Genomic DNA, 47,885 nt, shown 5'->3' on the forward strand with positions numbered 1-47,885 from the left:
TGTTTATGCCTTTTGCCTTGCGTTAAGCACCATTTTACACTGCATTTAGCACCATTTCACCTTGCATTTAGCACCATTCTACCTTGCATTTAGCACCAAAACGCACTGCATTTAGCACCAAAATGCACTCTATTTTGCACCAAAACGCACTTCGTTTTGCTGCAAATAGCCCCAAAATGGGTGTTAGCGACGGTCTGCTTAAATAAATATTCATTATTCCGCATTCACAAACTACCCCCTTTTTGCACCATAACAAACCGTCGTGAGAATCGATTTTTTGCGGCAAGGTTGGCAGTTGATGGGCAGAAAGGGCACTCAGAATGTTAAAATTATTACTAAAAACTAGACAAAAGAAATTATGCCCTATGCACACGCGTGGGCAAATTTCACGGGCAGCACGTACGCTTGCAAACGCCAGCACGAGTGGTTGCAGGGCAGGATTTTGCATTTAGAAAAGCCGCAGAACACCCCATTGCACACTTTCTTACCCCTATTTTGCAGGCATTACGCGCTTTTGTTGTAACTTTGTACACCATAATAACATATAACATTCAAGTATGCCCAACAAAGTAACAGTTAGCGACGCCGCTTTAAGACAAGCAGCGGAAGAGGGAATGGACGCCTTTGTAGACATCTTTGTAGATGCCATCAATGCCTCTGTGGGCGGAAAGCTAACCGCCGACACCATGTCACAACTCAACGCCAGCCAAATAACACTCTTGGCTTATCGCATTCTGCGCGACGAGGTGATGGACGGCGGTTTCATCCAACTGATACACAACGGTTATGGCGGCTTTATCTTCCTCAATCCCTTTGCCATGATGGTCAAGCAATGGGGCATCACAGAATTGGGGCGACTCATCAGCAAGGTACACTCCAACTACAAGAAGTATCATGAGGAGATAGAGAAAGACTGTACCGACGAAGAGTTCATGTCGCTTTTCGAGCGGTTCCCTATTTTCGACGACTTCGACGACACTTTCGTTGAACACGAGGAGGAGTGGACGGCTGCCATAGCACAGTATATAGACGGGCATATAGAAGAGTTTGCAGAAATTGTGAACTAGAACGGCTGTTGCATGGAGCAAACCTGCTAACAAGCCACATTTAGAAAGAAAGGACAAACAATGGGCAAAGAAACAGATTCGATAAGAAAAAAAGCGCCGTACAGATAAGAAACAAGAAGGCATCGTTTGAATACTTCTTCGTTGAAACATTTATGGCTGGCATCGTTCTTACAGGAACGGAAATAAAGTCTATCCGTATGGGCAAGGCCTCGCTGGTAGACAGCTTTTGCTACATCAACAATGGTGAAATGTGGGTAAAGGGCATGAACATTTCGCCCTATTTCTACGGCTCGTATGCCAACCACGAGGCCAAACGCGACCGCAAGCTGTTGCTCACCAAACGCGAGATACGCAAACTTCAAGAGGCAACCAAGCAAGTGGGCTTTACCATCGTGCCGACACTCGTGTTTATCGACCCACATGGACGGGCAAAGGTTGACATCGCACTGGTGCGTGGTAAGAAAGAGTTCGACAAGCGGCAAACACTTAAAGAGAAAGAAGACCGCCGACAAATGGACAGGGCGATAAAGCGGTATTAAGAAGGCTGGTTATAATAGTGCCACAGGCCGTTTTACAAAACCAATGCAGAGTTAGTACAACACGCCGATGGGCGTAAATGGGAAAGGAAAGGTCGACAAGATGAAAATTCAGGATATAATTAAACAGCGCATCATGATACTCGACGGTGCGCTGGGAACCATGATTCAAGACTACAACTTGGAGGAAAAAGACTTCAGAAATGCCGATTTGGCAGAACATGAAGGTCAGCTAAAAGGCAACAACGACGTGCTGAACATCACTCGTCCCGACCTCATTCTCGACATTCACCGCAGGTATTTGGCCGCAGGTGCCGACCTCATTGAGACTAATACTTTTTCTTCGCAAGTCGTATCGCAAGCCGATTACCAACTCGAACACCTATCGCGCCCGATGGCCTTGGCTGGTGCAAGACTGGCACGAAAGGCCGCCGACGAATTTAGCACACCCCAATGGCCGCGCTTTGTGTGTGGTTCGGTTGGTCCTACGAACAAAACCTGCTCGATGAGTCCCGACGTTAGCGATGCCGCCGCACGCGACATTACCTACGACCAACTATTTGATGCCTATCGCGAACAAGTGGGCGCGCTGATAGAAGGCGGTGTAGATGCCATCTTGATAGAAACCATTTTCGACACGCTTAACGCCAAAGCCGCCATCGACGCTACCATAACCGAGATGCAGGCACAAGGCATTGAACTACCCATTATGCTGAGCATGACGGTGAGCGACTTGGCAGGACGAACCCTTAGCGGACAAACCATTGAGGGATTTCTTGCCAGCATCAGTTCGTATCCTATCTTCTCGGTTGGGCTTAACTGCTCTTTCGGTGCCGACCAAATGAAACCGTTCCTCAAAGAATTGGCCAGCAAAGCCCCCTATTACATTTCGGCCTACCCCAATGCAGGACTGCCCAACACGATGGGACAATACGATGAGACCGCAGAAAGCATGTCGCCGCAGATAGCCCAATTTATAAACGAAGGCTTAGTGAACATCATAGGCGGCTGTTGTGGCACCGACGACAAGTTTATTGCCAGCTATGCGGCTTTGGCCAAAGGGAAAACGCCACACGCCGTGGTGAACAAACCCGCCACGCTTTGGCTCTCTGGCCTAGAAATGCTAAACGTTACGCCCGAAGTTAACTTCGTTAATGTGGGTGAACGATGCAACGTGGCAGGTAGCAAAAAGTTTCTTCGACTTATCAAGGAAGGACAATACGACGAGGCCATAAGCATTGCACGCAAACAGGTAACCGATGGCGCATTGGTGCTAGACATCAACATGGACGACGGTTTGCTTGATGCGGAAAAAGAAATGACCACGTTTCTCAACATGATTGCGGCTGAACCCGACATCGCACGCGTGCCCATCATGATCGACTCTTCTAAATGGGAGGTCATCATGGCAGGCCTTAAATGTGTGCAAGGCAAATGTATCGTCAACTCCATTTCGCTGAAAGAGGGCGAAGAACAGTTTATTGAACACGCACGAGCCTTAAAGCGCTTTGGCGCAGCATGCGTGGTGATGTGTTTCGACGAGCAAGGACAAGCCACAACCTTTGAACGGAGAATAGAAATTGCGCAGCGCGCATACCGCATTCTTACGCAAGAAGTGGGCATGAACCCACTAGACATCATCTTCGACCCGAATATTTTGGCCATCGCAACGGGCATTGAAGAACACGACAACTATGCATACGAGTTCATTCGCTCGATAGCGTGGATACGTAAGAACCTGCCTGGCACGCATATCAGCGGCGGCGTGAGCAACCTTTCGTTTTCGTTTAGGGGCAACAACTATATTCGCGAGGCCATGCACGCCGTTTTTTTGTACCACGCCATCAACGAAGGCATGGACTTTGGCATCGTAAACCCATCGTCGAAAGTTACTTACAGCGACATCCCCACAGACGAACTGGAAATTATCGAAGATGCTATCCTCAACCGAAAGCCCAATGCGGCCGAGGCCTTGATTGAGTTGGCCAACAAGAAAAAGGATGAGGAAGAACAGCGGAAGGCAGGTTTGGCAAGCGGCGACAGCAATACACAAAGGCAAGAAGAGGAGCAATGGCGAAGTTTGGAACTGGACGAACGTCTGAAATACGCCCTTCGCAAAGGCATTGGTGACCATCTGGATGAAGACTTGCACTTGGCTTTGGAGCATTATCCGCATGCCGTAGACATCATTGAAGGCCCTTTGATGGCAGGCATGAACGAGGTTGGCGAACTTTTCGGGGCAGGCAAGATGTTTCTTCCACAAGTTGTAAAGACGGCACGAACGATGAAACAGGCCGTGGCCATTCTGCAACCTTACATCGAGAAAGAAAAGAAAGTGGGAGCAACGAAAGCCGGTAAAGTTATCCTGGCTACGGTGAAAGGCGATGTGCACGACATTGGCAAGAACATCGTGGCGGTGGTGATGGCTTGCAACAACTACGAGGTGATAGACCTTGGCGTGATGGTTCCTGCCGAACAAATAATTAAGAAGGCCATTGAAGAGAAGGCGGACATTATTGGCTTGAGTGGACTTATCACACCTTCGCTAGAAGAAATGATTAACGTGGCACAAGAGATGGAGAAGGCTGGTTTGGACATCCCCATCATGATTGGGGGTGCTACCACTAGCCAACTGCATGTTGCTTTGAAGATTGCACCCGTGTATGGAGGACCTGTGGTTTGGATGAAAGATGCTAGTCAAAACTCGTTGGCTGCCGCCAGACTGCTGAACAAGAGCGAAGAAACAGCCTATGTTAATGAACTGAACGACAAATACGAGAGTTTAAGGGCTGGCTATCAAGACAAGCAACAAAAGCTGTTGCCCATAGAAGAGGCGCGTAAAAATCGGCTTAGGCTGTTTGATGATTAAGTTGTAGCGTGACATTAACATTATAATATACGACAACCAATGAAAAAGAAAATGCTTTTCTTTGCGCTCCTTTTGTTCAACATGGCCGGTTTGGGACATGCCCAAAAGGCTGTGCATAAAGATTATTACCGCTCGGCTATAAAGGCTATAAAAAACAACAATCTGGCTGAATTGGCAGCCAATATGAAGTATATAAACAATGTAGATTCCTTTATTCCCTTGGATTCTTACCACTCCTATTCGCTGTTAGGATATGCCTGCCTATATAAAAACAAGTCTGCCATACAGAAATTGATTGCCATGAAAACGAACATAGACGAGGCTTTTGCCGACGAGATATTTATATATGATGCACTTTACATGGCTATTAACAATGAAGATGAAGACTTGGTGAAACAACTACTGACTATGGGAGCAGACCCAAACAGGCCTTATAACGAGAATGGACTGTGCCCTTTGGCGGCAAGTTGCAATGTGAACAACGTAGCAATAGCCTCGCTGCTATTAAAACACGGCGCAAAAGCCGATGGATTGGGCAACTTAGGTGGCGACTATATCGAATGTCCGCTAATCAAAGCCGTCATAAAAGGAAATAAAGATATGGTTCTGTTGCTGTTAAAACATGGAGCAAAGAAAGGAATAAAGGACGAAGAGGGGCGAACTGCGCTCTATTATGCAAAACAGCTGAAGCACACCCCAATCATACGAATACTAGAGAAAGCACCAGGTAACTAAAGTTTCCCACTTGTGATTTTCCGCCCTATTTCCACTTATATGCTCATTTCAACATACCGCAAACGGGACATTTCACATCGTGGCAATGTATGTTAACGACTGCGTGGCAATCTGGTTCCGCAGTCGCGGAAGACAGAAGGCCGACAAGAGACATCATCTTTTCGGCATCCGCATGGCCAGCTCCGAGTCTCTCCATCGTTTCGCAAACGTCGATGACGAGATTGTTCCACAAGGGCAATCAGGAGATTCTCTATTAGCACTATGTTTGCAGACTAGAAACACAAATGAGGCTGACACAAAACAATCAGCAATGCGAAAAAATGTCAGTTAAGGCATGCCAAGATGTCAATCAACGATTTTGGCACGCTTTTCGTATAGCATAGGTCGAACGCCTAATCATAAGGCATTCCTTGAAAAGAGATTTAATTTAAAACTTAAATACAATGAACATTCAACCATTAGCAGACAGAGTATTAGTTTTACCCGCCCCCGCCGAGGAGAAAGTGGGCGGCATCATTATCCCCGACACGGCTAAGGAAAAGCCACTGAACGGAACCATCGTTGCAGTGGGTGAAGGCACGAAAGACGAGAAAATGATTTTGAAAGAGGGCGACAACGTGCTGTATGGCAAGTATGCCGGCACCGAACTAGAATACGAAGGCAAAAAATACTTGATGATGCGCCAAAGCGATGTGCTGGCCATTGTAAAGTAATAAGGCCGTTGTTTACCCATGCGATATTTGGGGCTATGGTGTGCAATGTACACTATTCTACCCCAACACAGAAACAGTAGGCTGGGTTCTACTCCTTATTATTATATATAACAATTCAATAGTAAAAACAAGATGGCAAAAGAAATTAAATTCGATATAGAAGCACGCGACTTGCTTAAAAATGGTGTAGACAAACTGGCAAATGCCGTTAAAGTTACACTTGGCCCAAAAGGTCGCAACGTGGTGATTGAAAAGAAATTCGGTGCACCACAAATTACCAAAGACGGAGTTACTGTTGCAAAAGAAGTTGAGTTGGAAGACCACTTCGAAAACACGGGTGCACAACTCGTAAAGAGCGTTGCCTCGAAAACAGGCGACGATGCAGGCGACGGCACAACCACTGCTACCATACTTACACAAGCCATTGTTAACGAGGGCTTGAAGAACGTAACGGCTGGCGCAAACCCTATGGATTTGAAACGGGGTATCGACAAGGCTGTGAAAGTTGTTGTAGATTATATCCGCGAATCTGCCGAACAAGTAGATGATAACTACGACAAAATTGAACAAGTGGCCTCGGTAAGTGCCAACAACGACCCCGAAATAGGAAAACTTCTTGCTGATGCCATGCGTAAGGTTAGCAAAGACGGCGTTATCACCATCGAAGAAAGCAAGAGCCGCGAAACAAGCATCGGCATTGTAGAGGGTATGCAGTTTGATAGAGGTTACCTCTCTGGCTACTTTGTTACCGACACCGACAAGATGGAGGCTGTAATGGAAAATCCCTATATCCTTATATACGACAAGAAGATTAGCAACTTGAAAGACTTCCTCCCCATCTTGCAGCCTGCTGCCGAAAGTGGCCGTCCGTTGCTCGTTATTGCAGAAGACGTAGACTCGGAAGCACTTACAACGCTTGTGGTTAACCGTCTGCGTGGCGGCTTGAAGATTTGTGCTGTTAAGGCTCCTGGCTTTGGCGACCGTCGTAAAGCGATGCTCGAAGACATCGCCGTGCTGACGGGCGGATTGGTTATCAGCGAAGAAAAGGGCTTGAAGTTGGAGCAAGCTACCCTCGAAATGATGGGAACCTGCGACAAGGTGGTTGTTTCAAAAGACAATACGACGATTGTTAACGGTGCTGGCGAAAAGCAAAACATCGCCGACCGCGTGGCTCAGATTAAGAACGAGATAGCCAATACCACCAGTTCTTACGACAAGGAGAAACTGCAAGAGCGTTTGGCCAAACTTTCGGGCGGTGTTGCCGTGCTCTATGTAGGTGCCAACAGCGAGGTAGAAATGAAGGAAAAGAAAGACCGCGTTGACGATGCATTGTGTGCAACTCGCGCTGCACTTGAAGAAGGTGTGGTTGCAGGCGGTAGCACAACCTACATCCGCGCCCTCGATGCCTTGAAAGGACTTAAAGGCGACAATGCTGACGAACAGACTGGTATCAACATTGTTGAACGTGCTATTGAAGAGCCGCTTCGTCAAATCGTAATCAATGCAGGCGGTGAAGGTGCAGTAGTGGTGCAAAAGGTTCGCGAAGGCAAAGGCGACTATGGCTACAACGCCCGTACCGATGCCTTTGAAGACATGCGTAAGGCTGGAATTATCGACCCTGCAAAGGTTGCACGCGTGGCATTAGAGAATGCAGCCTCTATCGCAGGCATGTTCCTTACCACCGAATGCCTCATCGTAGAGAAACCATCAGACGCTCCTGCGATGCCTATGGGAAACCCTGGGATGGGCGGAATGATGTAAGATAGTTACAAAAAGGCTCAAAAAAGTGCCAAAACGGCTAAAAATAAGGGCGTTTATCTTCGGATAGGCGTCCTTTTAGCTTTTCTTTGCATACTGATTTGAGTTTTTTAAATAAAAATCTTTTGTAGTTTAATGAGAGTTGACTAATTTTGCAAATGTAAAGAAGATACAATGGAGCAATCCATTCAAAGATATTTTTTTGATTTGTTTTAGTAGATTAGTTTTTAAGTAGTTTGTTTTGGAAATCGGTTGTCGGGAGACATCCGATTTTTTTATTGCATATTTTTCGGGCTTTTGGCCATTACACCATAACTTTTTGTTACCTTTGTGTTCATGAAAATAAGAATAAACTGGAAACGCATCCTTGTTCTACTCCTTGTATCGGCAGGCTTGGTCTACATCACCAAGTCGTTCCTCATGTCTGCTGGCATATTTTTGCTGCTCTTTGCAGCCGACAGCTTATTGGCTAGATACGACGAAGACTGGAGAAGACGCAAACAAAGGGAAGAACACGAATAAGAAGATTAAGCAAACGAAGGCGCACAAAATGGAAAAACTAGCTGAACTATATAAGCGATGGAAAGGTACGGCTCCAGCCATGATGGCTCAATTGCCCGAAGCGGGGAGCAACCGAAAGTATTACCGACTAACGGGTGAAGACGGAGAAAGCGTTATTGGCGTGGTGGGAAACAGCAGGGACGAAAACCACACCTTTATCTATCTTACACGCCACTTTACGGAAAGGCGATTGCCCGTGCCTCGCATTCTAGCCGTAGACGAAGACGAATTGCGTTACCTGCAAACCGACTTGGGTAGCACTTCTCTATTTGACGTTTTGCGCGGCGGGCGCGAATCGGGAGGAAGGTACAACATGCACGAGAAACAATTGCTTACTGCCGTTATACGCGAACTGCCCAACATACAGATAAGAGGTGCGCGCGGATTGGATTGGCAAGTGTGTTATCCACAGCCGGAGTTTGATGTCGATAGTGTGCTTTTCGACCTTAACTACTTTAAATATTGCTTTCTTAAAGCCACAGAACTTGAATTTCATGAGCTAAAATTAGAGGCTAACTTCCGCCTTTTTGCTAAGGATTTGACGTCGGAAAAGAGCGAAAGCTTTCTTTATCGCGACTTCCAAGCGCGCAATGTGATGCTCGACAGTAATGGAAAGCCCTACTTCATCGACTACCAAGGCGGCCGAAAGGGTCCGTTTTACTACGATTTGGCCTCGTTCCTATGGCAGGCGGCAGCCAAATATCCCTTTAAACTGCGCCGCGAACTAGTTTACGAATACTACAACTCGCTGAAAAACTACACCGAAGTGCCATCGGTAAGGCATTTCGTTGAACGTCTCAGTCTTTTCGTCCTGTTCAGAACATTACAAGTATTGGGTGCTTATGGGTTCAGGGGCTACTTCGAACACAAGAAACATTTCATCAATAGCATTCCGCCAGCCATTGATAACTTGCGCGAGTTGCTTAAATTAAAGAAATTCTTCCCCTACCCTTACATGATGGATATGCTGAGGCGACTGACCGAGTTGCCGCAATTCGCCCACATCGAAGAACCTGCACTGAGTCGTGCCGACGGCTTTAAGACAACTTCCCACACCGTATATAAGGCGCACCCACAAGATGGACCCGCCACGTTCTCCAAGTACGACGGCAAAGGGCCGCTAGTGGTTAACGTTTACAGTTTTTCTTATCGCAAGGGCATTCCCGAAGATACGTCGGGCAATGGCGGCGGATACGTATTCGATTGTCGTTCTACGCACAACCCCGGACGTTACGAACCTTATAAGCAATTAACGGGACTTGACGAGCCTGTTATCCGTTTTTTGGAAGACGATGGTGAGATACTAAACTTCCTTGATGGCGTTTATGCCTTGGCCGATCACCACGTGCGCCGTTACATTCAGCGCGGTTTCACCAGCCTGATGTTTTGCTTTGGCTGCACGGGCGGTCAGCATCGCAGCGTTTATTCGGCACAGCATTTGGCCGAACATCTGCATAATAAGTTTGGCATTGAGGTGCACATCACCCATCGCGAGCAGAACATCAGTTCGGTTTTGCAGGCAAAACGCTAACGAGAGAACATCGTTGGCAGTCAGCCAAAAGGCGCGACGAAACCTTTGCCGAGTGAAAAAATATGGTTAAATTTGCAACACAATAAAATACAAACAGCACGAGCATGATGCAAGCAATGATTTTTGCGGCAGGTTTGGGAACAAGACTTAAACCGCTTACCGACACCATACCCAAGGCTTTGGTTGAGGTTGGCGGAGAAACCTTACTGCAACGCACCATCGAAAGGCTGAAAGCTTGCGGTGTAAAAAGCATGGTGATTAATGTTCACCACTTTGCGCAAGCCATCATAGACTATCTTCAAGCCAACAATAACTTCGGCGTGGAGATTGCCGTAAGCGACGAATCACAACACTTACTCGATACGGGAGGCGGACTGAAAAAGGCAGCCCAGCTCTTTTCGCCCACAGCAAACATCCTCATTCACAACGTAGACATCATTAGCAATGTAAACTTACAAGCGTTTTATGCCCACCAAGCACAGAGCGATGCCTTGCTACTTGTAAGCCAACGCGAAACAAAACGCTACCTACTTTTCAATGACGACATGCGGCTTGTTGGCTGGACGAACGTGGAAACGGGAGAAGTACGCTCGCCCTACCCCACACTCAACCCACAGACATGTAAGAAACTGGCCTTCGCCGGAATCCATTCGTTTTCGCCAAAGCTTTTCGAAAAGATGGAGAAATACCCTGCTAGGTTCGGCATTATCGACTTTTATCTCGACCAATGTGCCCAAAACGACATCCGCGGATACGAACAACAGGGGCTGCAACTGCTCGATGTGGGCAAGCTTAACACGCTAGAACGTCTGCCAAAGCCCAAGGCAGGCAGTCTTGCCATCAGCGATGCAGACATCTTACAACATTTATATGCGCAATAAACAATAAGGTTCTTCGCCCCGTCTACAAGCGATTGGAAACGAACGAAGAACCGAATTTCATACTCAACGACAACATGCAACAAAAGATTATCATCTTGGATTTCGGGTCGCAGACCACACAACTCATTGGTCGCCGTGTGCGCGAGCTCGACACTTTCTGCGAGATTTTACCCTATAACAAGTTTCCCAAAGACGACCCCTCCGTCATTGGCGTCATCCTTAGTGGCTCGCCCTACTCCGTTCACGATAAGGAGGCGTTTAAAGTAGACTTAAACGACTTTATCGGAAAATATCCCGTGTTGGGCATTTGCTATGGCGCGCAGTTCATCTCGCATGCTAATGGCGGAAAGGTAGAGCAGACGGGAACCCGCGAATACGGCCGTGCCCACCTGCAAGATATATGCTTAGACAACCCCTTGTTCGCAGGCTTCGAGCATAATTCGCAGGTATGGATGAGCCACGGCGACACCATTACGGCCATTCCAGAAGGCTATCGTGTCATCGCCTCCACCAACGATGTTAAGTTTGCGGCCTATGCAAGCGAGCAAAATCCCGTTTGGGCGGTTCAGTTCCACCCCGAAGTGTTCCACTCCACCCAAGGAACAACACTCCTTAAAAACTTTGTTGTGAACATCTGCGGAAGTAAACAACAATGGAGTGCGGCATCGTTTGTGGAGAGTACAGTTAACGAATTGAAAGCGCAATTGGGCGACGACCGAGTTATTTTGGGACTTAGCGGGGGCGTTGATTCCAGCGTTTGCGCCGCATTGCTCAACCGAGCCATCGGCGATAAGCTCACCTGCATCTTCGTAGATCATGGCATGTTGCGCAAAAACGAGTTCCAAAAGGTGATGGAAGCCTACAAGGGACTAGGCTTGAATGTTGTTGGCGTTGACGCCAGCGATAAGTTTTTTGCCGACTTAAAGGGCGTTAGCGACCCCGAAGAAAAGCGAAAGATTATCGGTCGCGATTTTGTTGAGGTGTTCAATGCCGAGGCTAAGAAGATTACCGACGCCAAATGGTTGGCCCAAGGCACCATCTATCCCGACCGAATTGAAAGCCTTAGCATCACGGGCATGGTTATCAAGAGCCACCACAACGTGGGCGGACTGCCCAAGGAAATGCACTTGCAACTGTGCGAACCCCTGCAATGGCTGTTCAAAGACGAGGTTAGGCGCGTTGGTTTGGAAATGGGAATGCCCCAACGACTTATCAAACGCCATCCTTTCCCCGGTCCAGGGCTTGCCGTCCGCATTCTTGGCGACATCACACGCGAAAAGGTGCGCATACTACAAGAGGCCGACGACATCTACAGTGAGAACATGCACAACTATATTTGCGAAGACGGCGAAGAACTATACGACAAGATTTGGCAGGCCGGAACTGTTCTGCTTTCTTCGGTTCGCAGTGTAGGCGTAATGGGCGACGAACGCACTTACGAACACCCTGTGGCCTTACGTGCCGTGACAAGTACCGACGCAATGACCGCCGACTGGGCTCACCTACCCTACGACTTCATGGCTAAGGTGTCTAATGAGATTATAAATAAGGTGAAAGGCGTAAACCGCGTATGTTACGACATATCGTCGAAACCGCCTTCGACTATCGAATGGGAATAAAAATGTGGGCATTAGCCTAACCTTTTGCATACCCCAATAGAAAAGTCGTTTTGCCTTTTAATACTTTTCTTTAAATTGAGAGGAGTGTTTTATCTTTGTGTGTTAAAACCAAGATAAACACTCCTCTCCATGTATGCAGCACAGAACAAAGATACGATAAAACCAGAGAGTTAACCCCATTTGTCCGTGGCAAAAGGCGATTATGTATCAAAAAATACCCTGGCAGAAGTTATTCAATCTCTTTTCCATAAGCCGAAACTGTCTGCCAACGGCGGATTGCTTCTGCATTTCCATAATTCTGTCGCCGTGAGTCGTGGGCTGCATGCCTTGCAACCGCTCGCGCAGATGACAGTAAGCGCACGTGCTTTTCGTACCGTTTGCCCACGTGCGTGTTTGCGACACAGTTGTTCTTTTGTATAGTTTTCGACAAGAATTTTAACATTATGAGTGCGTTTGCCGTCCGCCAATCGTCCACTTGCCGCAAAAAATCGATTCTCGCGAGGGTTGTTTTTGATGCAAAAGCGGTTAGTTGTGAATGCAGCCAAAATGAATTTTTATTTAAAATAACCGCCATCTACCCCATTTGGAGAGCCATTTGTTGCTAAATGAAGTGCAATATGGGCAATTGGCCACTGCTTATAATAAAACATCCCACCAAGCAAATGGCGGGATGTTCGTAATCATTGTTAAGGGCAATGTGTTAGCCCAGATATTTCATTAAAATCTTTGCGTTGCCGCTGTCGCGCAGTTTGGCAATGCTCTTTTCACGTATTTGTCTCACGCGTTCGCGTGTAAGTCCTAGTTGGTCGCCAATCTCTTCAAGTCCTTTTTCGTGGCAGCCAATACCGAAACACTCTCGGATAATGGTTATTTCCCTATCTTTAAGCACCTTTGCCAAAACGCTATTCAGTTCAAGTGCCATCGACTCGTGGTCGGCTTGCTTGTCTGTTCGGCTATCGTCGCCAGAAGCCATCACGTCGAGCATGCAATTGTCCTCTCCATCTTGGAAAGGCGCATCAATACTCACGTGGTGTCCGTCTGCCATCAGGCTCTGTCCGATTTTCTCCTCGTCGATGTTTGTTGCATCCGACAATTCCGAAACGGAAGGATGACGTTGGTTCTCTTGTTCAAACTTATTTATCTCGTGATTGATTTTGTTGAGCGAACCAACTTGGTTGAGGGGTAACCTCACAATACGACTTTGTTCAGCAATGGCTTGAAGGATGCTTTGGCGTATCCACCAAACGGCGTACGAGATGAACTTGAAACCACGTGTCTCGTCGAACTTCTGTGCAGCCTTAATTAAGCCAATGTTACCCTCGTCTATCAAGTCGGTGAGCGTCAACCCCTGATGCTGATACTGTTTCGCAACAGACACAACAAAGCGTAGATTGGCCGTAACCAGCTTGTCTTTTGCCTTCTCGCCCTCTGGGCCACCCTTCCTTATCTTCTGGGCAAGCTCTATCTCCTCGTCAATTGAAATCAATGGAGCCCTTCCTATTTCAACAAGGTATTTGTCAAGTGCCTCACTAGAACGATTGGTAATGCTTTTTTGAATTTTTAATTGCCTCATTTTTTAACCTCACATCAATTTTAAATGTCCGTTAACTTGTTTTTAAAACATGCCGTAAAACCTTGCAAAGTTAATGAAAAAAAACTAGATATGCAAGTTTTTGCCAATGTATTACTACCAAGAAGTGTGCCAAGCCGTACATCTTGCAAAAAGAAATGTCGAAATGTTTTTGTAGGCTTAAAAAAAAACGCTAACTTTGCCTGCGGTGAAAGCTTGGAAAATAAGCACACAACACTTAATGGACGATAAAAACGATTTGTCATTATATGGTCTTCACCGATAAAACGATGAATAACAGGCAAGAAACGTTATGCCTTGTTTCAAACAATTAACAATCAGCACAATACAAGGGAGCGTGCAGGCACAATAACCGCTCATCTACAAGCGTATGCCGCAAAACAAAACAAAGAATAGCCTGTTTTGCCTGCCGCCAAGCCCTGCAAGGATATAAATATAACGATTTTATGAGCACGAACAATTTTAATCATCTCGTCATCATGGCAGGTGGAGTTGGCAGTAGGTTTTGGCCAATGAGCACCGAAGAGAAACCCAAGCAATTTATCGACGTGCTTGGCACGGGGCGTTCGTTGTTGCAACTCACGCTCGATAGGTTCGAAACAGTATGCCCTCCGTCGAACGTATGGATTGTAACCAACAAGAAATACCAAAGCGTGGTGGCCGAGCAGCTGCCAGAAATCGACCCAAGCCACATCTTACTCGAACCATGCAGGCGCAACACAGCCCCCTGCATCGCATACGTCAGTTGGCGAATAAAAAAAGAATGCCCTGGAGCTAATGTCATCGTCACCCCTAGCGACCATGTGGTAACCGACGTACAGGAGTTTAGACGCGTGGTTAATTCATGCCTTAAATTCACAAGCGAAACAGATGCCATACTCACATTAGGTATGAAACCCACACGTCCCGAAACGGGATACGGATACATTCAGGCCGACCTAAGCGTCAATTCGGCCCGCAATACCGAGGTGTTCAGAGTCGATTCGTTCCGCGAAAAACCCGACCTGCCCACGGCAACAGAATATATCAGCAAAAACAACTACTTCTGGAATGCAGGCATTTTCATTTGGAGTGTTCACACCATTGTTAACGCTTTCAGGGTTTACCAGCCTGCAATGAGCAAGCTTTTCGAAGGATTGATGCCCTATTATGGAACCCCTGAAGAGCAAGCGAAGATTGACGAGACGTACCCTCAGTGCGAAAACATCTCGGTAGACTATGCCATCATGGAGAAAGCAGAAGAGATTTTCGTTTGTCCTGCCGAGTTCGGATGGAGCGATTTGGGCACTTGGGGCAGTCTTTGGGAACAGTCTAAACGCGACCTTTACGGTAATGCCTGCATCGGAAACAACATTAAGCTCTTCGATTCGCACAATTGCATCGTGCACACTACCCAAGAGCAACGTGTGGTGATACAAGGGCTTGACGATTGCATCGTGGCCGAACAAGATGGCATTTTGCTTATTTGCAAGCGAAGTGAAGAACAACGTATAAAACAATTCAGCGAATAACAAACATAATTAACATGGAAAGAAAAGTTGCGCTCATCACAGGCATCACCGGTCAAGACGGCAGTTACCTGGCTGAGCTCTTAACTGAGAAAGGCTACGACGTACATGGATTGCTCAGGCGTTCGTCGTCGTTCAACACGGGGAGGATAGAACATCTCTACCTAGACGAATGGGTTAGGGACATGAAAAAGCAGCGCCCCGTCAACTTGCACTGGGCCGACATGACCGATTCGTCGTCGCTTATCCGCATCATCGGCGAAGTTCGCCCCACCGAAATATACAACTTGGCTGCACAAAGCCACGTGAAAGTGTCGTTCGAAGTACCCGAATACACCGCCGATGTTGACGCAACGGGCGTGTTGCGACTGCTTGAGGCTGTGCGTATCTGCGGACTAGAAAAGCAATGCCGCATCTACCAGGCCTCCACTTCCGAACTTTATGGCAAGGTGCAAGAGGTTCCACAGAAAGAAACCACACCCTTCTACCCACGTTCGCCCTATTCGGTGGCCAAACTATACGGCTATTGGATTGTGAAAAACTATCGCGAAAGCTACGACATGTATTGCTGCAACGGCATCTTGTTCAACCACGAGAGCGAACGAAGGGGCGAAACCTTCGTTACGCGTAAGATAACGCTCGCCGCATGCCGCATCAAACAGGGATTTCAAGACAAGCTTTATTTGGGTAACCTCGATGCCAAGCGCGATTGGGGATATGCCAAAGACTATGTGGAATGTATGTGGATGATGCTGCAACAAGAGCAACCCGAAGACTTTGTCATCGCTACGGGCGAAATGCACACCGTTCGCGAGTTCTGCGAGCTTGCCTTTAAAGAGGCAGGGATTAATATCCGCTGGGAAGGCCAAGGTGTAAACGAGAAAGGTATCGACGTTCAAACCAATCGCGTGCTCATCGAGGTAGATCCCAAATATTTCCGCCCATGCGAGGTTGACCAACTTCTTGGCGATCCCACAAAAGCAAAGACGAAGTTGGGATGGAGTCCTACCAAAACGTCTTTCAAGCAATTGATTAAAAAGATGGTGGAACACGACATGCTGTTCGTTAAAAAACTATATATCAAGGCGCAGATGCCCGAATAGGCCTAACAGCCCCATTTAACCAGCAAAATGCTACATAAAGATACGAAAATATATGTGGCCGGACACCGAGGACTTGTTGGGTCGGCCATTTGGAAGAACCTCCGAACAAGGGGGTATCACAACCTTGTGGGGCGCACACACAGCGAACTAGACCTCACCAACCAAGCGCAAGTGCGCGCCTTCTTCGACGAAGAACAGCCAGAGGCCGTGGTATTGGCCGCTGCACATGTGGGAGGCATCATGGCCAACTCGCTATATCGGGCCGACTTCATCATGCTGAACATGCAGATGCAATGCAACGTAATTAGCGAATCATTTCGCCACAACGTTAAAAAGCTACTCTTTTTGGGTTCAACATGTATATATCCTAAGAACGCAACCCAGCCAATAAAGGAGGATGAGCTGCTTACTTCGCCCTTGGAATACACCAACGAGGAGTATGCACTAGCCAAAATATCCGGCCTAAAAATGTGCGAGAGCTACAATTTGCAGTATGGTACGAACTATATTGCCGTGATGCCTACCAACCTATATGGGCCAAACGACAATTTTCACTTGGAAAACAGCCACGTTATGCCTGCCATGATGCGAAAGATTTACCTGGCCAAGCTTATCCACGAAAGCAATTGGCAGGCTATTCGCACCGACTTAAACAAACGCCCAGTGGAAGGTGTTGACGGAACTGCCCAAAAACAACGCATTTTAGAAGTGCTCTCTAAATATGGTATTGCCGACAATGCGGTACAACTGTGGGGTACGGGCAAACCACTTCGCGAATTTTTGTGGAGCGAAGACATGGCCGACGCCAGCGTACACGTACTGCTTAACGTGGATTTCAGCGACATCATCGGCATTGAGAAATACTCTTCGGTGTTCTATGGGGCTGAAACCAACAGCCAAAACGACCGAAACTCGAACGCTGGACGTGGTGGTGCCATTCCCGCATTGGGCGAAATAAGGAACTGCCACATCAATGTTGGTACGGGAAAGGAGATTACAATCAAACAATTGGCGCAACTTATAGCGCAGGTTGTCGACTTTAAGGGCGACATTCAGTTCGATTCCACCAAACCAGATGGCACTCCACGCAAACTCACTGATGTTACAAAGCTGAACAATCTTGGCTGGAAACACAAGGTTGAGATTGCCGATGGTGTTTCAAAACTCTTCGCTTGGTATCAAAACGACCTGAAAGCATAGCGACAGACATCCCCTACGTTCAGTTGCGCAGAAATGATGTTTTCTTAGACCTCAACTTGTAGACATTTGAATGAATGTTGCATTTTAGCATTACAACAAACGGGTTACAATTGGACAACTCTCCCAATTGTAACCCGTTTTTTATCCCTAACACGGTTATCAAGACATTTATTAATCTCTTTCAAACGCACCCTCTCCGTTAAGCCCCAATCAGTCTTTAGGGCATGTTCTGGTTTTGTTCGCTTGCCGGCATGTTGTCTGTCTTATCCTTGAAGGCGTAGTGTTCTACATCGAGCGAATAAGGTAGGCAAGATGCCGGCAAGCAAACGAATGATGAACACGAAACGGTGGAAACAACCTAAAATAATTGATAAGCGGTGTGACTACCGATTGGGGTTAAAACTTTCTTCGTCAAGAACTGCTGAATTCAATCCGTGTTCCAACCGAAGACCACTTACACGGAAGAACTTTTAGGGTGGATGATGGTCTGAAAGGGGCTTACCTTTCGAAAACAAAATCCGCAATGCCTATTCAAGAGCATTGCGGATAGAGCAATCGAGCCGATTTGAAGTTTGCAGTCAGCGAGATAAAAAATAACATAAGCAATATGGCTAAACGAAATCATCCCGCACGGAGAGACATACGCCCCAACCGTACGGGATGATAAAATGGTTTTACTTCTTAATGCTGTAATTACTTAACCAGCTTCAAGGTGTAGTCGTTGCCACTGGCAGCCTCTTCCAATTGGTCGTTAACAACGCTCAAAGTAGCGTCGTCTTTAACGAGCAGATAAAGAGCGTTATCCTTGTCCATAGGTAACTTGTAAGCCGTTACAGCCTTACCCTTAACGTCTTTCTTAATCATTTCAACGTTGCCGGTGTAGGTCTTCACGTCGTCTTTGCCGTCCTTAGCCTGCAAGTAAACCTCTTCCATCGTGAAGGTCTTTGCAGAGTCGCCAGACAAAGTTACAGTATACTTGATACCAGGACCGTCTGCTGCGGGGATAGTTCCGCTATAAGTCATGCCTGTTGCAGCATTTGTTGTGTCAACAGCCATAACCGAGTCCTTAGGATTTTCTGCCTTAGCGTTCTTGCCCGTTTGGTTACAAGAAGCGATAACTGCGCAAGCAGCTACCATCATAAATAACTTTTTCATGTTTCTCTTTTTATGTTTTAATTAAATCGGATGCAAACTTAGAACAAAAAACGCATAAAACAATGATTTGTATTCATAAAAGAGTTTAAAATGATGGATAAAAGTTGTTTTATGAGTAACTTTGTGCTTAACAACATAAACCAAATCATAAAGACAACACAATGAGCAAAGTAATCATAACCAACGTTACCGACCCAGTTTGCCCTTGGTGCTGGGGCGAAGAACCCTTTTTCAGAAAGTTAGAGACCCATTTCCCAAACCTTATAACTTGGCGAAACGTTATGGGCGGCCTTGTTGAGGATATGAATAAGAACAAACCGGCCGACATGGACGTCCGCTCCTATTATAATAAGGAAAACAAAGACTTCATAGCCCATTGCCTGGAAACGGCCGATAAACACCACATGCCCATCAAAGCGGAAGGATTCAACCTCTTTTCTGAAACAGAAAACTCATCTTTCCCCCTTTGCATCGCCTTTAAAGCGGCGCAAATGGCCGACACGAAAAAGGCCGTTCTCTTTCTGTATAACTTGCGCGCGGCAGTTATGGCCGAGGCCAGACAAGCTATATCCGAAGCCGAACTTATTGCCATTGCCGACGAAAGTGGCATCGACATCGCCGCTTTTCTCGACCCATTGAACGATGGTTCGGCCGAAAAAGCTTTTTGGCAAGACGTTGAAGAGGCCAAAGCCCTCAAAGTTGAGGTGTTTCCCACCTTTGTTTTCGAGTACGAAGGCAAAAAGATGGCTCTTAAAAGTTTCCGTGATTACAACACGATGGCTGCCATGATAAAGGCTGTTAGTGGTGGAAAGCTATTGCCACAAGCCGTTAGTTTCTCGCCAGAGACTTTGTTCGTACTAATGGAAACGCATCCCCGACTAGCTGCCGAAGAGGTGAAAGAGGCTTTCGACTTTGCCGACTTGCAAACTATGGAGGATGCCATTGCTCCACTTTTGGCCACTGGAGAACTGATAAAACAACCTGCCGACAACAGCTATTTCGTGAGAAAGCCTGCCAAAGGCATGGCATGCGACCTAACAACAGGTATCTGTAAATAACATCATACGCCGAGGAACGTATCCTTGTTTGCAGGAGATAAGAGAACAGGGGGGGAGTATTGCATAGGTAATACATCCCCTCTTCCTTGCTGCGAACAAGCTCTCACCCAACTCCACTCCTACAACTAGGAGTAGAAACGACAAACCGCATATCCGCTATTAACTGCTTAGATAAAACTCCGAACCTCCCCAAACTCACAAGCACCATCAACCCACAAACTAACCAACTCCATTAACTCACAACTCACAAACTCATCAACCCACAAACTAACCAACTCCATTAACTCACAACACGTCAACTCACAAACTCATTAACCCACAAACTAACCAACTCCATTAAATCACAAACTCATCAACTCATCAATTCATCAACCCATCGACTCACAAACTCACAAACTCACAAACTCACAAACGCATCAACTCAAAATCTTAAAATATTATCTTTTATTTTACAACGCCGCTCTTTTTTTCGCTCTGTTCTAGCGAAAATATAGGCCATAAAGCAGGTAAATTACCTCTTTTTCTAACCTTTCACGCTATTCGTTTTGTCCATTTTTAAGAATACAACCTGCATTTTGCACCATTTAGCCTTTCTAGTTTGGTTGACTGCCCGTAATTCTTCAAGCCCAATTATCCGCTTTTAGTCCCTAAAATCTCACTTTTTAACGAAAACTTCGTCCTTTCGGGACACATTTCAATATCTAAAAAAGGGTTTGTTTATACCATTGCGGCGTATATTTATGCTTTTTGCCTTACATTTTGTACTGCGTTTAGCACCTTTTTACCTTGCATTTTGCACCAAAACGCACTGCATTTTGCACCAAAACACACTGCATTTTGCACCAAAACGCACTGCGTTTTGCACCATATTGCACTACATTTAGCACCAAATAGCCCCAAAATGGGTGCAAATGGCGGTTCTTTATAATAAATATTCATCTTGCCAGCATTTATAACTACCCCCCTTTTGCACCTAAACCAACCTTCGCGAGAATCGATTTTTTGCGGCAAGGTGAGCGATTGGTGAACAGAAAGGGCACTCATAATGTTAAATTTAGCACCGAATAGTTTACAAATGTTCGAGGATTGAGTTGCCTTTTAAACAAGACAAGGTTGGAATGGACATCGTTCCCACCAACTAACACCGTAGCAGTTGTTACACAGTAAGCGGCAAAGGGAGTGGTCTAGGCAATTGCAGGAATGACTCCTACCAAAAGACCTGTGAAAATGAAAGCACTAATCTCAAAACCATGTTGGCCTAGGCACCCCATCACTTACAGAACGGCGGTTATGGTGGGCTGCAACAACTAGCATAAACCTCATGAAGATTGTGGTTAAGCGTTAAATAAAACTAACAATCAGGGTGTTTAGAAACAAGGTTCGTTCTTTTGTCGTATTTTTGCAAGGTGAATAGTTGTGCGCCGTAAACAAGGGTGCACATACTTGGTTGCCGGTAGGCACAATCAATGGTTTTGCACATGAACAAAAACAAACACATCAGACGTTTTCTTGCATGGATGTTCATCGTAACATTCATGTCGGTGTTTGTTATCAAAGACTTTCATGCACACGAAGACCATTCTTCCAAGGTGCATCTCGCATGCGACGGCACGACAAAAGCCCTAAAATCATCGTGTTTCATCTGCGACTTTGTCATGCACAACGCTGGCGCGCCCATACTACAGGTCTATCGGCCAGCAGTGTTTGCCACTATCCTCACACCTTACATTTTCACCCAACAAGTTGTTTACCGCCATGTTGAAGCGGTAAATAGCCACTCGCCGCCTACACGCGCTTAACTTTTCCAGCCATTACACCCCCATTGCATCCATATCAGTGGGACAAGTGCGCCTTTTCGGATAGGTATAATGGGCTGCATTTACATTTTAATCACAGGCGGCCGAACAAGGTTCGGCCGACTCCTCCAATCAGTAATTGTACACTGTTTGCTTGACGTGCCGAAACGATAAATCGCAATGCACGCAAGCTAACACACATTGACGTATGGTTAAAAGAACTTTTCTTTGCGTCGCACTCGTTGCGAACATTGCGCTGTGGGCTACTGCAAAGGTGCAAAGCACCGCACAACCCAACTTGTTAAGCCAACAAACCGACACGACGACAAACATGAACAAAAAGAGCAACAAGTCGGTTTTTGGCAAGGAACACAACATCAAGGAGGTTGTTGTAACAGGCGTGCACCAACAAGCCAGCATCAACAGCGTAAGCGACAGGATAGGCGAAAACCTTATCGATCGCTCTATGGGCAAATCGCTTGCTTCCATTCTCGAACATGTTAGTGGAGTAAGCTCCATTCAGACAGGGACAACGGTGGCCAAACCCGTTATCAACGGCATGTATGGCAACCGAATACTCATCGTTAACAATGGGGCGCGGCAGACTGGACAGCAATGGGGAGCCGACCATGCACCCGAAATTGACCAAAACAGCAGCGGTTCTATCGAGGTTATCAAAGGGGCAGAGTCTGTAAGGTATGGCTCTGAGGCTTTGGGCGGAATAATCGTGATGAACCAAAAGGCACTACCTTATGGGCTAAGTGGCGTTTCAGGCCACTTACGAACGCTCTATGGCAGCAATGGCAAGCGCTATTCTGTTGTGACACAAGCAGAAGGGACGATGCCTTTCAACAATAGTTTGGCTTGGCGACTGCAAGGGACCTACGCCAATTCGGGCGACCAAAGCGCAGCCAAATACTTGCTTAACAACACGGGCTATCGCGAACACGACTTCTCCGCATCATTGGGCTATAAGTACAACAACCTTAAATTGGAAGGCTATTACAGCATGTACAACTTAAAGTTAGGTGTTATGCTAAGCGCACAAATGGGTAGCGAAGACTTGTTAAAGCAGCGTATAGAACTGGGGCAACCCGTGGAAGTATCGCCATACACCAGGCATATCGACTACCCTTTCCAGCATGTCGTTCACCATACGGCCATTGGTAAGGCCTTTTTCGATGCAGGCAAGTACGGCAACTTTCAATGGCAGACTGCCTTTCAGTACGATGACCGCAAAGAAAACCGCATCCGAAGGATGAACCTTTCGGATATTCCCGCCGTTAGCCTGTTCCTTACTTCATTTCAAAACCAACTGAAATGGAATTTGGCCTACAACAGATGGAACACCGAGGCCGGCGCATCTTACTTGCACATTCGTAACCGCAACCAAGCGGGAACGGGCGTTGTGCCCCTTATCCCGAACTACACCGAGTATGACTTAGGCATTTATGCCATACAGAAGTATCGCCACGAGAATTGGACGGCAGAGGCAGGCATACGCTTTGACAACCAAGAAACGCGTGCGTCGGGCTACGACTATACGGGTAAGCTCTATGGCGGGCACCACATTTTCAGTAACTTCTCGTACAATCTTGGTATGAGCTATCGTTTGAACGAGCAGTTGAAACTAACTTCTAACTTAGGTTTGGCGTGGCGTGCACCACACGTGCACGAGCTTTACAGCAACGGAAACGAGCTGGGTTCGGGCATGTTCGTCATGGGCGACTCAACCATGCACTCGGAACAGAGCACAAAATGGGTCACTTCGCTATCCTACCGCTCAGCCTTTGCAGAGGTTAGGGTAGATGCCTACCTGCAATGGATAAACGGATACATCTACGACGAACCAGAAAGAGGCAAGTATGTCACGGTGATTTCAGGTTCATATCCGCTTTTCCAATACAAGCAAACCGATGCCTTCCTCCGAGGGGTAGACTTCGATGTGCGGCTAAAACCCATGCAACACTTGGAATACCACCTGCTTTCAGGCCTTATCTGGGCCAACGAAAAGCGGACAGGCAACTATCTGCCCTATATCCCATCGGCGCGTTTCGACCACGACTTGACCTGGGAAGACATTCGCGTGGGTAAGGGCAACGCATGGTTACAATTAAAGCACAGGCTGGTTTTAAAGCAGACGCGCTTTAACCCCGCAAGCGACCTCATCGACTTTACGCCTCCCACATACAACCTCTTCGGGTTTGAGGCAGGCATAGAATGGCCGCTTAGCGATCGGAATAAATTGCGTGTGCTGTTGGCTGCCGACAACCTCTTTAACAAAGAATATAAGGAATACACCAACCGCTCGCGTTATTACGCCCACGATATGGGGCGCGACATGCGGCTCTCCATCGGCTGGTTCTTCTAAAAAAACAACAAACATTGACAATTAAACAACAAAACTAATAAGGTTATGAAAAAGAATTTTTTCAAATCAATGCTGGCACTATCTTGTGCTGCATTATTCGCACTAGCATTCACCGCTTGTGACAACAAAGTGGACACACCGGTTGACGAAACGAAAAACAAGTTACACGAAGACCCCGTGAAGGTAACTGTGCAGCTGGTTCAAGGCCACATGCACGCCAATTGGCTTTACGTTGACACGGAGGGAGGATTCCACCAAGACTCTGAATCGAAAGCAAAATACTTGAAACGCATCCAAGAAATAACCTACGAGGTAAAGCCCGGCAAAGGTTGGACGCTAGCAGAAGGCAGTGCCGACAAGTTCTATGTGGTGAAAGCCCACGATTATAGTACAGAAAAAGGGTTCGAAAATCCCGCCCCTGTCTATCTCTTGTTCATCAAATACTATAACGCCAAAGGCGAATACATAAACGGACAATTTGTGAAAAATGGTCAGGATGCCATTCACCAGCACTTCTTTACGGTTGAAAACGTGAAAGAACTGATGAGCGGAAGGGACGTATCCAGTAAGCCCAACACCCCAGATTACATCGCTTACAAATACACAGACACCACACCCTGGGACAAAACGGTGAAATACGACGGTGCCAAACTGACTGGCACCACCAATCCCATCGGGCTTAAAGGGGTGATGAAATTTTTGAAAGACGATGTAACGATGGACCTCCGCATTAGGCTATATCATGGATTTCAAGGAAAGAAGGACCCTCGCACGGGTAAATTCAGTCCCTATTATCGATTCTCGCCCATGCAGTTGCAACAGGGAACCTGGGACATAAACTTCACCGTTCCTGTGGTGGTGTATGCAGACAGGGAAGATTACATCGGAGAAGATACCTTTAAGGAGGACATGGACATTGACAATTTTCCAGAAAATGGTTTTAAAGAAGATGTAAGCAACAAACTGATTCACCGCATTATGAAGGCCCTTAACCTTTCATGGACAGAGGCTCTTCGCGATTATCACAAGTCCATCTTCACAACAGCACCACACGACTTAGGCAAAGGTATTTGGTTGTAAGGCTTTTACAAGGGGCCATACAGAACTGCCCATTATAACGAACAACGTGCGTTTCGATACAAGCGAAACGCACGTTGTTCGTTTATTGTTCTCCGCTACATCAGAACTTGCAATAAAGAGAAACGTATTCTATATCTTTTTCTGCGTCTGCCTCAACGTCAGCATGTCCTTAGGTACGCTCGCTTGTATCTCTTCAACAAGCAGGCTGCGCAGTGTTTTGCGAATAAAGTTCTTGCCGGTTATCATCACAATCTCGCGTGTTGGCACAGGGATGGCAAAGGGGCGCACAAGGCGTTTGTGGGTTTCGTCTAGCTGGTGCACGGCCAATTCGGGTATGAAGGTGATGCCCTTGCCGCTTTCAACAATACGCATGAACGTTTCGATGCTGCCTAAGGTATAGGCTTTCTTGGCAGCCGAAGCTGCTTTAAGGTGGCAAAACTTCACCAATTGGTCGCGAAAGCAATGCCCTTCATCAAGCAACCACAGATATTCGCCCGTTAGGTCGGCTGTTTTTATGCTCTCTTTGCTGAACAACGGGTCGCCATCGGCCACGTATGCAAAGAACTGTTCGTAGAACAACGGCAGGCTATCAAACTCGTCCAATCCCTCTAATTGTGCCAATATGCCCGCATCTACATCGCCCCGAACCAAGGCCCGTTTCAAGTCTTCGGTCTTCATCTCCACGATGCGCACATCCATATCGGGATATTTGTTCATTAGTTGAGGGAAGAAACGTGGTATAAGATAGGGGGCGATGGTGGGTAAGATGCCGATGGTGAAAGTTCCGAGCAAGGAATGTTTCTCCTCTTCCACCGTCTCTTTGAGCTTTCGCGCACGCAGCAACACTTTCCATGCCTGTTCCACAACCAATCGTCCAGTGGAAGTTGGGGCGATGGGCTGACTCTTTCTGTCGAATATTTTCAGTCCTAACTCGTCTTCTAACTTCTGCACCATCGAGCTTAATGTTGGCTGCGTAACGCCACAATATTCGGCAGCCTTGGCAAAATGGCGGAACCTAAACACCGCCATCACATATTCTAGTTGTTGTAAAGTCATTCTATCTATATTGTTTTGCGTGATACAAAGTTACAACATTAAAGCAACAACACCAAAGTTTCTTGATAATTAAGATTTGCAGATGGGCAATGGCGTAAACAAGTAAGTGCCAACCGTATTACATCTGGCAGTAGACAGAATGCAAACGCGAGCCTAGGCTAGGGCCTAAGCTCGCGTAACTAATAATTTACCTGGCAATTGGGAACATAAAAATAATTTGTTGCACCAACAACACTTGGTAAAAAGTATGTAGGAAGAATGTAGGCTATCCTATTGCCCTTTTACTTGCCTTCTGTTTTTGGGGCAACCTTCTTGGCAGTGGCACGCTTTGCCTTTGGTTTCACCTCTCCCTTATCCAGCATGGCGCGGAGCTTATCGTCTTCGGCCTCAATCTTGGCAATTTTGGTTTGCAAACGAACAATCTCCTTTTCTTTCATTTCTATTTCATCGCCTTGGTTCTTAATGGTTGTGAGTAAGCCATTCAGTTCTTCGTTGCCGATGTCTTCGGGATAAAGGCTGTTTACCCTGTTGATGAAGTCGCCAAGGATATTCATATAATTGGTGAAAGCGTCGAACGGACTGCTGTAAATGCCGCGGTCGATAGCCACTCCCGTATTCTTGGTGGTCATAAAGCGGAAGTTGTTAGAGGCTTGCAGATAGTCCCAATCTTGGTTGATGCGCGAGTCGTTGGCAATTCTCACCCTATCGGCCACGCTATATAGCTTGTTGAAAGCCTCGCGTTGCATGGGATTACCCAGCCAACTGCTCACATCGCGTTCTTCGTCAATCCACGACAGGGCATACGGAACGTCTAAAGCGGCCACGCTTTTCATCTTTGCACATATCTCGGAGGGTGTTGAGAAGTTTATTCCTGCCTGTTTGGCACAAACGGGTATGGCTTTCAGGAACTCTAAGATGTTGCTTGATAAGGGCTGCGCAATACCCAAAGCCGAAAGCTCCATAAAGATGTTGATAACTTGCTCCTCTTCGGGCAAAGCTGCTATCTTGCCAACATACCTGTCTGCGAAGAGTGGATACTCGTCCCACTCGCTGTTGTTAAAGCGCAACGACACGTCATCGCTTAAACGGATGTCGCGCAAAAGCAGTTTCAGATTGGGTGCCATGTTGCAATGGTAGAGGTAATGGGGCGACTTCCAACCCAATACGTGCTTAGCTCCCTCGGTTAACATGCCCTTAAAGCCCATGTGCGAAGCCTTCAACCCAATGTCGTCGTTATAGATGAGCGAAGAGTTTCTCAACACCTTGGGTACTTGTCCGAAATATTCCTTTATCTTTTGGCATTGTTTCTTCACTTCGGCCTCAAAACTGTCTTCGTTGATGAGTGATGCCAAACCATGCGAATAAGGCTCGGCCAAGAATTCGACACAGCCCGTATCGTTTAGTTCTTGCAGCTTGTCCAACACTTGCGGTGCGTGCATCTCCAATTGTTCGATGCCCACGCCCGAAAGTGAAAAGGCCACCTTGAAGTACTGGTCGTTGGCCTTAATCATGTCGAGTAGTGCATTTAGCGCAGGCATATAAGAGCGTTCGGCAATGTCGGTTATGGTTCGTTCGTTCTCGAAGTCGTCGTAATAGTAGTGGTCGGTACCGATATCGAAAAACCTGTACCGCTTGAGATGGATAATTTGGTGTATCTCAAAATATAAACATATCGTTTTCATCGTTTTATTGTTTTAAAGGCTGCATTAGTTCTTGTTAATTGTTCTCTCGTAAAGCGTGCGTATCCAAAGACCAACTTTCTCCCAAGTAATTTGGTCTACCTCGTTTTTTCCCTCTTCTTGGAGGTAATGGAACAGGCTATCGTTGTGGCAAATGGAGTAAATGGCGTCGGCCATGGCGTGTATGTCCCAATAGTCTACCTTGATGCAATTGGTCAATATCTCTGCGCAACCGCTTTGTTTGGAAATGATTGAAGGCGTACCGCATTGCATGGCCTCGAGAGGCGAAATGCCAAAAGGTTCGCTTACAGACGGCATTACATATACATCAGAGGCTTTGAGGCACTCGTAAACCTGCTTGCCGCGCATAAATCCAGGGAAGTGGAACCGGTCGGCAATGCCGCGGTTGGCAGCCAGATAAATCATTTGGTCCATCATGTCGCCCGAGCCAGCCATACAGAAACGCACGTTTCGGGTGCGGTGCAACACCATAGTGGCCGCCTCAACAAAGTATTCGGGTCCCTTTTGCATGGTGATGCGTCCAAGGAAGGTTACAACCTTTTCCTTATTATCGTGATTAGGGCGTGGAATGTCTTGCAGTTCTTGCGCCAAGGGATATACGGCGTTGTGCACGGTAAAACACTTACGCGGGTCTTGATGGTACTGGTTGATAACCGTTTGGCGAGTAAGTTCAGACACGCACATTATGCAGTCGGCGTTGTCCATACCATCTTTCTCGATTGAATAAACCGTTGGGTTTACCTTTCCGCGCGAACGATCGAAGTCGGTAGCATGTACATGGATGCAAAGCGGCTTGCCCGACACCTGCTTGGCATGAATTCCCGCGGGATAAGTGAGCCAGTCGTGTGCGTGAATGATATCGAACGACTGCTGCCTAGCCACTACGCCTGCAACGATTGAGTAGTTGTTAATCTCTTCGTGCAGGTTGTCGGGGTAGCGTCCGGAAAACTCCACGCAACCCAGGTCGTTCAAGTTCATGTAGTTGAAGTCGGCATATATGTGGTCTCTCAATTCATAATAGTATTCGGGAGACATTACGTTGCCTAACCTTTCTTTAAGATAGTCATAGTTTACGTCGCGCCATGCCACGGGAACGCAGTTCATGGCCACGATGTTGGCGGCGTTCTTGTCTTCGTCGCCCCAAGGTTTGGGCAGGCAGAAAGTTATTTCCATGTCGCCTTGGGCATGCAACCCTTCGGTGATGCCAAAGCTTGCCGTACCAAGACCGCCTAAGATGTGAGGAGGATACTCCCAACCAAACATTAGTACTTTCATTATTCAGTTCCTCCGTTGTTATTGATATGAGTATTTTTCAAGTAGTTCTAAAGTTCTCAGTATTTCGCCTACGTTCATGGCGAACGATATTGCGCCACGACCATGGAAAGGAGGGTTGCCATCGAATAGTTCGGGAATGGTTCCGAGACAATGGTAGAACATCTCATCTTCGTAGCCAACCATCTGCCTTTCGATAAAGCTTAGGCGCGTACGCTTATAGAGTTTGAGGCACGCTTCCATGTAAAATCCGCCCAACCAAGGCCATGCGGTTCCCTGATGGTAGGCATAATCGCGTTGCAGCTGCGACCCTACGTACATGGGATTGTATCCTCCACTCTTGGGCGACAAGGTTCTAAGTCCCTTGGGGGTGAGCAACTCCCGCGTGCAGACATCAAGAACGCTCTTCTTTTGGTTCAACTCTAATGGCGAATAGTCTAACGCAACGGCGAAAATCATGTTCGGACGCACGCTCCAGTCTACCATATTGCCGTCAACATAGTCGTAAAGGTAGCCGTATTCGTTCAAGAACGTGTCCACAAAGGCTTTCTTACACCGTTCGGCCATCTCTTCCAAGTTCTCTGTTTCGTGGGGTTCGCCCATGTCGGTGGCGATGGTTGCAGCGAATTTCAGTGCATTATACCACAGGGCATTGAACTCTACGATGTATCCGGAGCGAGGAACTGCGGGCTTGCCATTGATGGTTGAGTTCATCCAAGTTACGGCTTTGTCTTTTCCGTTGGTCCTAATAAGTCCGTTGTCGTCGAGTGTAAGGTTTGGATGCTTGTTACTCCTTATATATATAATGATGTCTTTAACCAGCTGTCCATACTTTTCAATGCACCGTTCCTTGCCAGTTTCTCGTCCATATTGCTGTATGGCCCAAATCGCCCACAACAAAACGTCGGGCTGTTCTATCTCTGCAATCTTGACAGTTAGGGGCTTGTCGTCCATAAACTCGCGCAATCCTCTTTCCGCCGTGCGCATAACCGCCTCGAAATAACTTTCTTCTTCAATGGCTAATGTTAAACCAGGCAAAGCGACGAAGGTGTCGCGTGCCCTGCACTTGAACCAAGGATATCCGGCTAGGATGTACTCGTCACCATCTCCCTCACTGATATGGAACTGGTGAGCAGCATTTATCAAACAGTGGAGAAAGTTGTCGCGAGGGCTTCTCTCATTCACCTCATCTTCAAACAATTGACAGAGGCCTTTTGTTGTAAACTCTTTGATGGAGGCAGAGAACACGATGCTTTCGCCCTTTTTGATGTTCATCTCGAAGTAACCAGGCACATAAAGATCCTCGTTGGCATCGTAACCGCGTTCTTGTTCCTTTGGATATTCTAAGCCACGATACCAATTTGGTTCGAACACAAACGTATTCTTCTTACTGAACTGCATGAACAAATCAGGATAACCTGCATACATGCAAGTCTTTATGCCGTTCTCCACTTCGTGGTACTCGCGTGACGCCACGGTGTTTTCGTGCGTGTACTCCCGCACGCTCCTAAATGCGAGGAAGGGTTTGAAACGCAGAGTGGTGGCCGAGTGCGCATCTTCTAAGGTGTATCGAATAAGTATCCGGTCCTCGAAGTGCTGGAAAACCATTTCCTTTCTCAGCAGCACTCCCCCAACCCTATACAAGGTTGTGGGCACCTTATCGCAGTTGAACTCGCGGATGTATTTGTGTCCGTTAGGACTGTACGTGTTTCCGCGGTACTTATGCACCCCAAGATTGAACACTGCGCCGTGTTGAACCACAGAGACATCAAGTGCAGAGAGCAGCACATGATTGTCGTCGTCGATTTCAGAAATTGGCAGAACGAGTAGGCCATGATACTTCCTCGTATTGCAATCTAGTATAGACGAACAAGCATACGCTCCCGACCGATTAGTCCGCAGCAACTCTTTAGGTAACGTTTCCTCAAGATTGGTCATGAGGGATTTTTCAAATCGTATATAACCCATATAGCTATACTTTAAGGTTTAATTGTTAGTCATCAAGTTCAGAAGATTGGTTAGGATGTCAACTCTTCATCCGCCAAAAGTACAAAAATATCGGCTTTAACACAAATAAAAGCTGATGAAATTGCAAAAATAACCTTTTTTCTACTTCATTCAGATAAAAAAGAGAACAACAAACCCGCTCCTTAGAAGAAAAATGTGTAATTTTGTATGCAATTCTGTTAATCACTACAAGACTGAGTAAAGCCAGGAAAATTATGACAGCTAAAATTCTAGTATCAAGGGAGGAAGTGATTGGTATCATTTCCGAACACTGGGCTCCCCTTTCGAAAGCCCAACAAGAACTGTTGGCCGACAATGTGCGGATTGTTACATTTACAAAGAACGACATCATATATAGAGGAGGTGAATCTCCACACGAAGTGATGTGCCTTGTGTCGGGTAAGGTTAAGGTATATAAGGATGGCGTTAATGGTAGAAGTCAAATTATCCGCGCTATTAAGGCTGTGGAATTTTTCGGTTATCGGGCTTTCTTCGCAGGCGAAGAATATAAAACTTCGGCTATGGCCATCGACACGTGCGTCGTTGCTTTCATACCTATCAAATTGGTGGTGAAGTTCATTCACGAAAACACGGCCGTCTCGTCTTTCTTCATTCGGCATTTGGCAAGATTGCTAGGCTCGTCTGATGAGCGAACGATAAATCTTACACAAAAGCACATACGAGGGCGACTAGCCGAGACGCTGTTGTTCTTAAAAGACAGCTATGGAGTGGAAGAAGACGGCTACACACTAAACATATATCTCAGCAGAGAAGATATCGCGAGCATGTCAAACATGACAACAAGCAATGCCATACGCACATTGTCCTCGTTTGCTGCCGAAAACATGGTTGCAATAGACGGCCGCAAGATACGCATCATGCAAGACGAAGAGTTGCGCAAAGTTAGCAAACTGGGTTAATCGGGTATCAAAAAGTTTATCACTTCTTGCTCTACCAAAATCTTAAACTCGCCAACGGGCGTGTTCATCGGCCTTCCATCAATGCCAACCAAGGCGTGATTGGCATCCATGAATTCAACCATGCGTGTGCGATAAGGGTGCACGCTACGATGATTTAAGAATTTACCACGCAAAAACAAGTAAATACCTTCAAACAATTTCATCATCTTAGGATGATACACTACCGACACATCCAATAATCCGTTGTAGGGAACTGCATTGGGCGTTTGACCGTACCCCAAAGCGTTTCCAACGCAGATGGTCATTATCTTGCGGTTCAGCACTTCTTCATTAATTTTCAAACGCATCTTATATTCTAGCCTTTGGAAGGCCAGTAGCACGAAAGAGAAAAGGAAAGACAAGGTACGCGACCCAAAAAGGCGTCGTGTTTGCATGCGCAAGTTCATGATGGTGGCAATCAGCCCAACGTTTACGCAATTCAGAAAGTATCGCCGGCAGTTCTTCCCCTCCTTATTAATATAGCGAATGAGGCCCAAATCTATCTTCCTTACGCGTCTTTTCTTCAACCATTTCACGATAGAGTCCACATCGCCGTCCTTCATTCCCCAGAAATGAGCAAAGTCGTTCATCAGTCCGTTGGGTATAACGCCCAACGCTATGCCGTCTCTCGTTTCTTTATCAACGCGCATCAGGCAATTAACAGCATCGTTAAGGGCGGAGTCGCCCCCAACAACAACTATGGTTTGATAACCATTTTCGATAAACATGGTTATCAATCGCTCAACGCTATTGGCGTTTTCGCTCTGCACATAGTCAAAGTCGATGCCGTTGTCCATCAGGCTACGTTCCACCCTGCTCCAACGAACTCCCCTGCTGTACATCCCTTTCTTGGGACAGTACAATATTGCCCATTTCTTGTTTGCTGCCATACTATTATCTTCTCTTTCCGTAAATAGTTTCGTCTTCTTTTTCCATCCACCTTTCAATTTGCGCTAGCCTGTCGGCCATTGGCATGCTAGCGTTTAACCAGTGGATGTTAAACCCACGCCGTTCCATGCCTCTAAACCACGTCATCTGCCGTTTGGCAAACTGGTGAATGGCTATCTCCAACTTCTTGAACATATCATCGTACGACATTTCTCCAACCACATAGGCCGTAACGTACTTGTATTCCAGCCCATAGTACATCAGGTCTTCTTTCGCAATGCCGTTCTTTTCAAGCAGTCCACGCACCTCTTCTACCATCCCTTCTTCCAATCTGGCTTTCAGTCGAGTAGTTATTCGCTCTCTGCGTACGTCTCTGTCAACGTCTAATCCCACGATGAGCGAACTCACGGCTGGCAGCCTCCGTGTATCAACGGGACGGCGTAAGTTGTGAAATTCAATTTCTATTGCCCTTATGGCACGACTTACCGTATCAACATCCGTTTCGTTGTGCATTACCGAACCGTTCCTTGCCTTCAACCATATCAACAGCTCTTTTAACTCGGTTAACGTTCGTGCGGATAGTTTTTTGCGCAAGTTGTCGTCTTGTGGAACAGGCGACAAGGCGTAACCTTTCAGCACCGCCTCCATATAAAGACCCGTTCCGCCGCACAATATGGGCAGCACTCCCCTATGGGTAAGGTCTTCGTATGCGGCGTTGAAGTCTTCTTGAAACCTAAATAGGTTATACTTCTGCCCTGCATCCTCTATATCTATAAGGTGGTAAGCAATTTGTTTGCCGTCCACATTATATTCAGACAGGTCTTTACCTGTACCAATATCCATGCCCCGATACACCTGTCTACTATCCGCGCTGATAATCTCGCCACCCGTTTTGGCGGCAAGATTAACAGCCAAGGCAGTTTTGCCACAGGCAGTTGGACCCAATATCGTTATCATCTTCACAAAGGCAAAGGTAATAAAAAAAGCCGTCCTAACTTATAGGACGGCTCGTTTTTGTTCAGTTTAACGCTAAAAATAATTAGCCGTTAACCTTTGCCATGTGCTTAATCAGCTCAACAACCTTGTGCGAGTAGCCAATTTCGTTGTCGTACCAAGAAACAACCTTCACGAAGGTATCGGTAAGAGCAATACCTGCTTTGGCGTCGAAGATAGAGGTGCGAGGGTCGCCCAAGAAGTCAGAAGAAACCACAGCATCCTCGGTGTAACCCAGAACACCTTTGAGTTCGCCCTCAGAAGCTTCCTTCATGGCAGCACAAATCTCCTCGTACTTAGCAGGCTTAGCCAAGTTAACGGTAAGGTCAACAACCGAAACGTCGAGTGTAGGAACACGCATAGACATACCCGTGAGCTTGCCGTTCAATTCGGGGATAACCTTACCTACGGCCTTAGCAGCACCAGTAGAAGAAGGAATGATGTTACCCGAAGCGGCACGGCCACCACGCCAGTCTTTCATAGAAGGACCGTCAACAGTCTTTTGTGTAGCAGTGGTTGAGTGAACCGTCGTCATCAAACCATCGGTGATACCCCATTTGTCGTTCAACACCTTAGCGATAGGAGCCAAGCAGTTGGTGGTGCAAGAAGCGTTAGAAACGAATTGCGTACCCTTTACGTAGGTCTTGTCGTTTACACCAGTTACGAACATGGGCGTATCGTCCTTAGAAGGAGCCGACATAACAACATACTTAGCGCCTGCATCAATGTGTCCTTGCGACTTTTCCTTAGAAAGGAACAAGCCGGTAGATTCAACAACATATTCTGCACCAACCTCGCCCCACTTCAAGTCGGCGGGATTGCGCTCAGCGGTTACACGGATAACGTTGCCGTTTACGATGAGTTGCGACTTCTCAACGTCTGCCTCGATAGTGCCATTGAAGATACCGTGCATCGTGTCATACTTCAGCATGTATGCCAAGTAGTCTACAGGGCAAAGGTCGTTGATAGCAACAACTTGCACTTCTTTAGCGTTAGCCTCTTCGAGAGAAGCGCGGAAAACGAAACGACCGATACGGCCAAATCCGTTAATACCAATTTTAATCATCTTTGTTCTTATTTTTAATGGGTTAAAAATATGCGTGTGGGGGCATTTAGCAAGTTGACATTACAAAATGGTTTAACAAATCAAAATGTTAGCCTAAACAATGCTTTTTTTCCTCAATTGCACCGCAAAGTTACGAATTTATTTCTATATTTGCATTGGATTTCACAAATAATTATTATCAACAACAAAAAAACAATGAGTAAATTTTTAAACGAGTTTAAAGACTTTGCCATGCGGGGTAACGTGTTGGATTTGGCAGTCGGCGTTATCATAGGCGGAGCTTTCGGCAAAATCGTCTCTTCTGTCGTAGACGACTTGCTGATGCCCGTTATCGGAATGCTAATCGGAGGGTTGGATTTCAAGGGGTTGTCTATCACCATTGGTGAAGCTAAAATCATGTATGGCAATTTCATCCAGAATGTTATCGACTTCACGATTATAGCTTTCTGCATCTTCTTGCTCATCAAGGGCATCAATTCTCTCTCGCGAAAGAAAGAAGAACCTGCTGCTCCAGAGGCACCAGCAGAGCCCAGCAACGAAGAAAAACTGCTTTCAGAAATTCGCGACTTGCTCAAAAACAAGTAATAATCACAGTTTCAACAAACCCACAAAAGCACCTGTCGAACATTCGTCGGGTGCTTTTTTATTGGTGAAATGCGACAAAAAATCCATAACGACGCTATGCTAAACCTGAGTCCTCACAACATCCCACCTAACTTTAAAGCAGTATTTTCTTCCTTTGGTTTTGCCAATTCGATAATGTGAAGTAATTTTGCAGTATGATTTATCCGAATAATTTTGAGCAGAAAATTGGCTTTAACGAGGTTAGAACCTTATTAAAAGGAAAATGTCTGTCTACACTTGGCACCACCAAGGTAGACGATATGACCATGAGCCACAATGCCGACGAGATACAAACATGGCTTACGCAAACGCGCGAGTTCAGGCTTTTGCAAACCCAAGCCGAAGATTTCCCCCTTCAATACTTCTTCGACCTGCGCCCCACCCTTTCGCGCCTGCGCATCGAAGGGACACATCTCGATGAGCAAGAACTCTTCGACCTGCTACGTTCGCTCGACACCATCCACCAAGTAGTGCGGTTTCTCAACCGTACCACCGAGGGCCAAGTGGCTATCGAGGGTCAAAACGCGCGCTTTCCCTATCCTTCACTCCAACTGCTAACCGTAGATGTGGCCACCTTTCCCGACATTGTGCGCCGCATTACGCAGATTGTAGACAAGTTTGGAAAGATAAAAGACAGTGCATCGCCCGAACTGGCGCGCATCAGGCGCGAGCTGGCGCAAACCGAAGGAAGTGTTTCGCGTATCCTCAACTCTATCCTCCGCAATGCTCAACAAGAGGGATTGGTAGAGAAAGACGTTACGCCTGCCATACGCGAGGGGCGACTTGTGATACCCGTTTTGCCTGGAATGAAACGCAAAATCGGCGGTATCGTCCACGATGAGTCGGCCTCTGGGCGTACGGTATACATCGAACCGACCGAAGTTGTGGAGGCAAACAACAAGATAAGAGAATTAGAGGCAGACGAAAAAAAGGAGATTGTACGCATATTAAAAGAGGTGTCCAACGACATTAGGCCACACATCGCCCCCATGACGGCCTCTTATCAGCTATTGGCGCACATCGACTTTATACGTGCCAAGGCAGAGTTGGCCCGAACCTTCAAGGCCATCGAACCGCAGATAAGCAACAAACCGCTCATCGATTGGGGGCAAGCCGTACATCCGCTATTAAGGCTTTCGTTAGAGAAACAGGGCAAAAGGGTTGTACCTCTTGATGTTACACTCACTCCACAAAAGCACATACTCATCATTTCTGGCCCCAATGCAGGTGGCAAGTCCGTGTGCCTTAAAACCGTAGGTCTGCTCCAATACATGGTTCAATGTGGCTTATCCGTACCCCTGGGCGACACTTCGCGGGTGGGCGTGTTCCAAAACGTGATGATAGACATTGGCGACGAGCAAAGTATCGAAAACGATCTCAGCACCTATTCGTCGCATCTGCTCAACATGAAGATGATGATGAGGCATGCCAACGATAAGACCCTCATCCTCATCGATGAGTTCGGAACGGGCACCGAACCGCTCATCGGTGGTGCCATAGCCGAGTCTGTGCTTACCCAGTTTTGTAACAAGGGTGCGTTTGGCGTCATCACCACCCACTATCAAAACCTAAAACATTTTGCAGATACGCACGATGGCGTGGCCAATGGAGCCATGCTCTATGATAGAAAGGAGATGCAGGCCCTCTTTATGCTGTCTATCGGACAGCCAGGAAGTTCGTTTGCCATCGAGATTGCACGCAAAATAGGTCTGCCCGAAGAGGTAATACAAGATGCATCGCGTATTGTGGGCGAAGACTATATACAGAGCGACAAGTACTTGCAAGACATTGTGCGCGACAAACGCTATTGGGAAAACAAGCGAGCCACCATACACAAACAAGAGAAAGAATTGCAAGTTACCATCGAACGTTATGAAAAAGACATTGAGGAGATTGGCAAAACAAGGAAAGATGTACTGAAACGGGCGAAAGAACAGGCCGAAGAACTGCTCCGCGAAAGCAACAAACGTATAGAAACTACCATCCGTGAGATTAAGGAGGCACAAGCCGAAAAGGAACGCACTAAACGCATTCGCGAAGAACTGAGCGAGTTCCGCACCTCGGTTGAACAAGTTGATGCGGCTGCCAACGACGAGTTTATCGCCAAGAAGATTGAACAGATAAAGCGAAGAAAGGAAAGGCACGAAAAACATATTAAGGAAAAGGCCGAGAAACAGAAGAAAGCTGCCGAACAAATAAGGGAGGCCGTGAATAAGAAACAGTCGCCCACGGGCGAGATTAAGCCTGGCGATGCTGTTAAGATGAAAGGCCTTTCAACCGTTGGGCGTGTAGAATCGCTCGACAATAACGGCATGGCCTTGGTGGTGTTCGGGGGTATGCGTTCTAAAATGGACGTCAAACGACTTGAACTGGCTACCCAAACGGAGAAAGAGCAGGCCCAACAATACACCATGAGTAAAGGAACGCGGCAAACTATCGACGAACGTAAGAGCCACTTTCACCAAGATCTCGACATCAGAGGCGAGCGTGGCGACGAGGCACTTAATGCCGTGATGCACTTCATCGACGATGCCATTCTTGTGGGCATGCCCCGTGTGCGCATCCTCCACGGCAAGGGCAACGGCATTCTTCGCCAACTTATCCGACAGTACCTAGCCACCGTACCCAACGTAACATCATTTAAAGACGAGCATGTGCAGTTCGGCGGTGCAGGCATTACGGTGGTCGACCTATAAGTTGAATGTTCTCATCACACATAAACGTCCAAGGCTAAGTTTACTTGAACATGGCTGTGGCAGTAAACATATCTTTCGAGGAACAAGAAAAGAGTTGGCTGAAATCACACCATAATCATATTATGGCCATTGATAAAAATAAAATGAATGCCTGCATCAAGCAGCAATTGCAAAGGACGCCTTATATATAAGGTGTCCTTTTCTTTCAACCCCCTTTTAAAGTAAACATATAATGCGGTGACTTCCATTTCTACTACAATCAGGAGACGTTCATCCATAGTTCTCGTTTAAATTGAACAATAAATAGGATAAAGCGAAGAAGATTGAAGATTATTGTAAAATAAAGTTGCTTTTATGATGAAGATGTAAAATTAAATCACTAATTTTGCAGCGTAAGTTGTGGCGGATTTCCAGACAAATCACCATGGGGATTGGCGCAGAACTCCTCTACAATATCATGATTCAACATTAATACACCATGGAAAAACTAAAAAAACATTTATGAAAACAACATTTTCTAAAACATCCAAGCTCATTGCATTGACAATGATGCTCCTCGCTTCGTTTACTGTTTTCACCGCTTGCGGCAGTGATGACGACGATGAATCTAACACTGTAAAAATTGATGGTCAAGAAACTAAGGTGGTCAGCATGACTGCCCAAGAAACTGATGAAGATGCAATCATTGTATTGGGAATAGAATCAATAGAGAAGAATGAAAGACCGTTAGAAACGCTTAACTTATCGCTCTCCACCAAGGATTATGGTAAAACTGTTCATTGCGAATCTAGTGGTATTACTAGTTCTCTTTTCGATAATACGGCTAAGTTAGATAGAGGAAGTCAATTTACGGTAAGTAAGAACGAAGATGGCGTTTACAAAATAACGTTCCAGTTAGCGCAAACTTTGGGAAAAAAGACAAGGACCGTAGCAGGAAAGTACGAAGGAAAGCCCAACACAGCCAAATAATTCAAGGAAAGCAGCTTAATATGCAGCGTTAGACAACTATTTGTAACATATCCATAAGTGGTGGTGTTAGCTAGGGCAGTGATTTAAATCCTGCGCAAGCTACATCACCACGAATTAAGGCTGTGTCCCTCCCCACTATAATATTATAGGGCCTGGAACACGGCCTTTTGAACTTATTTTGTAACTTAGTGGGTAAAACATGCCCTTTTGAAAGGTCAATAGACAAACTAATGCGCACTTTTAACTACCACTCACTAAAGCTCCGTAAGTGCAGAACCACAAGCATATATTAATGAAAGTCTGAAACAAAAAGGTTCTTAGATTGGCATAACTAACTGAAACATGAGTATCTTTATGTATTGAAGTCGTCTTGGTTTCTAATGTTTTATAAATTGAGAAAAGTTTGCCGTCTTTGTGATGCCAACACAAGATAAACACTCCTAATCATATACGATGTGCAGGACAAATCAACCATCGGCATGTCAACTCTCAGACTTATCAACTCAAAAAACATCAACTCACAAACTTGTCAACTCAAAAACTCATCAGCACTTCAACTCATCAGCTCATCAACATACAAACTCATATCAACTCACAAACTCACCCAATCACCAACTTATAAATTCATATCAACCCTCAAACCCACAAACTCACCCAACCATCAACTCAATAATTCATCAACTCATCAACTCAATAATTCATCAACTCATCAACTCAATAATTCATCAACTCATCAACTCAAAAACTTAAATACTTATTTTTTATTTTACAAATCCATTCTGATTTTCACTCCGTTCTAGCGAAAATATAGGCTATAAAGTTGGTAAAAAGTCACCCTTTCTAGCCTTTCACACCTTTTCCATTGTCTATTTTTGAGAACAAAAGCTGCATTTTGCACCATTTAGCCTTTCTAGATTGGTCGTTGACTCATAATTTTTCATGCCCAAAGACTCGCCTTTAGACCCTAAAAACCCACTTTTAGGCGACTATTTCACCCTTTTCAGCCACGTGTTTCATGGTTCGAAAGGGTCATATTTATACCATTGTCGTGTATGTTTATGCTTTTTGCCTTGCGTTAAGCACCATTTTGCACTGCATTTAGCACCATTTCACCTTGCGTTTTGCAGCAAAACGCACTGCATTTAGCACCATTTTACCTCGCATTTAGCATCAAAACGCACTGTGTTTTGCGGCATATTGCAGTGCATTTTGCTGCAAATAGCCCAAAAACTGATACAAAGGGCGGTTCATTGGAATAAATATCCAGTTTGTTAGCATTCACATAACAACACTTTTTGCATCAAAACCAACCTTCGCGAGAATCGATTTTTTGCGGCAAGGTGAGCGATTGGTGAGCAGAAAGGGCACTCACAATGTTAAATTTCTTACTAATAACTAGACAAAAAAAGATAATACTGTATACACGCGCATGGGCAACAGCACTGAAAACGCGTATGCTTACTATCAGCCTGCGCAAGCGGTTGCTAGGCATGCTGCACAAGTTGACAAGCTGACGGGTTAACAAGTAGACAAGCTGACGGGTTAACAAGTTGACAAGCTGACAAGCTGACGGGTTAACAAGTAGACAAGTTGACAAGTAGACGAGTGGACGAGTGGACAAGTGGACATGTTGACAAGTAGACGAGTTAACGAACTAATGTTGACTTAAAACTATAACTCGCAATGTGATGAACTTATAACTTTATAAACTCATAAACTTATAAGTCCTTAACCTCACAAACTCATAACCTCACAAAACTCATAACCTCACTCTAAAATATAAAGGAAACTACCATCAAGGCGTACTTCCTCTTCGTGAATGAGGTATTCGAGTGCCACATCTAAACCCTTTTGAGGTAAGTTTAGCTTGTGAAGTTCGGTTATATGGTGCCGTTCGCCATCTTTCAACAAATTTAGTATGGCGTTACGAGCCGTGATTGTTTGCCCATTGCTAGGTTCGGACGAGGCATGTTCCAAGCAAACATCGCATTGTTGGCAATCTTTGTGTCGCTCTTCGCCAAAATATATAAGGAGTTGGCGACTTCGACAAACATCCCCATTTGTGGCGTAAGCCTGCATAGCATTGATGCGAGCAACATATTGCGCCTTGCGTTCTTCGTATATCTCCTTGCTTAACACAACCCGTTCGCCGTCTACCCTATCACGCAGATAGGTTATAAACGGTGTTTTGCGTTGCGGAATAAAGTTGATGATGTTGCGCTGGGCTAGATTTTTTAGTATCACATACACCTGATGTGTGGTCAGTTCGGCCTCTTGTGCCAATAAACTTTCATCTATATATACGTAATTGCTGAACAATCCGCCGTAGTTTCTTAGCAAAGCAGTAATCACGGCCTCTTCAAACGCACTCCCCTCATCTAGGCGATACAAGTCGTTACGCCCGAGCTTAAACATCACTCTTGCCCTTGCTTCTGGGTCCATTTCGTAATGTATGTAGCCTGCCCGCTCCAAAATCTGCAATGCCGAATGCGTTTGCACAGGGAAATGCTTAAACGTTCGGCAAAACTTGTCTATCTCGAATACGAACGAATAGCCTGCACCGCTGGCCACACCTATTTGGTAATAGTAGGCTAAATCCTCGTACACCTCTTTTATATACTCTTTTTCGGGAAAGGTTTCAGCCACGCGCTTGTTCAGTTTCCTGCGGTCGCTATTGTTCCATAGCAACACGGCATAAGCCTTTTTGCCGTCGCGCCCTGCCCTACCCGCCTCTTGAAAGTAGGCTTCAATAGAGTCGGGGCAATCCATGTGCACCACCAAGCGCACGTCGGGCTTGTCTATGCCCATGCCAAAGGCATTAGTGGCCACCATCACTCGCACCTCGTTCTGCTGCCAGCTGTTTTGTCGTTGGTTCTTTACAGCAGGTTCTAGGCCTGCATGATAGAAGGTTGCAGAGATGTTTGCCGAGGAAATGTGGGAGGCAATGTCGCTGGCGTGCTTGCGACTGCGCACATAAACGATGGCCGAACCAGCCACGGCGTTGAGAATATGTATGAGTTCGGTGTGTTTGTCCATAGCATCGCGAACGATGTAGGCCAGGTTTGAACGTTCGAAACTCATTCGGAACACGTTCTTTTGCTTAAAATCCAATCGCTCTTGAATGTCGTCAACCACCTTGGGAGTGGCAGTGGCTGTTAAGGCAAGCACCGCAACATCGGGTTTAAGCTTTCTAACCTCGGCAATGGCTAAGTAAGAAGGGCGGAAATCGTAACCCCATTGGCTGATACAATGTGCTTCGTCTACGGTGACGAAACTGACTTCCATGTGCTTGAATTTGGTTTTGAAGATGTCCGAAAACAATCGTTCGGGCGACACGTAGAGGAGTTTTACGCCACCAAAAACGCAATTTTCGAGCGTTGTGATTATCTCGCGACGGCTCATACCCGAATAGATGGCGGCCGCCTGTATGCCTTTCTGCCGCAGATGGTCAACTTGGTCTTTCATCAAGGCTATCAAAGGGGTTATCACCACGCATACGCCAGGTATTACCAGAGCAGGCACTTGGAAGGTGATAGACTTTCCACCGCCCGTGGGCATCAGTCCAAGCGTATCTTTTCCTTGGGCGATACTCTCGATGATGTCTCGCTGAATGCCACGAAAATCGGGGTAGCCCCAATACTCGCGCAACGTTCGTTTAAACGCATCGTGGGCGGTTTGCGTGCCGTTAGTTTCTTCCATAGGCGCAGTTAAAGGGCATTGTGTTCGTCGTTCTCGTCGCTTTCGGTAAGCCTAATGTCTTCTATTTGCAGTTGTACGTTGTTGTGTCTAAACACGTTGTCTTCAATGGTATAGGCTATGTCAAAGCTGCGTTTCGACTTGATATAGCGTGCCGAGGCACTCTGGCCAAAGGCAATGCCGTTTACCACATTGCTCGATTTAGAGTCGATAAGTTCGAGCTTGATGTGTTCTTGCTCGCGCCCCACCACCTTACTGGTGCCATAATCGTAAACATTGTTGGTGCAAAAGCGCGGTTTAAGGTTGCCCGGACCGAAGGGCGAGAACTTTTTTAAGTCGTGGTGCATCTTCTTGGTGATGTCCTTAAAGTCTATTATCTCATCAATGTGCAGTATGGCCTCGGTCTGTTCGGGCAGTATATGGCAGTCTACATACTGGTGAAAGCGTTCTACAAAACGCGGAACATCGTCCCATCTCATGGTTAGTCCTGCGGCATAGGTGTGTCCGCCGAAGTTAATGAGCAAGTCGCGGCAACTCTTAATGGCCGAATAAATGTCGAACCCCATGACGCTGCGAGCCGAACCTGTGGCAAAATCGCCATCGCGGGTAATGACAACAGTGGGTCGGAAGTAAATTTCTGTGAGTCGTGAGGCAACGATTCCAATCACGCCTTTTTTCCAATTCTCATCGTATAGTACAATGCTCGACTGCTTTTTCTGACTTTCTAGGCGGGCAACAATTTGGTTTGCCTCCTCGGTCATCTGCTTGTCGATGTCTTTGCGTTGCTCGTTGTATTCGTTAATGTGCTTAGCGCTTTGCAAAGCCACGTTGTAATCTTTCTCTACCAGCAGCGACACACTTTCTTTTCCACTCTCCATGCGCCCCGATGCGTTGATGCGCGGCCCTATTTTGAATACGATGTCGCTCATGGAAATCTCTTTACCCGAAAGTCCGCATATATCTATGATGGCTTTTAAGCCCAAACTTGGGTTTTGGTTGAGTTGTTTCAGCCCATGAAAAGCCAAAATACGATTTTCTTCTTCCACCTGCACCAAGTCGGCAGCTATGCTAACGGCGCATAAGTCGAGCATGGGAATGAGTCGCGAGAAAGGAATGCCATTGTTTTTGGCAAAGGCTTGCATGAACTTAAAGCCCACCCCGCAGCCCGAAAGGTGCTTAAAGGGATAATGGTCATCGGGGCGTTTGGGGTTGAGAATGGCCACTGCTGGCGGCATCTCTTCGTCGGGAACGTGGTGGTCGCATATAATGAAGTCGATGCCCAGCGATTTGGCGTAAGCTATTTCGTCGATGGCCTTAATTCCGCAGTCGAGGATGATAACAAGCTTTACGCCCGATTGGCGAGCATAATCTATGCCTTTGCGACTAACGCCGTAGCCTTCTTCGTAGCGGTCGGGTATGTAATACTCGATGTTTGAGTAGAATTGTTGAAGGAATTTATACACGAGGGCAACCGATGTGCATCCGTCGACATCGTAGTCGCCATACACCATGATGCGCTCTTTACGTCCCATGGCATCGTTAAGCCTGTCTACGGCCACGTCCATGTCTTTCATCAGAAAGGGGTTGATGATGTCGTTGAGCTGCGGACGGAAGAAACGCTTGGCCGCACTTTCTGTTGTTATGCCCCTACGTATGAGCAATTGAGCTAGAATTGTGCTCATATTGAGTTTCTCGCCCAATTCCTTTGCCGCAGATTGCATTTGTGGCGAAAGCGGTTCGTATATCCATTTAAAGTGCATTATCGTGTTGGTTTATTGATTCTTATCCTTAATGGCGGTTCAATAAACGAACCGCATAATATGCTGTAAAGTTACAAAATATCTATGACATTTGCAGTGGGCTGGCTGAAAACCTTTGGTTCTTTTGCCCTGCAATGCCATGCGCGTTATCATTTGGAAGTTCTAAATCCTTCCATGTTTTCGTACCGTCGTGTCATCATCCGCACGTAAACGTTCCTTATCCATAGGCGGTGGGTGGCAATACCGATAAGTCCCACGACACTAAGACATAAGTAACAGACCGCGGGGGGACAGAAAATGGAAAGCGTGCCTACGAATATAACGGGGGTAAGTAGTGCCAAGAGGCAAACGAAGATGTACAGATAGTTACGTTCCATATTTCGGCTGGACATGAGCGAGACGTTAAGTTTTTGAGTCCGCTTGTTGTAAACGGCCGACTGGAAGAAAACAAAGAACTGGAATCCGGCTGCAAAAAGACCGAATCCCAACAACATAAGCAAACTGGCCTTACCTACGAACACCATTGGCAGCATAAGCATAAAGGGCACTATAAGCAAGCCACAATACACATAATACTTGGCTCGCAAAAGCGAATAAATGCTGTTGGGATGTACCATAAGCATGTCGATATAGTTTCCTTCCATGCTTAACAGTCGCGACAAGACTGAGAGAGCTAGTATGACGAAGTTGTAGGAACACCAAAAACGCACCATTCCATCGCCATTGTAGGCTTGCGTGAAAGCGATGACAACACTTAAAAGTGCTATCAGAAAAAAGCTGTAAATGAACGTTTTGCGCGGAAACTTGTTGCGCGAAATCAATTTCCACTCCAAATGAGCGTATTCGCCAATCGCACCGTGCTGCCTGAGAAAGGCCAATCGGTCTTTCCCATCGACCTTGGTTGCAGCTTTCTCGCTGGTCAACTCGCGCCAAATGGCACGGAATTGCACTTCTCTGTTCAGCCAAACCACAGCTATAAGTAGAGCTAGAACAATGAGTAACGGCCACATTTCGCCTTGCGACAAGGCTATACCTAGGCGTGAATAAATGAAAAGTGACGATGCAAACGAGCCGTTTCCACCCAAAATCATGGGTATTGCCAAAAGGCTATACACGGTTAAAAGCCCCAATATCCATAATAAAGACTGCGAAACGAGGGTTCGGAAAAGCACATACAATTGGCTGTTAAGCAAGATGGCTAATCCAATAAATGCCAAAAGCAAGATGGTTGCAAGCAAGCCATAGCTGAACACCACCGACATCACGCAATAGGGGACAAACAATACATACCACCATGTGTTGCCTAGATTAAAGAGCGAGGCACCTATAAAGCTTTCAATGCAAACCTTTCGGGGTAACGGCAGCAGTGCATAGCACTTGATTATCTGTGCTGGCGTTTGCTGATAGGTGAAACGTATAAAGAGGTCTACCAACAGGATGATAGGCAAAATGCCCACTATTAGGCCAGCCGCGTTGGTGTCGCGCATGTTGTTAACCTTCAAAGAAAGCAGCACTGCAATAAACAACATATACGCGAAACCCATTATATAGCCTATATAAAATAGGTATTTGGCCGAACGATTGTGCTCGTAGTCCAAGGCGCGGCGCATGGATAACGAACGATGTCTGTATAAAGTGCGGTATAATTGCAGGCGATTCATCGGCATAAACGTTACGAAAGCAAAGGTGTTAATGGATTTGGCTTACCTCAAATCCACCACTTCGGCACTGGGAAAGTCTTTTGAATTAAAGCTGAAAAGATGGTCGGAGAGGTTTTTATGCTGGAAATTGCTTATCGTTATGGTGGTCCATTCGCCGCCACGTTTCATCTTTACCTGTTTGGGTTTGTACGTAGCGTCTACCAAAACATAGAGTTCGGGAATGCCTTTGTTGCCTTTTTCGGCCACAAGATGCACTTGATAGTCGCGCCCCACCTTGTTCATAGACAGGTTGTAGCCGCTCTTATACATATTAATAAAGGTGTAAGGGTTCATGGCTGCCTGCTGACTCTGGTTAGGATTACTAACATTTACCTCGTTGGTTGAGGGCAGATAACTCCATTGTGTCTTGCCATTGAACCATACTGTGGCCTTCGATGTGCGCGCATAGAACTTGTTTCCCTTGATGGAAATGGTTCCGCTGATGGCTCCCAACTTGCCATTCGACAGCTTAAAGTTGGCCAAAGCCCCACCTTTATTGCCTACAATGGCGGCCGTTTTGTCCAACACTTTACGGGCATCGTTATCCTTCTGTGCCTTGGCTGCATTGAAAACAAACACCGAAAGGCAAATCAATAATAATACTTTCTTCAACATAGCTGTGTTATTTGTTATATATCCTTATGTGATAATTCTGTTTTGTTGTGCCGATTGGCACGATATGGCAGGGCAACACGCGGACTTATCCTGCCCCACGCAGCTTAGCCAACAGGGCGTTAAGCGTGTTTTCGTCGGTGATGAGCACCTCTCTGGGCTTGCTTGCCTTGCGCTATGCCCACGATGCCAGCCGCCTCCAACTGGTCCATCAGTCGCCCTGCGCGGTTGTATCCAATGGAAAAACGCCTTTGAACCATGCTTGTTGAGCCTTGTTGCGAGATAACAATGGCGCGAGCAGCCTCTTCGAAGTAGGGGTCAAGGCTGTTCATGTCGGCCGTTCCGCCACCACCCATGCCACCCTCTTCGGTGTTTGGTTCGGGCAGTTCCATTGGCTCTATTGGGCCAGGTTGGTCTGCAATGAACCTGTTGATGCGCTCAACTTCGGGCGTATCTACAAATGCGCACTGCACACGAACAGGCTCGTTGCCGTTAAGGAAAAGCATATCGCCGCGCCCGATAAGCTGATTGGCACCTGGGCGGTCGAGAATGGTACGCGAATCAATCATTGCGCTCACCTTGAAAGCCATTCGTCCAGGGAAGTTAGCTTTGATGTTACCTGTGATAATACTCGTTGTTGGGCGTTGGGTTGCTATCACCATGTGTATGCCTACGGCACGCGCAAGCTGTGCAATACGTGCTATTGGCAACTCTATTTCTTTGCCGGCAGTCATGATAAGGTCGCCGAACTCGTC

General features: G+C 46.4%; 36 protein-coding genes and 1 pseudogene. 21 read left to right on the forward strand and 16 right to left on the reverse strand.

Annotated features, from left to right (window positions below):
- The first annotated feature begins 557 nt into the window (after nucleotides 1-557).
- The 10 genes from BN93_RS08200 to guaA all read left to right on the forward strand — a co-directional run bounded on the left by BN93_RS08200 (nucleotide 558) and on the right by guaA (nucleotide 12,270).
- A complete protein-coding gene (locus BN93_RS08200) occupies nucleotides 558-1,067 on the forward strand; it encodes a DMP19 family protein (RefSeq protein ID WP_019187862.1) in 510 nt (169 codons plus the stop codon).
- Between the two features lie 104 nt (nucleotides 1,068-1,171).
- The gene (gene smpB, locus BN93_RS08205; RefSeq protein ID WP_044260212.1) at nucleotides 1,172-1,606 is read left to right on the forward strand and encodes an SsrA-binding protein SmpB; all 435 of its coding nucleotides are present in this window, start codon (nucleotides 1,172-1,174) and stop codon (nucleotides 1,604-1,606) included.
- 100 nt (nucleotides 1,607-1,706) lie between these two features.
- Nucleotides 1,707-4,472 (forward strand): methionine synthase, encoded by a 2,766-nt coding sequence (gene metH, locus BN93_RS08210; RefSeq protein WP_084768752.1) that lies wholly within the window; start codon nucleotides 1,707-1,709, stop codon nucleotides 4,470-4,472.
- Nucleotides 4,473-4,511: 39 nt separating this feature from the next.
- Entirely contained in the window at nucleotides 4,512-5,207 is a 696-nt protein-coding gene (locus BN93_RS08215; RefSeq protein WP_019187865.1) for an ankyrin repeat domain-containing protein, read from the forward strand.
- Nucleotides 5,208-5,650: 443 nt separating this feature from the next.
- The gene (locus BN93_RS08220; RefSeq protein ID WP_009235450.1) at nucleotides 5,651-5,920 is read left to right on the forward strand and encodes a co-chaperone GroES; all 270 of its coding nucleotides are present in this window, start codon (nucleotides 5,651-5,653) and stop codon (nucleotides 5,918-5,920) included.
- 132 nt (nucleotides 5,921-6,052) lie between these two features.
- Nucleotides 6,053-7,681 carry a chaperonin GroEL gene (gene groL / locus BN93_RS08225; protein ID WP_019187866.1) on the forward strand — a complete coding sequence of 543 codons (1,629 nt, stop codon included), beginning with the start codon at nucleotides 6,053-6,055 and terminating at the stop codon, nucleotides 7,679-7,681.
- A gap of 333 nt (nucleotides 7,682-8,014) precedes the next feature.
- A complete protein-coding gene (locus BN93_RS08230) occupies nucleotides 8,015-8,200 on the forward strand; it encodes a hypothetical protein (RefSeq protein WP_019187867.1) in 186 nt (61 codons plus the stop codon).
- Between the two features lie 28 nt (nucleotides 8,201-8,228).
- Nucleotides 8,229-9,770 carry a RapZ C-terminal domain-containing protein gene (locus tag BN93_RS08235; RefSeq protein ID WP_019187868.1) on the forward strand — a complete coding sequence of 514 codons (1,542 nt, stop codon included), beginning with the start codon at nucleotides 8,229-8,231 and terminating at the stop codon, nucleotides 9,768-9,770.
- Between the two features lie 104 nt (nucleotides 9,771-9,874).
- A complete protein-coding gene (locus tag BN93_RS08240; protein ID WP_019187869.1) occupies nucleotides 9,875-10,651 on the forward strand; it encodes a sugar phosphate nucleotidyltransferase in 777 nt (258 codons plus the stop codon).
- A gap of 74 nt (nucleotides 10,652-10,725) precedes the next feature.
- A complete protein-coding gene (gene guaA, locus BN93_RS08245) occupies nucleotides 10,726-12,270 on the forward strand; it encodes a glutamine-hydrolyzing GMP synthase (RefSeq protein ID WP_044260275.1) in 1,545 nt (514 codons plus the stop codon).
- A gap of 700 nt (nucleotides 12,271-12,970) precedes the next feature.
- Here the strand turns inward: guaA and BN93_RS08255 are convergent.
- Complete coding sequence (locus BN93_RS08255) at nucleotides 12,971-13,843, reverse strand: sigma-70 family RNA polymerase sigma factor (protein ID WP_009229544.1); 873 nt, start codon at nucleotides 13,841-13,843, stop codon at nucleotides 12,971-12,973.
- A 464-nt stretch (nucleotides 13,844-14,307) separates the two neighbouring features.
- On the opposite strand from BN93_RS08255, the gene BN93_RS08260 reads away from it, so the two are divergent.
- The 3 genes from BN93_RS08260 to BN93_RS08270 are packed head-to-tail and all read left to right on the forward strand — an operon-like array spanning nucleotide 14,308 to nucleotide 17,672.
- Entirely contained in the window at nucleotides 14,308-15,372 is a 1,065-nt protein-coding gene (locus tag BN93_RS08260) for a mannose-1-phosphate guanylyltransferase (protein ID WP_044260214.1), read from the forward strand.
- Nucleotides 15,373-15,386: 14 nt separating this feature from the next.
- A complete protein-coding gene (gene gmd / locus BN93_RS08265) occupies nucleotides 15,387-16,472 on the forward strand; it encodes a GDP-mannose 4,6-dehydratase (RefSeq protein ID WP_019187873.1) in 1,086 nt (361 codons plus the stop codon).
- A gap of 27 nt (nucleotides 16,473-16,499) precedes the next feature.
- Nucleotides 16,500-17,672, forward strand: a complete 1,173-nt coding sequence (locus tag BN93_RS08270; RefSeq protein WP_019187874.1) for a GDP-L-fucose synthase family protein — start codon at nucleotides 16,500-16,502, stop codon at nucleotides 17,670-17,672.
- Nucleotides 17,673-18,365: 693 nt separating this feature from the next.
- On the opposite strand, the gene BN93_RS08275 is transcribed toward BN93_RS08270, so the two are convergent.
- A complete protein-coding gene (locus tag BN93_RS08275; protein WP_009229540.1) occupies nucleotides 18,366-18,827 on the reverse strand; it encodes a copper resistance protein NlpE N-terminal domain-containing protein in 462 nt (153 codons plus the stop codon).
- A 161-nt stretch (nucleotides 18,828-18,988) separates the two neighbouring features.
- Here BN93_RS08275 and BN93_RS08280 point away from each other — a divergent pair, with 161 nt between their 5' ends.
- Nucleotides 18,989-19,885: a DsbA family protein gene (locus BN93_RS08280; RefSeq protein ID WP_019187875.1), complete on the forward strand. Its 897-nt coding sequence runs from the start codon at nucleotides 18,989-18,991 to the stop codon at nucleotides 19,883-19,885.
- Between the two features lie 738 nt (nucleotides 19,886-20,623).
- Here BN93_RS08280 and BN93_RS08285 read toward each other — a convergent pair.
- On the reverse strand, nucleotides 20,624-20,929 hold the full coding sequence (locus BN93_RS08285) for a hypothetical protein (RefSeq protein WP_019187876.1): 306 nt from the start codon (nucleotides 20,927-20,929) through the stop codon (nucleotides 20,624-20,626).
- A gap of 434 nt (nucleotides 20,930-21,363) precedes the next feature.
- Between BN93_RS08285 and BN93_RS08290 the strand changes: the two genes are divergently transcribed.
- The 3 genes from BN93_RS08290 to BN93_RS08300 all read left to right on the forward strand — a co-directional run bounded on the left by BN93_RS08290 (nucleotide 21,364) and on the right by BN93_RS08300 (nucleotide 25,132).
- Nucleotides 21,364-21,684: a hypothetical protein gene (locus BN93_RS08290; RefSeq protein ID WP_019187877.1), complete on the forward strand. Its 321-nt coding sequence runs from the start codon at nucleotides 21,364-21,366 to the stop codon at nucleotides 21,682-21,684.
- Nucleotides 21,685-21,889: 205 nt separating this feature from the next.
- Nucleotides 21,890-24,052 (forward strand): TonB-dependent receptor, encoded by a 2,163-nt coding sequence (locus BN93_RS08295; protein WP_019187878.1) that lies wholly within the window; start codon nucleotides 21,890-21,892, stop codon nucleotides 24,050-24,052.
- Between the two features lie 45 nt (nucleotides 24,053-24,097).
- Nucleotides 24,098-25,132 carry a hypothetical protein gene (locus tag BN93_RS08300; protein WP_044077614.1) on the forward strand — a complete coding sequence of 345 codons (1,035 nt, stop codon included), beginning with the start codon at nucleotides 24,098-24,100 and terminating at the stop codon, nucleotides 25,130-25,132.
- Between the two features lie 129 nt (nucleotides 25,133-25,261).
- Here BN93_RS08300 and BN93_RS08305 read toward each other — a convergent pair whose 3' ends face one another.
- From BN93_RS08305 to BN93_RS08320, 4 genes are all read right to left on the reverse strand, one after another.
- Nucleotides 25,262-26,188: a hydrogen peroxide-inducible genes activator gene (locus tag BN93_RS08305; RefSeq protein WP_009229536.1), complete on the reverse strand. Its 927-nt coding sequence runs from the start codon at nucleotides 26,186-26,188 to the stop codon at nucleotides 25,262-25,264.
- Between the two features lie 281 nt (nucleotides 26,189-26,469).
- Nucleotides 26,470-27,870: a glycoside hydrolase family 57 protein gene (locus tag BN93_RS08310; RefSeq protein ID WP_019187879.1), complete on the reverse strand. Its 1,401-nt coding sequence runs from the start codon at nucleotides 27,868-27,870 to the stop codon at nucleotides 26,470-26,472.
- Between the two features lie 24 nt (nucleotides 27,871-27,894).
- A complete protein-coding gene (locus tag BN93_RS08315) occupies nucleotides 27,895-29,163 on the reverse strand; it encodes a glycosyltransferase family 4 protein (protein WP_044260215.1) in 1,269 nt (422 codons plus the stop codon).
- Nucleotides 29,164-29,181: 18 nt separating this feature from the next.
- The gene (locus BN93_RS08320; protein ID WP_084768735.1) at nucleotides 29,182-31,128 is read right to left on the reverse strand and encodes a glycogen debranching enzyme N-terminal domain-containing protein; all 1,947 of its coding nucleotides are present in this window, start codon (nucleotides 31,126-31,128) and stop codon (nucleotides 29,182-29,184) included.
- 254 nt (nucleotides 31,129-31,382) lie between these two features.
- Between BN93_RS08320 and BN93_RS08325 the strand changes: the two genes are divergently transcribed.
- Nucleotides 31,383-32,087 carry a Crp/Fnr family transcriptional regulator gene (locus BN93_RS08325; RefSeq protein ID WP_009229532.1) on the forward strand — a complete coding sequence of 235 codons (705 nt, stop codon included), beginning with the start codon at nucleotides 31,383-31,385 and terminating at the stop codon, nucleotides 32,085-32,087.
- Here BN93_RS08325 and BN93_RS08330 read toward each other — a convergent pair.
- The 3 genes from BN93_RS08330 to gap form a co-directional block, all read right to left on the reverse strand.
- Nucleotides 32,084-33,016 (reverse strand): diacylglycerol/lipid kinase family protein, encoded by a 933-nt coding sequence (locus BN93_RS08330; RefSeq protein WP_019187883.1) that lies wholly within the window; start codon nucleotides 33,014-33,016, stop codon nucleotides 32,084-32,086. The two genes, BN93_RS08325 and BN93_RS08330, sit on opposite strands and share 4 nt — an antisense overlap.
- A gap of 4 nt (nucleotides 33,017-33,020) precedes the next feature.
- Nucleotides 33,021-33,971: a tRNA (adenosine(37)-N6)-dimethylallyltransferase MiaA gene (gene miaA, locus BN93_RS08335; RefSeq protein ID WP_019187884.1), complete on the reverse strand. Its 951-nt coding sequence runs from the start codon at nucleotides 33,969-33,971 to the stop codon at nucleotides 33,021-33,023.
- 82 nt (nucleotides 33,972-34,053) lie between these two features.
- Complete coding sequence (gene gap, locus BN93_RS08340) at nucleotides 34,054-35,073, reverse strand: type I glyceraldehyde-3-phosphate dehydrogenase (protein WP_009229529.1); 1,020 nt, start codon at nucleotides 35,071-35,073, stop codon at nucleotides 34,054-34,056.
- 195 nt (nucleotides 35,074-35,268) lie between these two features.
- Between gap and mscL the strand changes: the two genes are divergently transcribed.
- Together mscL and BN93_RS08350 are read left to right on the forward strand one after the other, a co-directional pair.
- The gene (gene mscL, locus BN93_RS08345; protein WP_009229528.1) at nucleotides 35,269-35,658 is read left to right on the forward strand and encodes a large conductance mechanosensitive channel protein MscL; all 390 of its coding nucleotides are present in this window, start codon (nucleotides 35,269-35,271) and stop codon (nucleotides 35,656-35,658) included.
- Nucleotides 35,659-35,852: 194 nt separating this feature from the next.
- Nucleotides 35,853-38,393 carry an endonuclease MutS2 gene (locus tag BN93_RS08350; RefSeq protein ID WP_019187886.1) on the forward strand — a complete coding sequence of 847 codons (2,541 nt, stop codon included), beginning with the start codon at nucleotides 35,853-35,855 and terminating at the stop codon, nucleotides 38,391-38,393.
- Between the two features lie 104 nt (nucleotides 38,394-38,497).
- On the opposite strand, the gene BN93_RS17560 is transcribed toward BN93_RS08350, so the two are convergent.
- On the reverse strand, nucleotides 38,498-38,671 hold the full coding sequence (locus tag BN93_RS17560; protein ID WP_019187887.1) for a hypothetical protein: 174 nt from the start codon (nucleotides 38,669-38,671) through the stop codon (nucleotides 38,498-38,500).
- Between the two features lie 223 nt (nucleotides 38,672-38,894).
- Between BN93_RS17560 and BN93_RS08355 the strand changes: the two genes are divergently transcribed.
- On the forward strand, nucleotides 38,895-39,362 hold the full coding sequence (locus BN93_RS08355) for a hypothetical protein (RefSeq protein ID WP_009229526.1): 468 nt from the start codon (nucleotides 38,895-38,897) through the stop codon (nucleotides 39,360-39,362).
- Between the two features lie 1,767 nt (nucleotides 39,363-41,129).
- On the opposite strand, the gene BN93_RS08365 is transcribed toward BN93_RS08355, so the two are convergent.
- The 5 genes and pseudogenes from BN93_RS08365 to BN93_RS08385 form a co-directional block, all read right to left on the reverse strand.
- Nucleotides 41,130-43,061: a RecQ family ATP-dependent DNA helicase gene (locus BN93_RS08365; RefSeq protein WP_019187890.1), complete on the reverse strand. Its 1,932-nt coding sequence runs from the start codon at nucleotides 43,059-43,061 to the stop codon at nucleotides 41,130-41,132.
- An 8-nt stretch (nucleotides 43,062-43,069) separates the two neighbouring features.
- Nucleotides 43,070-44,818: a single-stranded-DNA-specific exonuclease RecJ gene (gene recJ / locus BN93_RS08370; protein ID WP_044260218.1), complete on the reverse strand. Its 1,749-nt coding sequence runs from the start codon at nucleotides 44,816-44,818 to the stop codon at nucleotides 43,070-43,072.
- A gap of 149 nt (nucleotides 44,819-44,967) precedes the next feature.
- Nucleotides 44,968-46,485 carry a DUF5687 family protein gene (locus BN93_RS08375; RefSeq protein ID WP_232211146.1) on the reverse strand — a complete coding sequence of 506 codons (1,518 nt, stop codon included), beginning with the start codon at nucleotides 46,483-46,485 and terminating at the stop codon, nucleotides 44,968-44,970.
- A 36-nt stretch (nucleotides 46,486-46,521) separates the two neighbouring features.
- Entirely contained in the window at nucleotides 46,522-47,133 is a 612-nt protein-coding gene (locus BN93_RS08380; RefSeq protein WP_019187893.1) for a LolA-like putative outer membrane lipoprotein chaperone, read from the reverse strand.
- A gap of 85 nt (nucleotides 47,134-47,218) precedes the next feature.
- Nucleotides 47,219-47,885: pseudogene (locus tag BN93_RS08385) on the reverse strand (DNA translocase FtsK); the annotation flags it as partial.

The sequence above is a fragment of the Prevotella conceptionensis 9403948 genome, assembly GCF_000312305.1.
In the GTDB taxonomy this organism is placed as follows: domain Bacteria; phylum Bacteroidota; class Bacteroidia; order Bacteroidales; family Bacteroidaceae; genus Prevotella; species Prevotella conceptionensis.

Excerpts from the sequence above, each read along its gene's own strand:
- BN93_RS08200 (WP_019187862.1), top strand. The coding sequence starts at position 558 with ATGCCCAACAAAGTAACAGTTAGCGACGCCGCTTTAAGACAAGCAGCG.
- metH (WP_084768752.1), top strand. The coding sequence starts at position 1,707 with ATGAAAATTCAGGATATAATTAAACAGCGCATCATGATACTCGACGGT.
- BN93_RS08215 (WP_019187865.1), top strand. The coding sequence starts at position 4,512 with ATGAAAAAGAAAATGCTTTTCTTTGCGCTCCTTTTGTTCAACATGGCC.
- BN93_RS08220 (WP_009235450.1), top strand. The coding sequence starts at position 5,651 with ATGAACATTCAACCATTAGCAGACAGAGTATTAGTTTTACCCGCCCCC.
- groL (WP_019187866.1), top strand. The coding sequence starts at position 6,053 with ATGGCAAAAGAAATTAAATTCGATATAGAAGCACGCGACTTGCTTAAA.
- BN93_RS08230 (WP_019187867.1), top strand. The coding sequence starts at position 8,015 with ATGAAAATAAGAATAAACTGGAAACGCATCCTTGTTCTACTCCTTGTA.
- BN93_RS08235 (WP_019187868.1), top strand. The coding sequence starts at position 8,229 with ATGGAAAAACTAGCTGAACTATATAAGCGATGGAAAGGTACGGCTCCA.
- BN93_RS08240 (WP_019187869.1), top strand. The coding sequence starts at position 9,875 with ATGATGCAAGCAATGATTTTTGCGGCAGGTTTGGGAACAAGACTTAAA.
- guaA (WP_044260275.1), top strand. The coding sequence starts at position 10,726 with ATGCAACAAAAGATTATCATCTTGGATTTCGGGTCGCAGACCACACAA.
- BN93_RS08255 (WP_009229544.1), bottom strand. The coding sequence starts at position 13,843 with ATGAGGCAATTAAAAATTCAAAAAAGCATTACCAATCGTTCTAGTGAG.
- BN93_RS08260 (WP_044260214.1), top strand. The coding sequence starts at position 14,308 with ATGAGCACGAACAATTTTAATCATCTCGTCATCATGGCAGGTGGAGTT.
- gmd (WP_019187873.1), top strand. The coding sequence starts at position 15,387 with ATGGAAAGAAAAGTTGCGCTCATCACAGGCATCACCGGTCAAGACGGC.
- BN93_RS08270 (WP_019187874.1), top strand. The coding sequence starts at position 16,500 with ATGCTACATAAAGATACGAAAATATATGTGGCCGGACACCGAGGACTT.
- BN93_RS08275 (WP_009229540.1), bottom strand. The coding sequence starts at position 18,827 with ATGAAAAAGTTATTTATGATGGTAGCTGCTTGCGCAGTTATCGCTTCT.
- BN93_RS08280 (WP_019187875.1), top strand. The coding sequence starts at position 18,989 with ATGAGCAAAGTAATCATAACCAACGTTACCGACCCAGTTTGCCCTTGG.
- BN93_RS08285 (WP_019187876.1), bottom strand. The coding sequence starts at position 20,929 with ATGAGTGCCCTTTCTGTTCACCAATCGCTCACCTTGCCGCAAAAAATC.
- BN93_RS08290 (WP_019187877.1), top strand. The coding sequence starts at position 21,364 with ATGAACAAAAACAAACACATCAGACGTTTTCTTGCATGGATGTTCATC.
- BN93_RS08295 (WP_019187878.1), top strand. The coding sequence starts at position 21,890 with ATGGTTAAAAGAACTTTTCTTTGCGTCGCACTCGTTGCGAACATTGCG.
- BN93_RS08300 (WP_044077614.1), top strand. The coding sequence starts at position 24,098 with ATGAAAAAGAATTTTTTCAAATCAATGCTGGCACTATCTTGTGCTGCA.
- BN93_RS08305 (WP_009229536.1), bottom strand. The coding sequence starts at position 26,188 with ATGACTTTACAACAACTAGAATATGTGATGGCGGTGTTTAGGTTCCGC.
- BN93_RS08310 (WP_019187879.1), bottom strand. The coding sequence starts at position 27,870 with ATGAAAACGATATGTTTATATTTTGAGATACACCAAATTATCCATCTC.
- BN93_RS08315 (WP_044260215.1), bottom strand. The coding sequence starts at position 29,163 with ATGAAAGTACTAATGTTTGGTTGGGAGTATCCTCCTCACATCTTAGGC.
- BN93_RS08320 (WP_084768735.1), bottom strand. The coding sequence starts at position 31,128 with ATGGGTTATATACGATTTGAAAAATCCCTCATGACCAATCTTGAGGAA.
- BN93_RS08325 (WP_009229532.1), top strand. The coding sequence starts at position 31,383 with ATGACAGCTAAAATTCTAGTATCAAGGGAGGAAGTGATTGGTATCATT.
- BN93_RS08330 (WP_019187883.1), bottom strand. The coding sequence starts at position 33,016 with ATGGCAGCAAACAAGAAATGGGCAATATTGTACTGTCCCAAGAAAGGG.
- miaA (WP_019187884.1), bottom strand. The coding sequence starts at position 33,971 with ATGATAACGATATTGGGTCCAACTGCCTGTGGCAAAACTGCCTTGGCT.
- gap (WP_009229529.1), bottom strand. The coding sequence starts at position 35,073 with ATGATTAAAATTGGTATTAACGGATTTGGCCGTATCGGTCGTTTCGTT.
- mscL (WP_009229528.1), top strand. The coding sequence starts at position 35,269 with ATGAGTAAATTTTTAAACGAGTTTAAAGACTTTGCCATGCGGGGTAAC.
- BN93_RS08350 (WP_019187886.1), top strand. The coding sequence starts at position 35,853 with ATGATTTATCCGAATAATTTTGAGCAGAAAATTGGCTTTAACGAGGTT.
- BN93_RS17560 (WP_019187887.1), bottom strand. The coding sequence starts at position 38,671 with ATGGATGAACGTCTCCTGATTGTAGTAGAAATGGAAGTCACCGCATTA.
- BN93_RS08355 (WP_009229526.1), top strand. The coding sequence starts at position 38,895 with ATGAAAACAACATTTTCTAAAACATCCAAGCTCATTGCATTGACAATG.
- BN93_RS08365 (WP_019187890.1), bottom strand. The coding sequence starts at position 43,061 with ATGGAAGAAACTAACGGCACGCAAACCGCCCACGATGCGTTTAAACGA.
- recJ (WP_044260218.1), bottom strand. The coding sequence starts at position 44,818 with ATGCACTTTAAATGGATATACGAACCGCTTTCGCCACAAATGCAATCT.
- BN93_RS08375 (WP_232211146.1), bottom strand. The coding sequence starts at position 46,485 with ATGCCGATGAATCGCCTGCAATTATACCGCACTTTATACAGACATCGT.
- BN93_RS08380 (WP_019187893.1), bottom strand. The coding sequence starts at position 47,133 with ATGTTGAAGAAAGTATTATTATTGATTTGCCTTTCGGTGTTTGTTTTC.